Below are 57671 nucleotides of genomic sequence, written 5' to 3' on the forward strand. Positions count from 1 at the left end.
CTTGAGGCATGGCGTGAACACCACAACACATGGCAACCCAAAAAGATAAAAAAATAAGCACTTGACCCACAATCTCTCCCTCAACAACAAAAAAAATATTTCTTAACACCTTTTTATAACAAAATTTACTATTTTTATAGAAAAAAATGATTTCTTTGTCTAAAAATTATCTATCAAAACAACACGCAGGGGATCACTTGATGCCCTTCACCACAGGCCTTTTTCTTACAATAAAGGGCACCGTGTGCCATCAAAAACAGTTCTTATAATGGTTAACTCATGCTATGAATCAATGAATTAGCACAAACACTGGATGAGTGATAATGAAAAAACTTTCCCTGCACATCAACGCGCTTTTGTTTTTGACGATACTACCCCTGATGCCTTGGGGGCTGGTAGCCCACGGCGATGACATCTTTGATGGGCAAGGGCAGATCACAAAACTGGTCCACCGCTATGATGACGACGCGTTGAATGACCGTGAGAAACGCAACGGTTTTCGACGCAAGGCTTATCAGGAGACAGGCCGCCTTTGGCTTGTGCCCATCACCCCCTGGCCATCATGACGGGCTTTTGACGTGTTTTTCTGATGACCAGACAATGCGCTTTTATCAAGATGGCACCCCTTGGGAGGCAGACTACCTAACAAAACGCATGGCAAACTGGGTCAATCGCTGGGATCGAAGCCCTTTCAGCTGGTGGACACTGTTGTTGAAGAAAAAAGAGCAAGATGGGTCAGAGTTAGGTAATGCCCAGCCATCAGAAAGCGTGCCCATACAACAAGATATGTGTATTATTGGCGCTATCGGCAGCTTTTTTACACGTGGAAACCCTGAAGCAAAAAACCCAGCCCTTAAGGAACCCTTTGTGGAATTGGCCTATCTCCTTCATCATGATTATCATCAGCAAAAGTATATGAGCGAGGCCCTCAATGTGATTTTGCGCCATATCGCACATGAAGCTTCACAAATGGACCCCGCATGTGCCCTGATGGGCGCCCCGGTTCGCCCAGATAATAAGGCGTCTATCCGGCTCTTGAAGAAAGTTGGTTTTCATGAGGAAGCCGAGCCATGTGCTTCAGATGACGTCGCGGAAGAGGGGCAAAATGAGCCGCCTGAGGCCGCACTTCGGGTGCATTTTCGCAAAACATGTGAACCCAAAGCCTGGTAAGGGCCCCACCTTCTTTGTTTGTGCCCACGCAGTTGCATGTGCCCTGCCCTCCACCTTATGGCTCCCCTTACAGGTTGGGAGGCCGTCTTCATAGGCACGTTGTATGCGTGGTGACACAATGGGCCCTGTGCCGACAAACTATCGAGATCCAGAATATTAAGAAAAGACTTTCTCTCCTTTTATTGCCAATATTCACCTAATATACATCTTCACAGGGTCGAGACATGGCGCTTGAGGATAACAAAATCCGGCAGAGGGGGGCTGCGCGTTTTTTCTTAAGTGCTACTGGTTTTTGACAGCACATGTGGCTGCCCCATGATAGAGGTGCCTTTACTTTGTGCACAGAAAGTCGTTGCACGTGCACGCGTAGTATGTCTGTATGTGTGTACCTGGTGCGTATAGACGCATGTTGACCTCATCATGAAAATAAGTCATTTTTTGACAATTTTTGTCACGATTTAGATTGTTATTTTATTTGCTTATTATACACTTAGGACGATTCTCTTTTGTTTTGTCCTTTTTTGTGAGAAAAGAGAAACACTTTTAATGTAATTTCGGGACGATAGCTTGTGAAACACGTTCAACGCAATACCGTATATGGTTTTTTAGGTCTTTTGATGTCTTCTGCCTCCCTGTGGGGTGCTGATGCCACACCCTCTTCAGGTGTTTATGTAGGTGGTGGCGCAGGGTTTGCCATGGGCAGCGGTAAGCACGTGGTCGAAACAAAAAGCACGTCACCTTTGGGAACACAACATACCCAGCCTTTTGACAAAAAAATGGGTAAAGGCGCTTTAGGCACATTATTTGTGGGCTATCAGGGCATGATTGCTGAGACAGATCTTTTTTGGGCGGCCGAGCTTTACGGTATGTTTGCCCCTATTTCAGGAAAAGCGACCTACAGCGAAAACAACACAGAGGTATCCTCTGAAGCCAAAAAGTCGTTTGCCGGTGGGCTGGCCCTTCGTGGTGGCCACAAGTTTGATGAATGGTATCCTTACATCAAGCTGGCTTTGGACATGAACCGCATCGCCTACAATTATAAAGACGTTGACAACAATGCACGCACCACCTATACGAAAAAGCAATCTGGTTGGCTCCCAATGGCTTCTGTAGGTGTGGGCACAGAATGGGATGTGGGCGTTGTGAGATTGCGCGCTGAGTATGCTTATGCCATGGCCGTTGGCAAAGCCTCTAAAAAAATAGGAGACAACGTCACGCTGTCCATGAAATCATACAAAGAGCATCGCCTGGTGGCAGGTGTGGCCTACGCTTTCTAATAAACCACAACTCAACGCTTACTATTTTGGATTACTTTTATGAAAAAATTATCACTTTCTCTTTGTTTGCTTCTTTCCGTCGGAACCTCTTCCCTATGGGGTGTTGGGTATCAGGGCCCAAGCTTTTTTCAGTATCGACATGCAGAGGAGCTGCAAAATCGCCCGCTTGCTGCCATGGATATCCAGCATGAACTGGATACGGCATGTGCCAGGTTTGATGCCAATACACCACCCCACGCTTATGACAATATACCCAGCACAGACATCAACCACCTGAACACCTTTCAGGCTGCTTCTCATTTGGCAAGCCTTTTTGAAGCCCACGTTCTAAGGGATGATGATCTGCGCACACTCGCAAGAACAGAGAAAGATCTGGTTGAGAGTTTTCTCAGCCCCCACATTTTTGAGGATGGTGGCTTTTCTCAGCAAGACTTCTTTTCTATGCTTTTAGACACCAGTACTGTTATTCGCATGACATTCTTGCAAAAACTTTCAATGGCTATGCACAATGGACATCGTAGACTTTTTTGGAGTCAATATTACAGTAATGAAGAAAAAAGATGCCGTGATGCCTTGCGCCATTTAAGTGGAATATTTGATGATTGGGGTCCAGCCCTTCAAAACATGCGTGAGGTTTTTTTAGACGGCGCCACGATCCCTCACACCATGCGTATGGAGCTTGTTCAAGCAGGTGTTCTCAATGTTCCAGCACAGCTTCCTCAACCTTATGGCAGGTTTCCTAACAGCATTCTTGACGCTCTTCAGGTCTATGCAGACATGGCAGCACTTGCACCTCAAGGTCATGCGTGGTCTCAAGACGTGCAAGCATGGTTAGCTCAGGTAGATGCGTTAAGGCAACGTGTTAATCAAAACAACTTAAACGATTTTGACCCTGCTCATTTAGCCAACCTGGAAGAGCACCTTCCCACCCTACTCAATAGTGTGGTGCTTGATCAACGCCTTCTCCATGGGGAAGATGATCAGACCCAAGCACAGTACAGAACTATTTATCAATTGCTTCAGTATCAGGCCAACATGCCGTCTTATGAGGAGGCCAAAGCAGAGCTGCGCGCCGTAGCAGAAGATATGGACACAAACCAGAACCCCATACATACTTTGCAGCACCATCCTTTTGGCCAAACGTGGACAGAGCTTGTCGATAATCGCATCGCTTTTACTGAAAACAATGAGACTGAGGATCGACAGAACCTGGCGCTTGAAAAATTGTTGCCCATCGCTGTGTACTGCGCCAAGAACCTTCACCAAGGTGATAATGGTATGGAGAACCTGATTCATTTGCTCGACCCAGCCAACCCCTCACCCTCTGCTGTGATTAATCCTGTGTATGCATTTATTGCAGAACATGTAAGAGGCCATAGGGAAAACAATCCATAATCGCAAAACAGCTATGGTTGTGCGTTGAGGAAACGCAAAGCACATCCTTTAAGGGGCAGGTTATCCTGCCCTTTTTTTATGGGCTATGTTCTCTTTCTTGACCCCTTAAGGCATACTTTGAATCTGCTTTTGAACCCTCATAATCTGTGTGCTCAAACACGACCCTTTGGAAACGATCCCCTGCCTTTTCCGTTTTTTCTCCCACGCTTTTTCGCGGCAGGCCGCTTTATGTGAGGTGCGGGTTGAGAGATAGGCTGAGAAACCGTTTGTGGCAACGCTGGGGATGTTTTTGGATCAAGCGTGCGCCCAAGGCCCAGGCACAACCCATAGGTCATGACCCCTGTGATCAGGGCGCCCAAGGGCCAGCCCAAAAACCACAGCTCCCCCCCAGCGCTTAACACAAGCAAGGCCACCAGCCACCCCAGGAAGGGGGCTGAACGAGAAGCATAAGGCCAAAGCCGGGCCAATGACAACCACACAATCCCCACGATCATAACCACCATGAAGGCCCCGCCTTCCAACCACAATTGCAACAGGCGATGGTGTGGGTGATCAAAAGGCATCAGCACACATGTACGGCTGAGCAAAGGGCCCTTCAACCAGCCATATCCCCACCACACCTGCGGATCGATGGCCACAAGCAATTCTTGCCCATGAAGCAGCCGCGCTTTCAGGGCCTTCAAAGCTTTGCCTGCATAGACAAAGGACAATACATGGTGGCCCAACCGAATCCATAATGGCAAAAGACCCAGCCCCAACCCCCACAACACACCCACCGCCACCATCATGAAGCGGGGCCACCAAAGCGCCAGAGCCCACACCGCCATGCCGGCCCCAAGGGCGATCAGCCCCAACGCAAACGGGGTGTAAGCACACACAGCAAGAAGAAAGCAGGCCACACACACGCCCCCCATGGCCTGAATCCTTGAGGCACAAACCACAAACACGCCCAAAATCATCCATGAAAGCAGCACATGCTTTGTGTGCAGGTGCCAAAAAAAAGCCTTCGACCCTGAGACACCAGGTGGGCATAAAAACAGCGTGTTTGTTCCCAGCCCATACCCTAGCACCATGAAGGCCGAGGCCAACACCACCATGTCTAACACAAGGCTTTGCGCCCGCGCCAACCATGAAGCCGCTAACCACGCGCCGCCAAGGGTCACCACAAACAATGCAAAACTGAGCCAATAGCCATCCAGGCTCACCCCATAAAAACTGAGCCCGAGACCAACAAAAAAACTCCACACCCACACACGTTGAAGACGGGTAAGCGGCGCTAACCAAAGCATGCCTAAGGTGACGACAAAAAGGAGGCTTTCACTCAAAGCCATAACGTTGTGCCATCCTTGCCAGGTAAAGAACTTCTTGCACGCAACATGTGGTTGGGCCCCGGTTTGCCCCCTAACCCGTGAGCCGTATGCATCGCCATATCATTTTTAGGGGTGCTTTTCTGATTCTCTTTGATGTACACCAAAGACACAAAAGAATAAAGTGTTGCTTAAGGAAGTCTATTCATCGTCCCATGTTTCAAGATCTTAAAAAACGTCTTTCAGATATTTTAGGTGGTCTCAGCCAGCGGGGTGTGCTGCGTGAAGCTGATATTGACAAGGCTTTGCGAGAAATACGCATTGCCCTGCTTGAAGCCGATGTATCTTTGCCCATCATTCAGCAGCTGTTGAGCAATATCCGCCCCGAAGCGTTGGGGCAAGAGGTGGCCAAAAGCCTCACACCCGGTCAGGTGATGATCAAAATTGTGCACGACCATTTGGTGAAACTTCTCTCTCATCAAGACGGCGCTTCACTCAATATGGCAGCCCTCCCACCGGTGGTGGTGTTGATGGTGGGGCTGCAAGGCAGCGGGAAAACCACCACAAGCGCTAAACTGGCCCAGTGGCTGACGGCCAAAGAAGGGAAAAAAGTGCTGCTCACCTCTGTGGATGTGTATCGCCCCGCCGCGCGCGAACAGCTGATCCAGCTGGGCCAACGTCACCACCTGGAAGTCGCAGCGTTTATGGACGACACAGCGCCGCGCACCATTGCACACAAGGCACAGCAAAAGGCCCAGTCAGAAGGCTATGATGTGCTGATTGTCGACACAGCCGGGCGGCTGCAGATTGATGAACCTTTGATGAACGAGTTGGTCGAGCTAAAAAACCTGCTCTCGCCCCAAGAAATCCTTTTTGTGGCGGATGCCATGATGGGGCAAGAATCGGCCCGGATCGCGGAAACCTTTCATAACCAACTGGCCATTACCGGCAGCATCCTCTCCCGCACGGATGGGGACGCTCGTGGTGGCGCCGCCCTTTCTATTGGCGCCATGACGGGTCAGCCCCTCAAATTTATTGGCATCGGCGAACACATCGGCGATCTGGAGGTTTTTGACCCCAAGCGTCAGGTGGGGCGCATTTTAGGTCAAGGCGATATTGTAAGCTTTGTAGAAGAAGTGCAAAGCCATACCACCCAAGAAGACATGGAAGATGTGGCGCGCAAAATGCAAACCGGCACTTTTTCTCTTCAAGACTTGGAAAAACAATTGTCGCAAATGCAGCGCGTGGGAAGCTTTGAAAAGCTGATGGGGTTTTTGCCTGGCATGGATCGCTTGAAACAAGCCATGCCCTCATCCGTCGATGATGAAACCGCCAAAAAAGAGTTGGCCCACCAGCTGGCTGTCATTCGCGCCATGACGCCCCATGAAAAGAGGTATCCTAAGGTTTTGAACGCCTCACGCAAACGCCGCATTGCGCAAGGCAGTGGCCGCCAGGTGCCAGACGTCAATCGCCTGCTCAAACAGTTTGAACAGATGGAAAAAATGATGAAGCGCTTTAAAAAGCTGGGCAAGAAAGGCATGATGCGCCAAGGTCTTCAGGGCCTTTTGCCACCCGGCATGAAACCATGACCTTTCAGGCAACGACACGAGCAACCTCTCTATTATGAGATCCTCCCATGCACACCAAAGCGAGTCACCGCTCACCCCCCCCAAGGGTTATGCTTCTACCCGGACCCTCTTATTGCCATCAAGAGCGTATCACCATATGGCAGGGTGTGACGAAGTGGGACGCGGCCCCCTGGCTGGACCGGTGGTGGCAGCAGCTGTGGTGTTGACCCGCGCTTTTTATGATACGCCCCTGATCCATAGGCTGGTTGACTCCAAAAAGCTCTCTGAAAGAAAAAGAACAGCGGTGGCCCACGCTCTTCACCAAGCTTCTCACACAACCCCACCCCTTTTACATTATGCCATGCATCACATCTCTGCCCCACACATTGATCGCATCAATATTTTAAACGCCAGTTTGTTGGCCATGGAACGTGCAGTGAAAGCTCTGCACCCTGCCCCCCCTCTTATCTTTGTGGATGGCAAGCACACCTTGCCTCACACGCCATCCCTGGCCCTTACCCGCGGCGATGCTTGTCATGTGGCGATTGCGGCTGCCAGTATCATCGCAAAAGTGGCGCGCGATGCATGGATGGCACACCTTGATGCATGCTATCCTGGCTATGGTTTTGCCAAACACAAAGGCTATGGCACACAGGCGCATCTTGAAGCGCTTAAGCATTTAGGTGCTTGCCCTGAACACAGACGCAGCTTTGCCCCCGTCTCGTTATATACACAACAGGCTTAACCCACAACACACCAAGGCACTGACCTTGGGGTATAAAGCTCCACCTCAACCTCACACAGAAGGGTTATGACACGTTTTGCGGGCAAAAGATGATTTTTTCTGTATCAAACCCAAGACGCCTGGCTTCGGCTGTGAAGGTGTCTATCATCGACTGAGGCACAGACGGGGTGCGCGACAAAAACCACAGGTATGACTTGTCATAACTGGTGACAAAGGCATAGCGATACTCTTTATCAAGCCAGAATACAATATACGCACCATAGAACGGCCCAAAGAACGATACCTTCAGATAACCCACATCAGGACGCGAAACGAAATAGGCCTTCCCCCGCGCCACACGCCAACGATTTTCTTTGGTGGAAAAACCATGGTTCTCCACACGAATGCGTCCCCCCTCTTCAAGGGTGTAGCGTGCCCATACACGGCTGAGCCCTCGCTCAAAACGATTATCGGTGCGGGCTATCTCATACCAAACGCCCATATAACGTTGCGCATCAAAAGGCTCAACAGGGGTGACCCCTTCCGGAATATTGGTGCAAGACTTTAACAAAAGCCCACACAGCAACAAAACCCAGCGTGACATAACCATCGCCTCCACTCATCATGCTTATGATGTCATGATTGTATGGATAAAAGGCAACGTTTGGCAAAAAAAGTTAACTGCGTGACTCCCCCCCTTTTGTACACAAGGCCTAGCGCTATGACACAGCCTTATGGCGTAAACCGGCCCACGTGATCTTTGTCCTTAAAAATGAACCGACACGGATCGCAGCCACGGCACAGCCGCTTTAATCACATAGCTAAAGGTTACACGTCCTTGAGGGGCCAGGCGACGTTGAGGCACGGTGTAAACAAGGGACTGGCGCACCACCCATGTCCGCTGATCGTCGGCCCGTAGGGCATATTCATGATCTTTATCAGGGCCAAAAAGATCAATCTTTAAGGGAGATAGCTCTTGGGCATGATTCGCCAAATTATGGATGCAACCTTCCACATACCATAGCCCTGTTTTAGCGTGTTGGTGCACGCGAATATCTTCCACACGTAAGGTCTTTAAACTGGCAGCAGGCACAGATTGTCCACGCCCCCACAGCCAAGCAACATCCACCCCTTTCAAGGGTAAGAAGCGCTCCTGCAACGTCACCAACAACACAGACGTCATCAGCGCTGTGGCCACCGTGATGGTCAAGCGACGCACAGATCGTTTCGGTGGTGCGGCAGAAGGCACGCGCCTGAGCTTTCTGGCAAACCCCTTAGCCGGTGCTTCAGCGCCCGCTGGCCCATCCACAGCCTGCACAAGATTGAGAATGGGCGTATCAAAAAGTTGAGACTTTTCTACCACCCAAATAGACGCGCAAGAGGCACACTTAACAGGACGCGCCTGGCCCACATCCGCAGCCTCCACATAATAGCGCTTTTTACATTTCGGACACGCGAGAATCACACACTCGCTCCCTCGCAAGATTCAATGACGTTGATAAACAAAGAATCCTAACAAAACGTCAACAAAGCATCTAACCACACACCTTAAGCACCGGACGGCGGCCATGTGGTGCATCGATCAAAAGTGTTATGCGCTGTCTCTTGCCAGACATCGGGCGTACAGCTTTGATCACGCAACGATTCCCAAAATGCCAATGCAGAAGCGCGCTGATGCGCTTCAAAAATGTAACCACACTTTGCATAATCTTGGGGACGTGCAAGCTTAGCCTCCGCCACCACCAGCAAGCCATAGTGCGCTGGCACCTCATCAGCGCGGGTGGTTAACCAAAGGGGGTGCTCCTCAAAAAAAGCATCGCCCTCACACCCATGGGGAAAAAACGACCCCGATTGCTTGCTCCACAACATTTTGTCGAAAGATTGAAGCATCTCTTGGTGGGCAAAAAGAATGCCTAGCCGTTCCTTTTTACGCAAGGATTGCAATGCCAAAGCAAACAAAAAGTCTGCCCAAGGTCTGTGCAAAAGCGCGTACAATGAAATCATGGTCTTTCCCCCGCATGCGGCTCTTACACAGCATCATGCCTTGAAATCATTTCCTTGGCCAGAGGGCACACAGTCAAAATCTAAAAACTATATTTTTTTCAAAAAATATATACTAAGTATATTTTTTTAAACCAATGTGTTGATTTTTATATTTTTTAGATTAAAAATTGAGAAAAATTTTTAGGGCCTCAGGTTGTTTTTTACCTGATATATTTTGTCAACAATGGCGATTTTTTTATGTAATGAAAAACAGGGGGTTGTTTCCTTTTTATGGACTATGAAGACTAGATTAGGCTCTATTAGGGAACATTCTATTTAGACATTGTGGAGGTTTTATGTCTTACAATTATAAGAATGCGTTAAAGCGGACACACTTACCTCCTGGCAAAAAACTTTTGACCCATGAGCTAGATTTAAGTGCCTTGAAGAAACGTGGGGTCAGCAACTTAAAAATTTTGCGGCGCTCACGTGGGCTCACGCTCGAGGGTTTGTCAGCGATTACGGGCATTTCACCTTCCTATCTCTCGAGGCTTGAATGTGGCGCCAGACGCCTCAATACAGATTTGATGGAAAAATTATCTTCTGTGTTGAATTGTACCCCATCGGATCTGCTAAAAAAAACATTTACCAATGTTAACGAACGTGAGGCTCATGAAAGTCTGACTTCCTTTCAAGCTCATGGGAGCTCTCTTAAGTCACGGGGCAAAGACCTGCCTGTTTACGCCATCTCCACCGGTATCAGCACGCTTGATAACAACGGCGTCAAAGAATCAGCTGACTTGTCTTCACCTGTGGAATGGCACGTGTGCCCTCTCCCCTTGGTGGGCACGAACAACGCCTTTGGTCTTTTGCTTTCTGATGGAGGCTATACGCCCAAATATAACGCGGGCGATGTGATCTATGTCCACCCGTCAAAACCTTTCGTGCCTGGCTGTACCCTTTTTGTTGCCCTTGAGGACGGATCGGTTTTTCTAAGAACGTTTTGCGATTGGCATAAAGAGTCAATTATTGTCCGCCCCTTGCACAGCACAAATGTCTCAGAGAATCAAAAAATTCTTAAAGAGAACATTAAGTCGGTCTATAAAGTTGTGGGAAGCTGGAGCGCCTAGCGCGTCTTTGCGGCGGGTGCTTGCTTTTTGGGCGCTTTTTGATTACACGTAAGACACGAGCCCTGAAGGGGTTCTTGTCTATGCCAAGTCATGAAGGAGGGCCTCGATGTCATCAAGCCACACACCAGACAAAGAAAAAGCGCTCCAAGCCGCACTGAGCCAAATTCAAAAAGCCTTTGGCAAAGAATCCATTATGCGCTATGGCGACGGTGCGTTGTCCACGGATGTGCAGGCTGTTTCTACAGGATCCTTAGGTCTTGATGTGGCGCTGGGAATTGGTGGCCTTCCCCAAGGGCGCATTGTGGAAATTTTTGGCCCTGAAAGCTCGGGGAAAACCACCCTCACCCTTCATGTGGTGTCTGAGGTACAAAAACGCGGGGGCGTGGCGGCATTTGTAGACGCTGAACATGCCTTAGATCCTGTGTATGCCAAACGGGTGGGCGTCAACCTCGATGATTTGCTCATTTCACAGCCAGACACAGGAGAACAGGCCCTGGAAATTGCCGACACCCTTGTGCGGTCAGGCACCATCAATGTGTTAGTGATTGACAGTGTGGCGGCCCTGGTGCCCAAGGCCGAAATTGAAGGTGACATGGGTGACTCACACATGGGGCTGCAAGCACGTCTTATGAGCCAGGCCTTGCGCAAACTCACAGGGTCTATTGCGCGGTCAGGCTGCTTGGTGATTTTCATTAACCAGATTCGTCAAAAAATTGGCGTGATGTTTGGCAACCCGGAAACCACCACGGGCGGTAATGCCCTTAAGTTTTATGCCTCTGTGCGCTTGGATATTCGCCGCGTGGGCTCAATTAAGGATAAAGATCAAGTCGTTGGTAACCAGACGCGCATTAAGGTTGTGAAAAACAAAATGGCCCCGCCGTTCAAGGTGGTGGATTTTGACATCATGTATGGCGAAGGCATCTCAAAAACAGGCGAGATTTTGGACATGGGCGTGGCAACGGGGTTGATTGACAAGTCAGGGGCCTGGTATGCCATGGGCACACAAAAGCTGGGCCAGGGACGAGAGGCCGCACGGGCTTTTCTTAAAGAAAACCCCGCCCTCATGGATAAGCTGGAAGCCCAGATCCGGCAAAACCTCAGCCCTCAGCCCCAAGAAACCACTGCGCAAGAAAAACCCTCTGCCGACAAGGGTGCTGAGCCTCCTGCGCCAGGCCTCAAGGCCCCTGCGGCCTAGATCAAGAAAAGAGCGCATCTTTGCGCTTTCTTGGGCCTACGACTTTCCCTGTGGGTATGACCGTGGCACTTGCCTATCCAACAAGCCGTCTCCACGCATTTTTGGCTACCTCCTACAAATCAAAAAAGATAAAAAACTTTTGATAGTATTTTTTTTTGCCAAAAATTTGTATCATGATGCACGTATTCAAGAACGGAGTTGTGTTCTATGCGTTTTTTATCTCTCTTTTCTGCCCTTTTACTTACACACAGCGCTTTGCACGCGGGCCTTCGGGTAACCACACAAGGTGGGGGTGAGGCCGACATCACACTTCACAACGCAAGTGGTGATGGCCCCTGTATTGTCTATGCTACACGCCCCAATACAGAGACAGGAGAACGTGAAAAACTGATTTTTAATGTGAACAGCATTGTCCTCAACAATGGCGTACTGGAAATCAAGATTCAGGGGGAAGATCAACCTTATACCATCTGTGCACCAGGGTACTTAAGCTTCATTTTTTATCATGCAGACGGCGTTGATTACCTCAATAGCGGTAAGTTTGCTACCTACAATGACCCAAGAGCGAATGATACATACATGGCACATATCCCACTTGCGGCTAAACCCTGTGGTAGAGGTAAATCTACGTTTTGGACCCTCAATGGCGCCACTTTTTATGAAAGAAAGCAAGATGTACCTGAGGCCAATTCTTGGGTAGCCCAATACTTTTTCCCCCAAACATGGGTTCCCCCTGTGATTAATGAACACAACATAAGCCACAAGCTTCATCTTGGCACCAACAATACATGGCATCGATTTGTGAAGGTTGGCCATCCGCGTGAACTTAATTTTTCTGCTGGCCACGGTGATTTGCGGAATGCAATCTCCTTCTGGGGAAGGAATCTCAACCGCGCAAGAAAAAATCAACCAACATTAGGTCCCGTACAAGCGTATATTAAGAGCACATGGGTTAACCACCATGCTGACTTGCGGCCGCTCTTTGAGGGAGAAGACGCTCCTTAACCCGTGCCTCAACCACCCGTGGCCCCTCAGCAACAAGAGGATAGCCGAGCTAGAAGAGCAGCTTGCACAGCAAAGAGCAGAAACGGAAGCCCAAATGGCATAAGCGAGACAACAGCAAGCAGAAGCTATGCAGGCTCAGATGACACAGATGATGGCCTCTTTTCAAGCCCTGCATCCTGGAGCCGCTGCCCAACCACAATCTTCAGCAACCGCCCCTGCGTCAACGCTTGCCACATTAGCGAATGAGCAGAATGGTCAACCCCAAGGAGCAGGAGGTTTTGCAGAGGCATCCCTCAGATCGCCTGTTTTATCAAGACAAGACTCTCATTCAAGTATTGAGAGCCTTGATAGTGAGGATGACTTCGATATTATTCAACCAGAAGAAATCCCTTCGGCAGTCTGAGTAACACGCAAGGCATCAGACCCTTTGCGTAAGCTTTCTGTTTACGCATGTTTTTATGGCTCGCCATCTTACAGGTGGCGGGCTTTTTTATGCTTTTGGCCCCTAAAAGAAACGGGCATGCACAGCACACCCACGCCAGGGATTCACTCATAAAAAAAGACATGCCGTCAACGCCTTACAACACAGCTCTACCTTATTAGAAAAAATTTAATGCAAAATTTAGACATATTCTCAGGATGAACTTTGATCTATGCGTTTTTTCTCTCTTCTTTCTGCCCTGTTGCTGACGCACAGCGCTTTGCACGCTGGCTTTCAGGTGACCACACAAGATGGCAGTGACGCCGACATTATGCTTCACAACGGGGATGGGTCGCCCCCTCGTATTGTGTATGCCACACGCCTCAACAAGGGGACAGGCACACTTGAAAAACTGCTTTTTGATGGTGAACAGCCTTTCTCTCGAAAATGGTGTGCTGACGGGCAAGATCAAGGGTGAAGACAAAATATACACCCTCTCTGCGCTCGGGCCCCTTGAAGCCCTTTGTTACGATCCCCAAGGGGTGACTTATGTGCCCACAGCCACGTTTTCATCTCCACATAACGCAACGGCTCACGGTCCCTGCATAGCCCATATCCCCCTTGCCACGAAACCCTATGGTGACAGTGAATCCCTATTCTGGACACTTGATGGTGCGGCTTTTCGTGAAACAGGCCCTGGTGGTTCGTGGGTGGCGCAATATTTTTTTCCTCACACATGGATTCCCCCTGTCATAGGCACAGATTCCACACGCCACCAATGTGATGCTCGCAGCTATCATCTACAGCAACGACTTGTGAATGTGATTCACCCCCCTGCGTTTGTTTTTTCTGCAGAGCCCAGTGACCCCTTGGACACGCTTGTTTTACGGAGTAAAAAAGTCAACCGCGTGAGCACCAACTCATCACAGACAGGACCTGAGTATGCGAATATCAAAAAGATATCATTGCCCTTGGGTGAACAGACCGCCTCTCTCTCAAGGTCAGACGAATCTTTCGATTGTTGACTTAATAACGAGCTCGATAGGCTGGGAGCATCCGACGTGCCGCCTTCTTGGACGCCTAAAAACACGTCCGCCCCAAAAGAGCCTTTTGCAGTGCCGTAACAAGACGTGCCCTCTCTAAAAGACTTGTCTTTTGCGAGGCTTTTTTTTACCCTAAAGCGTCAGAAGGCTGGAGGATTACGCGATGCGCTTTGATGTCGTGAGGAAAGTCCGGGCTTTATGGGAAAAAAGGTGCTGGATAACGTCCAGCCAGGGTGACCTGAGGGAAAGTGCCACAGAAAGCAAACCGCCCTTTCAAAGGGTAAGGGTGAAAGGGTGCGGTAAGAGCGCACCGCGCACCTCGCGAGAGGTGTGGCAGGGTAAACCCCACCTAAAGCAAGGCTATGTAGGCATCTTCGTCATGGGCGCTTGCGTTCATGACCAGTGCTTTTCCACACTGCGCAAGATGCGGGTCAGCTGCACAAGGCGTTTGGTAACAGACGTCTCAGATAAATGATCCTCGCTCTTTCATAAAGAGTACAGAACCCGGCTTATAGGCCTTCTGACAACCTACTTCTTAGCTAATCCAATCCCTTAAAAATACAACGGGCATACACCCCCAATAATCCTCAGCCCTACGCTTAAAAAAACCTTTTTTTTCAATAATAAAATGCGTATCAGAAGAAAAAGAAGGCTGAATCTTATAAGGTGCTCACCATGAAAAACTGTGGTACATGTGCTTGATATGCGAGGCTTTTGGTGTTTAGTGGTTTTGATGGTATGCCAATCGTGGCTTGTGTCGCTTGACTGTTTTTATCGTGAAAGTCTGGAGCCTTCCTTTTATCCCTTCACATCCCCTCACAACCGTGTTGTATGGCAAAAGAAAGACCAGGATTTTTACTTTGCAGGCCCACTTCGACAGACTTCTGAACCAGAAGACCACAGTTTTTCAGCCTCACGCATCAACTATTTTCATCACAAGCCCGAGGGAGAATTCCTCTTTTTCCTTGATCCAGGAGAGCATTGCCTAAGGCCTATCCCAACATGCGCACCACCCATCAAAGCAGCCACATATTGCTCCCCATCCAACATATGTTGAAAACGCTCGACGGCTCAGAAAACACCCCAAAATCAAAGGTCAGTCTTTGCCCAGGGCGCGCGATTCAAAAATTTTCTGAAGCCTAAGGCTTTTGCATCCATGCACTGATGGCGGGGGTCAGCACCCCTTTCCCTGCATCTCTGTCAAAAAAGAGGCGACCTTCGTGCTTCACAATCTCGTTAAGCCGCAAGACAGGACCGCGGATAAGCGCGATGTCTTGATGCACGTCGATCACCGATGCTGCAGCCTCCCCTGCTCCGCACACCACAGACTGTCCACGCTGAGGCTGCCCCTTTTCACATAGGGCCGGAAAGACCGATTTGTGAATCTGCCCACGGTGAAGGGTGCGCGCAATCAGCTCTTGCCCCAGATAACACCCTTTTTGCTCGGCAATGCCGTAGAGGTGATGGAGCCCATACTCAAGAGGGATGGCCTTACCAGGTTCCATGCTGGATGTGTCAGCCACCCCCAAGGATAGCTGGTGCCTTTGATACGTTGCTTGTGATACGAGAGGTCCATTCTTTGAGGCATGCTCCCCTGCTGCGCTTTGCCACCCCTTGGGGGCCACCATCCTCACCCCTAAGGCAGGCAGACGGGGATCCCCAAAACACAAACCATCTTGAGGGGGCGTAACCGCTGCGGGAAAAGAAGAAAGTTCAGAACCTCCGACACAAGACCCAAAGGGGTGGGGTGAAAACAAGGCAACCACGTCATACGATGAAGACACATCCTCAAAGGTCACGCGGCTGCGCAGACAATAACGCTTTAATGTATGCAAAAGCTCGTCTAATCGCGTGCATGCCACATCAAGCAATAAACCCTCATGGTGATTGATAAGGAAAAAATCAAACAAAAAGCGCCCCTGTGGCGATAGCAGAAGGCTGTAAACAGCTTTCTGCGTGCGCAAAAGAGACATATCTTGTGTGATCAGCGCTTGTAAAAACGTGTGCGTATCAGGCCCGTGAATAGAGATCAGGTGCCTGTCAAGCACCGCCATCATGGGGGGTGCGCTATGCGTTTGTGGGGTCATATGCGCCTCTTTTCCTCAGCCCACGCACAATAAGGATACACAGCATAGGCTGCATACAACATACACGGCGACCCGAATGAAAGGGCCAAACGCAAGCCATAGCCTGTGAGGATGTAAGTGTGCCAAAACAAAGGCAGCGCCAAAGGCTGCGTCGTGAATACCCGCCACGCAAGCCATGAAAACACCAGGTGATCAAGAAAGCTGGCCACCGCTGTGGAGAATAGCCCTCGAAACCACAAAAACCGGCCACGCGTCCATGAGCGCAGGGCTGAAAACACATAAACATCAAGGCTTTGGCTTAAAAGATAGGCCAAAAGGCTGGCAGCAAAAATGCCCGGCGCTGGGGTAAACAGCACTTCAAATGCCCTTTGCACAGGCATGTTATAAGGCACGGTGGACATCCACATGGTGGTCAGCATCCATGCTGTCATCAACACGCTTGAGGTCATCGACACATACAAAGCGCGATAGGCCCTATGGGCGCCAAAAAATTCTACGATCATATCAAAACACCAAAAAAGCGAGCAAAAAACCAAGGTGCCCTGCACCATCTCAAGAGGCCCGCTGCCAAAGGTAGCCACTTTGAGCACCTGAATATTGGCCGCCACCGTGCCCACAACCACATATCCCAAAAGACCTGCATGCCCAAAGAAAAAAAAACTTGCCAAAAGGCCTGCAACGCAGACGATACCTTGCACAGCGAAGAAAAATTCTGACACAAAAAAGAGAGAGGTCACATGCATAAAGAGTCGGAAAAAGCGCGCCGGGAAAAAGCTTTTTGAAAAAATCTATATCTGGATGTTGACGTCACGCGGAAAAAAAAGCAATATCCGATGTATTGTCAGCTGTAGTATCAAAACTAGGGATTAATTGAGGGGTTTATCCATGAAGAAAAGTGAGTTTGTGCACGCTGTGTCTGAGCAGTCTGGTTTGACAAAAGTCGACGCAGGAAAAGCTGTGGATGCATTTGCTTCTGTGATTGAGCGTGAGCTCAAGCGCGGCGGTGATGTCCGCTTGGTCAATTTTGGCACCTTCTGCGTTGTCAAGAAAAAAGAGACTGAAGGACGCAATCCAAGAACAGGCAGTGTGATTAAGATTCCCGCCCGTGTGTTGCCGAAGTTCCGGCCGGGCAAAGGTCTTAAGGACGCTATCGCTAAGTAAAAAGTCACCACGCATGCCTTGCCACTGTAGGAGTTTTTTTCTGTGGTAGGTATGTTTTTGGTTCTGACGCCCTTTCTGGGTGTGCTGTGTTCTTTAGCATTGTTTCCGCTTTATGCGCCTCGCTTTTGGGAGCGTCGCATGGGATGGGTTTCTTTTCTTTGGACCTGTCCTTCTTTTGCATATCTGTGGTATATGCATTCCTTTAGCCGCGCATGGGGTGTGGTGGGAACGGTCGCCTTTTTAGATTTTTTGCCTTTTATCGGCTTGCTGTCTACGCTTTATGTGTTAGCAGGGGGGCTTAAGTTACACATTAACCTGGCAGCAACCCCGGCACGCAACACGGGGATTCTGGCCTTTTTTGCCTTATTGTCTGGTTTTTTTGGCACCACGGGATCGGCCATGCTTGGTATCCACCCCCTATTGTTGGTGAATAAGCGACGCCTTCACAAAACCCATACGGTGATTTTTTTCATTCTGCTTGTGTGCAATATCAGTGGTGGGTTTTCGTCGGTGGGTGATCCACCTCTTTTTTTGGGTTTTTTGAAAGGCGTGTCCTTTCTGTGGCCTACACAAAACCTTTGGTGGCCCGTGTGTTGTATGACGCTGGTGCTCTTGTTGATCTATTTTCTGCTAGATCTCTATTTCTTTAAACGTGAACCCGAAAAGGTGCAGGCGCCTGTGGCGCGCCGCCGTTTTCATGTTGAGGGCACGGCACAGATCGGGCTTGTATGCCTTGTACTTGCCACCCTCATCCTCACACCGTTTTTGTGCACCACCTTGCGTTTTGTCCATCAAGAGTGGGTTCAAGAAGGCGTCAAACTCGTCATTTTTAGTTTGGTGATCACCTTGAGTTTTTACATCACCCCCATGGACTGGCGGCGGCGTCACCGATGGACGCTTCACCCCCTCAAGGAAGTCTCCATTATCTTTCTGGCCATTTTTATCACGGCCCATCCCATTATCACCCTGCTTGGGCAAGGTGCGAACGGTCCGTTTGCCTCCCTGCTGGCCCCCCTCAACACAGCTGATGGACAACCAGCGGTGATGGCTTATTTTTGGCTGACGGGGATTTTCTCTGCATTTCTGGATAATGCGCCCACCTACCTCATTTTCTTCGGCGCGGCGGGAAGCGACCCTGCTTACCTCATGAACGAGGGGCGCACCCTCTTATCAGCCATCTCTCTTGGCGCTGTCTTTATGGGCGCCATGACCTATATCGGCAACGCGCCCAACTTGATGGTGAAACACATTGCAGAAGAAGAATATAAGGTGCCCATGCCCAGTTTTGGCCGTTATACGCTTTATGCCTTATGCCTGTTGCTGCCTTTATTTTGGCTTATGATTCCTTACCTTCTTCCATCGTAGCCGCGATCCATCAAAAATGGTCCCCATTTTGCTGTACCTTGAATATGGTTTTGGGTGTTTCGTATGCATGTTTGGTTCGCCTGTTTTGTGGGACTCCTGCTGGGCCTCATGGGATGTGTCCATCGGGAGTCCATTGAAAAGAAACTGACGCCCGCCCTTGAATGCCGCGGCATGGAGCTGTATTTCCCCAAGGACAACAGCCGCGACCCGTACAAAGAAACCTATCCTGATGATCTGGCGCCTTGGGAGGAAACCTCTGCCCTCCTCACCTATGACAGCACCCTCTCGCACCGCACCTATCTCTACCGCCTCTCTTATACAGCCACCCTTGCTGAGGAAGGTGATGAAGCACCCAAAGACGATGACGACAAAGAAAGCGATGGGGATAAAGACGATAAAAAAAACAGCCCCCCGGATCGCCACCACATCACGCACTTTGTCAAAACCCATATCCCCTTCCCCCGCTTCCAAACCGTGAAGATCCGTTATTACAAACATGCTCCCCTTTTGTTTGAATGGGTCTCTGACCTTGAGATGTGCCCCACACTCTAAAAATCTTTTTTAGATTAAAAATTTTATTTCTCGGCCAATTTTTATTTTTTTTATACAATTTTGTATTTTAATGTAGCTAACGCATGCCGACATGCGCTGGTTGTTTGTTGTGAAAGTGGTTCCGATGGTTCATCCCAGTTTAAAAGTTCTTTACTCTCCCCCGGGTTTTGCGTTTTACAAAGATTGGATGCGCATTGGATGTATTTTTTTCGTTTTGTGGTCTGTGTCTGAGGTGGGGCTGGCTGCGGCCCATGCCCGGGCGTGGGTTTTTTATATAGAAAGGGCCTTGCTCACCACCATGCTGGTGTTTTGCCTTCAGTTTTCCCTTTTTTCTAAGGTGCCCTACATTCTCGATCCGGGGTTTTTGAACCCTAAAAAACATTTCACCTTCAAAATGCGTTTGTTTTTGCTTTCAGGTCCCTTGGGCACCTGGGGCAGCCTTGTGTTTTTTTTGATCGGCACACAAACGCTCATCACCTTTTTGTGGCAGCAACCCACCTTATGCGCGCACCATTTTTTTGCGGCATTTTTAGGGCTGCACATTCTCAGCTTCTTTCTGGCCATCCCCCGCTTGTGCACGTTTTTTCCCATTCATTTTTATCTCAACCACCACCGCCCCATGAAAAGCGCTTACCTTTTTTCCTCCAACTGGCGGTTTTTTCTGTTGATGGTGCTGCTGCTGCCCGTGTTATGGATGGGCATCAAGCTGTTTGCGGTGGTGCCTCTCACACCATCCATCTTGCCGCTTCAGCCCTTAGGGTTTGTGGTGTACTTATGTACGCTTTTTGCCACCTACACCTCCTACACAGCCCTCACGGGATTAGCGTTGATTCAAGAGGAAGAGAAGAAAACCCGTGAAGCCGGCGTGCCCCTCTCAGCCTCACCCACCCTGTTTCTTGAGCACACCTCAGAAAACCAGAGCGATACGACCCCCGTCATGTCTTAAGGAGTTTGTTTATGTCTACACCCCTCCCCTCCCACACTCAGCCTGAAGCGTGGTCTTCCCTGCCGAAACTGCCCGTTTGGGGCCTTTTAAAAAAAAGCTGGCATCTGATCCTAAGCCATGACACCTTATGGCGCTTGATGGCGATTTTTTCGGTCATGGTGTTGGCCCCCCTGCTTTTTGGCGCCTATGCTGTCCACACCATGACCAGAGGCGAAACCTATATCCTGACAGCATTGCAGGTGTTGTCCGCTTTTGGTAGCTACGGCGCCTATGCTGGTTCTTTCTTTATCACCCTGCCTGTGCTTGACATTGCCCTTGGCCGCGACACACACGTGCGCACCTTCAAAGAGATTTTGAGTCTCGCTTACCTCAAACCCCTGTTTGGCACTAAGCGCTTTGCAAAAATTGTGCTGCTGATTGTGGTGGCTGCTGCGCTTCCCATGCTCCCTTCCTTGCTCACCATCCCTTTCCACAAACAGGGGCCTGCCACGACACAACGTCCCATAAAACCTGCCGCCCCCATCACATCTTCACGGGTTGTGTCAAAAAAAGAGCTGAATGCAGAAGGCCAGATTGTGCGTCACCACATCAAAACGGTCACCACAGTGCATGAAAACACCCCCTCGGCCCATGTGGTTCCCCAAGGATCACACACAATACAAACGCAAAGCCATGATTCGACCTCAGGCAACTCACTCCTCCTGTCCATCCCCTTCATCGTCATGCTCATCCCCTTCATCATCATGTTCATCCCCATGATGTGGCATGTTGTGAGCCTTTATGTGACCACACGGTTTTTACCGCTTTATGGAAGCTTGGCGGATGAAAAGCCTAGGCCCGTATCACGGGCATGGCATCTGTCGCGACACTCTTTTTGGCGCCTCTTTTTTGCAAGCGTGATGACAATAGCCTTGTTAGGCTTCCTAGGAGCTCTGTTGCTGGGGCTGACCTTGCCGTTCACCCCCACCTTGGGGGGCAAACTGCTCGTGGCGCTTCCCCTGGCCGCCTGTATCGGGGGGATCAATATCTTCTTATATGTCTATTACGGCCTTGCCTACCGGTTTTTGGAAGACACCCGCGGGCCCTTATTAGACAGGGGGTTACTGACCTCCCAAGGGGCGACCCTAAACGCGACAAGGGTGGCGCCCACCCCCCAGCAAAAAAACCAGCAAAAAGGCACCCCAAAAGGTCGTTCTTCCAGCGTGGGCAAAACGCCTCCTGCCAAGGCAAAACCACGCACGGCGGTGCGCAAACCAGCGCGTCCAAAGAAAGCCTCCACAAAACCACGCACACGCAAAGGAGGCACACCAAAACCACCCACCCAAACATAGCCTTAAGGCTGAGGGTCTGCCATGCAAGGGCCCGCTGCCAGGAAACACAGCAAAAAAGGGGGACACACAATAAGGGGGGAGAAAGGACGCCGCGTTGAACACTTTTTTACCCCCCAAAGACACAGCCACCAATGGCAACCGCTGCCCCTTGTGCGGCTACGGAATCTCGCTGGCCCGTGTGTTCAGGTTGGTCTTGTTTTATCTCGAAGATGCGTGGTATCCCTTGATGCGCATTTTTTTGATCTCGTGCAGCGTGTTGATCCCGCTGGCCTTGGCCCTTTATGGGCTTATAGGGGCGCCCCCTTTTGACATCACATGGCCCTTGGCGCTGCTAACCCCGGGGCTTGAGATGCACGCTTCATGGAAAGCGTGGGGAAAGCTGGCCACATGGCTTGTGTTTTCGTGGGGGCTCTTTACCCTCATTGCGCGCCAGGTTTTTGCGTGGTTTCATACCAAAGAGCCACTCACCTATGATCAGCTGTGGGGATTTTCAAGGCAAAATCGTTTGTGGTTGTTGGGTTTGGTGGTGCTCTCTGCCTTGGGATCGGCGGGACATTGGGTGAAAGAATCGTGCCCGCAGGATGTGTGCCAACGGCCCACGCAGGTGATTGCACTGCGCACAAAGGCCAATCAAGGGCCGCAGCTGCCGCCCACGTATCTCTCCACCCAAAGCATTGATCGTGGCGACACCATTCATCAGCATGAAGTCAACATTGGCGCCTGCCAGGTGGGCATCAAGGGTGCAGGGTATGTGTTTCAAAACATCATTCCTCACATTTTTTGGGGACGCGTTTTCCATTACATTCTGGAGGGCGCGCTCACGGTTATAGGTCTGTATCTGATTGCGCGGCTCATCTTGAGTCTGGTGTATATCGCCCACAAGCATCCCTTCCCTTTTGCCTTGGCCTTTAAAAAAGCCCGGCGCGCAACGGGTCTTGTGTTTGTGGGCAGTGGCGTAATCGTCTTGCTCTATCTCTTTTGCCGCGAGGTTATCCAGCTTCTGTGGGGGCCACATGCTATGCTGGGCCTGGGCCTAATCCTCACCCTCAACACAGTCCTGTGGACAATGGTTTACAGCCTGTTTCTCGTGGTTTTTGCCCATGTGCTCACCACCCAAGGCAGCAACGGGCGCACCCGCTTCTAGATCCCCAAAGATCCAGGCAAATACGCCCCAGACCACATACAAGGCCAGCAGGCTCACTATGATGTCTTCTCACAGGCACAGGCGCGCATAAGATTCCTTATGCAGAGCCTAAAACACACCCATCCTGAGGGAGCAAGCTCTCTACTGCCAACGCCTTACTTTTTAGGAGAGGGGGAAGATGCCTTGGTATCCTTGGTCTCGCTTGAGGCTTCACCCGCCAAGCCTGCAGACACGCCCAAGATCTCACGCAACGTAGCGCCGCTGTCTGACGAGCCGTGTTTGCTCATAAGCTCACGCTCTTCTTCAAGCTCCCGGGCCTTAATGGACAAGGACACCGAAGAACCCGCCTCAAGAGACATAATCTTCGCATCCACCTTTTCACCCACAGCAAAACGATCTGCCCGCTGCTCACTGCGGTCACGCGACAAGTCACCACGGCGGATGAAGCCCGTCACCCCATCATCGCCAAAAGAAACCTCAATGCCTTGGTCCACCACCTTGGTGATCACACAGGTCACGATGTCCCCCTTGCGGAGAGATTTTCTCTTTTGAGATTCTGGGTCATCCGAAAGCTGTTTCACGCCCAAAACGACCTGCTCTTTTTCAGGATCCACGCGCAACACCTTCACGCGAATAGGATCCCCCTTGGCATAGGCAGCCAACGCATCTGCATCACTTTTGTCCCACGACAAATCGGCAGCGTGCACAATGCCGTCCACATCACCAAACACTTCTACAAACAAGGCGAAACCAGTAATGTCGCGGACTTTGCGCTCCAGCACCGTGCCCACGGGGAAGTCTTTTTGAATCACCTCCCACGGGTTTTGCTGGCACTGCTTAATGCCTAAAGACAAGCGCCTGCGGCCTTGATCAAGCTCGAGCACTTCCACTTCCACCTCTTGTGAGGTTGATAGCAAACGCGCGGGCTGGGTGGATTTTTTGCTCCAACTCATCTCAGAGACGTGGATCAACCCTTCAATGCCCGATTCAATTTCCACAAACGCGCCATAATCGGTCACATTCGTCACGCGGCCTTTCACGCGGCTGCCCACGGGATATTTCTCAGCCACACGATCCCACGGATCTTCCTTAAGCTGCTTAAGCCCCAAAGACACACGGCCCGTTTCCCGATTAAAGCGAATAATCCGCACATCAAGCTCTTGCCCCACACTCAACACATCCCGCGGGTTTTGAATGCGTTGCCACGAAATATCTGTGATGTGCAACAAGCCATCCACACCCCCAAGATCAATGAAGGCACCATAATCTGTGATGTTTTTAACCTCACCACGCACAATTTGGCCTTCCTGCAAGCGCGAAAAGAGCTCTGCGCGGCTCTCTGAGCGTGAATCTTCCATCACAGCCCGGCGAGACACCACAATGTTGTTGCGCAAACGATCCATCTTCAGCAAACGGAACTGAAGCTTCACATCCATGAGCGGAGCCAGGTCTTTCACGGGGCGCACGTCGATCTGGCTGCCGGGCAAGAACCCGACAATGCCCTTGATATTCACCGTAAAGCCACCCCGGACACGGCCAAAAATCACACCTTCCACAATTTCGTTCTTTTCATGGCTTTCCTCAAGCTCGCGCCAGGCTGCCTCACGCTTTGCGCGTTCATAGCTTAAGACAATCTCACCATCACGCCCTTCAAAGCGCTCGATATACACGTCCACCACATCACCCACGCTGGGAAGGTGGTCATCATGCCCTTTAAACTCTTTGAGAGGAATGTACCCCTCAGAGATATAGGCATCTGTTTCCGAACGCACATCGACGCGCACGTCCTCATCTCCAACCTCGCGGATATACCCTTTGGCTAAACAGCGCTCAAGTGATTTTTGCCCTCGGAAAAATGTATCCAAAAGCGCGCCAAAATCTTCTCCTTGGTCCAACGCCAAAAAACTCTTCTGTTCTGTGTTCATGTGCTCCTTCGCCCGAATATAGACAACACCTTCAAACGCGCATCCGACAGGCCATGCGCAAACTTTTTAAAGGCATTTACCCAAACATAACCTTTTTTTGAAAAAAACAACATATGTGAAATGAAAAACATAGGCAGAAAAGGTTTACACATGATTTGTGACCCATGCTTGATGGTTTTTTAGATTTTATTTGGTTGATTGATTGAGGTTTTCACAATGACACATGCACATCTCGGACAAAAACATTTCTGCTCAGCGTGTAACACACGTTTTTATGATTTGAATAAAGTCCCCGCCGTATGCCCCAAGTGCCAGACGGTCTCCCTTTTGGCAGATAAGGGAACCATTCAGGCCCCCCCCCACGACGCCACATCAGAGGAAGAAGCCCTCGAGACAAAGGATTATCTCTTTGAGCCCGAACCTTCCCTTGAAGACACCAACGAGCTTGATGATGGGCTTGATTTAAGAGACTTTTCCTCAAAAGAAGGGACGCCGCTCGAAGAGAACAGCTAGCCTTTTGATTCACTTTTTCCTAAACTGCTGGGTATGGATCATGTGAATCACGCTTCCTCTTGTGACGTTGCCATCATTGGCGCAGGCCCTGTTGGCCTGTTTTCGGTCTTTGCCTGCGGTATGATGAAGCTGCGCTGCTGCGTCATTGACACATTGCCCCACGCCGGTGGTCAATGCCAAGAACTGTATCCGGAAAAACCCATTTATGATATCCCCGGCTTTCCCACCATCACGGGCGCCGACCTGATCCAGCAGCTGTTGGCGCAGGCCCAGCCTTTTCGGCCCGCGTTTCACTTAGGAGAAACAGTACTTTCTGTGGCAAGGCACCAAGAGGCGTGGCAGGTGCGCACAGATCGCGGCACGGTGATCACAGCCAAAGCCATCATCATTGCGGCTGGAGCCGGGGCCTTTGCGCCCCACAAACCTCCACTGGATCACCTTGAGGCCTTTGAAGGCACCAGCGTTTTTTATGCCGTCACCGACCCTAAGCAATTCTCAGGCAAGCATGTTGTCATTGCCGGCGGTGGTGACTCGGCCGTGGATTGGGCCATTTCTTTGTGTGCACATGCCCAGTCTGTCTCTTTGGTCCACAGGCGTAACACGTGGCGCGCGGCACCTGAAAGCATTGAGCGTCTCCAAACGTGCGTCTCAGATAAAAAAATCACCCTCTTTACCCCTTACCAACTGGCCAGCCTCAAAGGTGATAGCCAGTTCGGCACCCTTTCCCACATCGCCATCACATCGCTGCAAGGAGAAGAAACGGTGCTGCCGGCAGATGTATTGCTGGCCTTTTTTGGCCTAAAAACTCAACTGGGCCCACTTGAATCTTGGCACCTCACCCTTGAGAAGAAGAAGATTGTCGTTGACCCCACCACGTGCAAAACCAACCAAGACGGCATTTATGCTGTGGGTGACATTGCCTCCTACCCACACAAACGCACCCTCATCCTTACGGGCTTTGCCGAGGCTGGGCAAGCCGCCGCCGCCATTTACCGCCAACTGAACCCAGAAGGTGCGTTGCCCTTTGGTCACTCCACAACGCGCGGCATCCCCACATTGTCCTAAAGACACCAATCCTAAAGACACCAAATCTTCTTTTGAATGCGTTCACAGAAAAAAGGCTAGCTTGCCCGTTGCATGGCAGATGTTGTAAACGCTTCCACAGACTGCTTTGAAAAGTGGCACGAAAAATAAAGACGATCTTTATGAGAAGAATGGATGTTCAAGCGACAGTTAACGGGCGCCGCAAAGCGCGCCAACAGCCCAAAACCCAAAGCCCACGGACGAAAGGTGTCCAAACGCTGCGATAAACTGTCCGTTTCTTTGGTGGCCACCTGACTAGATATGTGCATAGACACACCCCGCCCCGAACGCGTCATGCGCAAGGTCACCAAGGCTCCAGGCTCTGCCTCTTGAAAAATATACCCCAAGGCGCGCCACAAGAATTGGGTAAAGAGTGCCCGATTCATCACAAACCACACATCAAAAGCCCCCATCATTTGAAGACGGAGCCTTTTTTCTGTTAACAGCCCATCAAACAGGGAAAGCACCTCATCGAGAATATCTGAAAACCCAAAACTGTCTCGCAAAATGGCCAAATCTCCTGAGAAAATCTTACGCAAATCTTTAAATGCATCTGTCAAAAACTGTGACGACACCCATTTTGTTTCTTTCCGGGCTTCTGATTGCAGCACAAGGTCGTGCTCATACACAGATTGGTGCTCGACAGATTTGATCAAATTATCAAGACGCACCGAGAAGATCAGGCGCTCAAGTGCCAAAAGACGTGATGATTCCTTTTTTAACTCAATGGTTTCAAGCTGAGCCGTCACGTCAGAAAACCGGATCATATGCTCACCATCAGGCAAGGGAGCATAACACACCTTGATCACACGATTTTTTTTGCACAGCATAAACCCCGTTTGTGTGAGCCGCTTTTCCAAAAAAGAGGTCAGCATGTTGCGATAAAAGCGCCTGTGAGCATAGGAGTAAAATTTGTCCTGCACAAGCGAAAAGAGGGTGAAGATGTTTTCCCCCTTAAGTGACCGTGCCTCAGCACCTAAAAACCACAACGATTGCAGCGCATGGTTAAGCAAAAAAACCCGCTGGTCTGCCAGCACAATGAGCACACCCTCCTCTGATTGATTGACCACAGACTCTAGCAACGTCGACAACTCATTACGACGACGCTTAAGACGCAGCCTTTCTGTGACATCTTCAAAAAAGACGAGACAACCAGAAAAAGGATGGGGGGTGAGCACCATGCGCACAATGCCCTCATTGGGGAGGTGAATAAACTCTTCATGAGGGGGACGCTCCATCACAGAAAAGAGCGGGAAAAACTGTTCTTTATAGGATGCAAAATCCAACACTTCAGGAAGAAGACGCTTTTCTCTAAACAAATCAAGAATCTCTTCCCACAAGGGATGATCATTTAACCACGACTCATCAAGACGGAACATGCCTGAAAAAGCACTGTTAAAGGACACAAGGCGCCGCTGTGTATCAAAAATGCCCACACCCATAGGCAGGGCTCTAAGCAAGCGTTCTGTATGGCGCTTTTGCTTTTCTGCCAGCTCTTGCGCATCAAGGTGATCTGATATCTCAAAAGCCCAACACCACACATGCTTGTCTTGCACAGGTAATGCGCATACATCAAAGGCGCGTTTGCGGGCAAGCACCGTCTGTACACACGTTTGACGGCCTGCCGTGCCTTGGCTTACCACCCCCTCAAGAAACACCCGAAAATCTTGCCCAAAAGGAAGGCCCTCCCCCCCAACAGCAAGGGCAGTCTGTTTTTGTAATTCTTGAAACAGAGCATTCCCATAGGTGACCTCTTGAGAAGGCACATGGATCTGGAACATCAAGAAAGGTGCTTTGTTCGCATCACCATGCCCGATGTGCATGGCCCTCTTTTCTTTAAGCTGGGGCAAATCTTTTTCAACAATCACCACAAAAAAGGCACGTAACCATTTTTGAGGCATGATCGACACAAGAAAGGGAAGAGCTTCTAATAAAGAAGGGTAGCCTTTTTTGCGTTCAAAAAAATGAGACACATGGCCCTTGATACGTGCCAGGGCATCTTCATGATGAACATGAGGGGCTAATACGTGCCAAAGCACCAACTCGTGGTCGTAACCGAACGCTTGGACAAAGGAAGGCGACGCCGCCAGAATGCGCCCCGATTTATGACACCAACACCAAAGCCCGTGACCCGCAGAAAAACGCAGCGAAAAAAGACGCCCCACCCATAAACACAAGGGCTGAAAAAAAACACCAGATAAGATACTCATTATTGTGTTATCTTCGATTGGAGCCAAATCTGACCGCACACTGTTAAGGCACGTCTCCCGCAACCTTAAGACTACCCTTCTTTTTTCATAAATTTCAAGAAAATTTAACTGTTTTTTTACCTTTCATGAAATCTTCTTTTTTTTCTCCCTCTGTTAATGCGCAGCTTGAACGCTATATCATCCTCATCCATCAGTGGAACGCCCATATGAACCTGGTGGCTCCCGGCGAGCTGGCAAACAAAGATTTTTTTTTCACACGTCATATTATCGACAGCGCTCAGCTTTCACGCCACCTACCTCCCACCTCTCCCCTTGTGGACATAGGCACAGGCGCAGGGCTGCCCGGCATTGTGCTGGCCATGATGGAAACGCGCCCTGTGCATCTTGTGGAGCCCCGAGAAAAACGCATACTGTTTTTAGAAAAAGCGTGCGCCCACCTAGGCCTTCACCACGTCACCCTTCATCATGACCGCATCGAACATCTCTCCCTCCCTGAGGACAGTGTTTTTGTCAGCCGGGCCTTTCGTCCCTTACCTAACGCCCTGCCCCTGTTAAAGCGACACCTGAGGGAGGAAACCCATTATCTCTGTCTTAAGGGGGCATCGTGGTCAAAAGAAGTGGCCGATGCGCAGCAGGGTTGGCATTTTGATCTTGCAGATCACCCCAGTTTGACGCATGCTAAATCCCGTATTTTGCACTTGTCTCGCATAAGGATCGCGTCATGAGCACCATCATCGCGCTTGCCAACCAGAAAGGTGGTGTCGGCAAAACGACAACGGCTGTCAACCTTGCCACTGCGTTGGCGGCTACAAAAAAACGGATTCTATTGATTGATTTTGATCCCCAAGGCAATGCCAGCACAGGGCTTGGTCTTTCGTCCGATCGTCGTGAACACAATAGCTACTCTTCTCTGTGGTCCCCTGAAACCATTGAACAAGCCATTCATCCCACCGAAGTACCCTCCCTTTCCTTGTTACCGGCTGTGCCTGATTTAGCTGCGGCAGAAGTAGAGCTGGTGGCACTTCAAGATCGCCATGAACGCCTCAAAAAGGCGGTGCAACCTATTGCGGATGATTACGATTTCATTTTTATTGATTGTCCCCCATCCCTAGGCTTGTTGACGCTCAATGCGCTGGCCTGCGCCCATAAGGTGCTGATTCCACTTCAGTGTGAGTTTTATGCCCTTGAAGGCTTGTCGCACCTTTTGAAAAGCATTGAACGGATTCGTGCGCGCATTAACCCCAGGCTTGATATTCAGGGCATTGTGCTGACCATGTATCAAAAACGCAGCCTTCTCAATCAGCAAGTGGCGCTTGATACACAAGAGCATCTTGGTCATAAAGTGTACAAAACCCTTGTGCCCAGAAATATCCGCGTTTCCGAAGCCCCATCTTTTGGAAAACCCGCCCTGTTATATGATATGCACTGCTCAGGATCCAAGGCCTATCTTTCTCTGGCGCAAGAGTTTATTCAACGTGAAAGGTGCGCACCATGACACATCCCACAACGCAGCGGCGTAAGACATTGGGGCAAGGCTTATCCGCCCTACTTGACCACACCTATGAAAGCAACCGCCCCCTTGGCAACGAGATTACGTACTTCAACCCTGAACAGTTTGTGATGGGCAAATACCAACCCAGGCGGGCTTTTGATGAAGCTGCCTTGGCAGAATTGGCCGCTTCTATCAAATCTCAAGGCATTTTGCACCCTGTCATTGCGCGCTATGGCGAGCAGAATGATGTGGAGCTCATCTCAGGTGAGCGGCGCCTGCGGGCTGCCCACATCGCCGGCCTTAAAGAAGTTCCTTGCCGCCTCTTAGACATTTCTGAAAAAGATGCGTTAGAGATCAGCCTGCTTGAAAATGTACAACGTGCAGATCTCTCCCCCATTGAGGAAGCCCGGGGCTATGACAAGTTGATTCGTGACCTTGAGTATACGCAAGACATGTTGTCAGAAAAAGTGGGCAAAAGTCGCACCCACCTCACCAACATGTTGCGTTTGCTTAAACTCCCCCTGTCAGTACAAGAATGCATTAACAAGGGTGAGCTTTCTGCTGGTCACGGGCGCGCCTTGGTGGGACTTGACGGGGCTGAGGGGTTGGCGGAAAAAGCGATCCACCAAGGGTGGAGTGTGCGCCAAACAGAGCAAGCCGCAAGCCAGATCAAAAAAACGGGCACCCATGACCTCAAACCCAGTGCATCTCCCCTGACACATCCAGAAGAAGAAGCCTTAAGCCATCAACTCAAAGAAATGACGGGGCTTGATATTGCTGTGAAGTTGAAAAAGCATGGCGGTTTTATTCAAATGCATTTTAACAATCCGCGCGATCTGGACATGATTTTTCAAAAACTCACCGCCGCTTTTACCCGCCCACCCTCAACTTCTGCATGAGGGGACGCTTCTTTTTATCGTTTTTATGAGGCCATGGTTAAGACGTCCGCTCCCAACACCTCCCTTCGCCCTGCACACTCTCTTTGGGTATACGCGCGCGCGTTCTGGCTGATGCTCTTCCTTTTTTTGTGCTGGCACGCACCGTGTATCTCAGCACCCGTGCACTTCCAAAAAGGCTCTCTTGTGCGTGATTGTGAGATAGAAGACATCCTACGCAGCTATCTCGACCCCATCCTCATCAAAGCAGGCCTGAACCCTGCCACTGTCCGTATGTTTTTGGTGATTGATCCCACCATCAATGCGCTGTCAGCGCCAGGGCCACTCATCTTGGTGAACACTGGGCTAATTTTGCGGTGCACACGAGCGGAAGAGCTGATTTCGGTGTTGGCGCACGAAACGGGCCACGTGAAAGGACGGCATATCTTAGGGCGCCTAGAAGCCTTTAAAAAAGCCACCACCCCTTATCTTGTGTCGGTGGGGCTAGGCGCACTCTTGTCAATCTTGACGCAAAATCCTGCCGGGCTTCTTTTAGGCGCAGGTGTGGGTCAGAGTGTGGCCACCGACAGCCTCTTGTCCTTCACGCGGGATCAAGAAATGCAGGCAGACATCATTTCATTTAATCTGCTCAATCAGTTGGGTTGGCCCACCACCGGCACCATCACATTGTTTCAAAAAATTGAAGATCTGAATGCGCTGCTTTATAGCCCCCAACGCAATTATATGCAAACCCACCCTTCGGGGCCTGAGCGTATTCGTATGGCCCAAAAAGCCAACCAGAGCGAACATCACCTCCCCCCACGCTTTCAACAAAGCTTTGATCGGCTGAAGGTCAAAATTTTTGCCTACCAAAACAAACCAGACGCGGTGCGTAAAGATGCTTTTGTAAAAAAATCACCCTTCAAATATTATGCCCTCGCCATCGCAGATTACCGGCAAGGCAGATTCAACCAGGCGCTTCACAACCTTGATCACCTGAAACAGACAGATCACTCGCCTTATATTTCAGAATTTCGCGCTCAAATCTATTTTGAGCAAGGTCAACACAACGACGCCTTAAAAGCCATCAATGACGCACTGACGCACATCAAAAGGCCCCATGCCAGTCTTTATATTCTCAAAGCCCGCATTTGCCTGCAGATGCCCTCTTGCGATGCGCCGGTGGAGGGGCTGTTGCGACAAGCCATTTACCTTGAGCCCTTCAATGCTGAACCTTGGTATTATTTGAGCATTCTGGCGTCAAGAAAACACCATGAGGGCGAAGCACTTATCTATCTCACAGAACATTATGTGCGCCTGGGTGATATCAAGAGAGCCAAAGCATGTTTGACCAAAGCCAAGTGCGTGATCAAACCCAAGGACCCCATGTTTGTGCACCTCAAAGATTTAGATCAGGCCATTGCCTATGCAGCCCGCATCACCTAAGTGAGGCCGCGCTTTTTTGCCAGAGACATTTCTTTTTTAAAAAAAGTGCCGTATGATGGTGCACAGGTTTTCTTTGGACGTTTTCTCATGTCTGTTCTCAATGACCGTTGGATTCGAGAGGCGGCGCTGGAGGGCATGATCTCTCCGTTTGCTGATCGACAAGCCCGTGACGGCACGGTGTCTTATGGATTGTCCTCCTATGGCTATGATGCCCGTGTGGGGGATGAGTATCGCATTTTTACCAACACCAATCACACCCTTGTAGACCCCAAACATTTTGACACCACCAGCTTTGTCACGCACAAGGGGCCTGAGTGTATCATTCCTCCCAACAGTTTTGCCCTCGGCCACACGGTAGAGCGTTTTAAGATTCCCCGTGATGTGCTGGTGGTGTGTTTGGGCAAGTCCACTTATGCCCGTTGCGGCATTATTGTGAATGTCACGCCCTTAGAGCCCGAATGGGAGGGGCACGTGACCTTAGAATTCTCAAACACCACCCCCTTGCCGGCCAAGATCTATTCGTTTGAAGGCGCGTGTCAGTTTTTGTTTCTCAAAGCCAATGAGGTGTGTGAGGTTTCTTATAAAGACCGCGCCGGCAAATATATGAACCAGCCTGCCTCGGTTGTGTTGCCTTTTGTGCAGAATATGAAATAGGACGATATTTTGGATAGACTGGTTATTTCAGGGGGGCATGCGTTGTGCGGGCGCGTTGCCATTGACGGCGCCAAAAATGCGCTTCTCCCTCTTATGACGGCCTCGTTGCTGACAACCGATCCGCTTCATTTGCACAATGCGCCTCCGCTGGCCGACACCTTCACCATGATGCGTTTACTTCAACACCTAGGCGTGGATGCCCACTATCATCCAAATCACAAAAAGATTGCTTTGTGCGCGTCTGTCATCCAAACAGAGAAAGCACCCTATGACATTGTGCGTAAGATGCGTGCGTCGATTTTGGTTTTGGGACCTCTGCTTGCACGCCACGGGCATGCCCATGTTTCTTTGCCCGGGGGATGTGCCATTGGCTTGAGGCCCGTTAATCTTCACATTGATGCGCTTCAAAGCCTGGGGGCGTTGATCACCTTAGAAGACGGTTATATTCATGCGCGCGCACCCCAGGGCGGACTGCGCGGCGGCGTTTACACCTTTCCTTCCGTTTCCGTCACGGGGACAGCCAATTTGCTGATGGCGGCAACCTTGGCTCGCGGAGGCACCACCATTCACAACGCTGCCACAGAGCCTGAAATCACAGATCTGGCCACCTGCCTGATCTCTATGGGTGCCACCATCGAGGGCTTGGGCACACGCACCCTTACCATCACCGGCACATCCAGTCTCCATGGCGCCACACACACGGTGCTTCCTGACCGCATTGAAACCGGCACCTACATCCTGGCGGCCACCATCACGGGCGGCGATGTATATCTTGACAACACCACCCTTGACTTGCTGCCAACGTTTGTCTCCCTGCTTCAAAGCATGGGTGTTGTTTTTGACGAGCAAGACAATCACGTGCGCGTCAATAGCCCCCCACCGGGCGACATGCAGGGGGTGAATATTCAAACGGCGCCTTATCCGGGCTTTCCCACCGACCTGCAGGCGCAAACCATGGCACTGCTCACCCTTGTCAACGGACAAAGCCAGATTCAAGAAACGATTTTTGAAAACCGTTTGATGCACGTGGCTGAGCTGTTGCGTATGGGCGCGAAACTCTCTGTCAAAAACCACATTGTCCACATTGAAGGCCGGGAAAAACTCACCCACGCCTCTCTCATGGCCACTGACCTCAGGGCTTCAGCCTGTCTTGTGCTGGCCGCCTTAGCCACACAGGGAGAAAGCATCATCCAACGTCTTTATCACCTAGATCGTGGCTATTATAATCTTGAGCAAAAGCTGGCAGGCTGTGGTGCTGATATTCGGCGCGTATCCGGCGGACTACCCGCCCATAAAGCTGACACCTCCCACGCATTATAAAACCATCGGCCTGCGCAAAGTCTTTATCACGAACGCATGGCAGAAGAACATCCCACCACTGATACATTTTTTATAAAAGGCGACCTCCTCAGCTATCTGGTCAACATTCCTCACATTTTATAAAGCCTCCTGAATCAAGAACCTCTGCGTAAACGTCTGACCCACATCCGTTTCTCCCCCAAAAGCGCAATCCATCACAAACATTGTCAAATAACGTTTTTTTTAACACCTCTTTTTGTGCGCAAGACCACAAAAATCATAAAAAAAGCAATAAAGAAGACAGACTAGCCCGTCATGAATGCTTTTTTTGACAGAACCGACACAGTGAAGAATATTTTTTATTGTATTGGTTTACTTGATGACGTTTCGTTTTTTTCTTGCCCTGATGTCGGCCTCCCTTCCTTTTACACACAGTGCTCTTCCTGCCATGTATGGTGGTGATGATGATACATCCTGCAAGCAAGGGGCCTTTGCACCCTCAGCACCTCCCCTGCCTGCGCCTCTTCAGCATTTGGATGACAACGCTCGCAAGGATTTATTGAACAATCCGACCATACAAGGGTTTGATGATAATGGCCGCTCCCTATATATGACTCCACGCTTCACCCTGATAACTTTTCCTCATCAACAACACCTTCTACCCCCTCTTTTGAGCAATACGTAAAGGAAAGGGAGGAGGCGCTTGCCCGAATTGATCCTGACGTTATCACGGCACAGAAAATGAAGGAGAGAGAGGACCGCCTTTCAACCACCCCTAGCAAACCCGGCGCAAAAAAGAAAAAGAAGAAGAAAGGTCAAAGCCATCAACCACACAGTCGTAAGACACGCGTTGCCTCCTCTGCTGTAGCAGTGCCCAACTGGCATTCACCTTATCCACGCGCACCTGGTCATGAATGCACATGGCCCCATGCCCCTTATGAGAGCACTTCTTATCTCAGCCCTTCTCAACCTTACACACAACGGCGCACCCCTGCCTAATGGCGGGTATCTTCCTGCACCCTCTTTTGCACCTCCCTATTCCGGTGGCCAGGGTGGTGACATGTCTTCCCTAACCTATTCTCTGGAGAGTATGCAGGTTTCACAGCCATTCGCAGCATTTGTTTCACCAGAAAGATCTCCTTGGTCTGCACCTACAAGTGTTTATGGATCAAGCGAAACGCCCGCCTTGGGAACCGCTTCACATGTCTTTTTAAGACAACCAGCACACGAAAGGCGTCCTTTCTCCTGACAGGGACAGTATTTTTTGACATTCAACTGAAAGAGCTGTTTTTGCACCCCTGACACTTTGTGCGTGCTTGCACGCCTCATTCCCTCTTTTTTCTGGGCCCCTCTCTTCTCCTCATCCATATCTGCCTTCTTAACAAAAGGATTCAGACATGAATGGCTAATAAAGGCTTTCAATTACCTAGCTTTTCTTTTTTTACTTGAAAAAAGTAAAATAAATATACATTTTATATAAAAATAACAACATAAGTTATGTGGAGGTTTGTATGTGGGGTGTTATAGGTCTGTTTTTGTGTGCACTGCTTCATCATAAGCCCCTTTTTGCCACGGGGGCTCACCAGTGCAAACGTGCATCCGTCACTAATACCACCTGGGACGCTGATGCTCATACCCTCCAACAACCCATCTCTCCCAAAAAAGAGCCTACACCCCTGAAAAACTCAGGACCCATGGATAAAAGAAGTCTTTGCCTTGCTTTAATGAAGGAAGAAGGGATCTCGGCATCAAAAATCAGTAGAAAAACGGGCATTGCATCCCGCACGATTTACGCGTGGCTCGAAACTAACAAATCTGCCACCAGAAAAGGGGCATTATTTGTAGACTGGCTTTATGATGCTTTGTCAAGCGAAGGTAATATTGATTGGAGCACGTGTCCCAGACCTAACTTCTATCGCAAAAGAGTGTCCTTTTCTATGCTTCTGCCACCAGCACAAGAAACTCTATCCCTCCAAAAGGATCGGCCCTCAAGCCCCTGGCCAGACAACCCTCCTGAAGAAGCCTTGCCTCTTAACCCTTCAGAGCCGGCACGCGCGCGCAGCCCTTTAGACGAAGAAGAAGCTTTGGCTGAAGCGCCGCAGACGCCGCCCTTCATTTCCTATGTGCCCTCTGTTTATCGACCTCAGCCCACACCTATACTTTTGGCCCCAGAAGACCTTTCCGATCAGTTGCACACAACAGCTGCCCCCCGACTTTTGTTGCCTCTTTATATGAAGGCATGGTGTTTTCATCGTGAAAAATTGGACCTGCTTGAGCAGGCGCAGTATTTTCATCGCCAAAATCTTGATACCCTTCAGCAGGCCATCCTCAGCTTGCACCGCCATCAGTCAGATGAGCCCTTTCTCCACGACGCGCCCTTCCCTGGTTCAGCCCCTTTTCCAAGCCCGATGCCTGGCCCCTCCACTTCCTACAGACAACCACCACCTCCTACAACCCAAGACCCACCACCTGACACATCTGAAACTTCTTTTGACAGTTTGCTTGATAACTCTCTTGAATCCATCCCTTCCTTTAGCTCTGCAGAACCCAGTAGATCCAGCACCTCTTCGCTGACGTCTGAAAGCCTTAAAACCGACCCCTTAGGCGACAGCCATAACCTTGTGAAAAGACTGCATCATCACAGTGCGTTGATCATGCCCCCGCCCAAAAAACTTTAGCTCTGCAGAACCCAATAGATCCAGCACCCCTTCGCTGGCGTCTGAAAGCCTTAAAACCGAGCCCTTAAACAACAGCCATAACCTTGTGAAAAGGCTGCATCATCACAGTGCGTTTATCATGCCCCCGCCCAAAAAAGCCTACAAAAGAAGATTCTATACCGTTCACAGCACACCCTCACCTTCGGGTTCATGCATGCTGGACAGTGTGTCTTTCAGGGCTTTGAGCACCTCATCTGAAGACGGTTCTCCCACACAAGCACCTTGGGCCAATGAAGCTTTCCCGCCCCCACGTCCATCAAAGGATGTGAACACGGTTTTCAGCAAAGAAGGTGCGTCCAAGAGCGCCCCTTGTACGCCCAACACCACAGACGTCTTCCCGCCTTGGGGCGCGAGCATCACCAACACAGACACGGGGTTTTGATCACGCAGCTTGTCCACCATAACGCGCAGATCATCCATAGACATGCCTGGACAATGGCGCACACACAGGAAAATCCCTGAAGGCGTTGTGGCGGTGGCCTCTTTGATATCGGTGGCGGAGGTTTGTGGCCCTTGCTTGGCGCGCAAGCCCAGAGCTTTCTTCTCCTGCAGCACTGCATCAATCTTATCTGTCAAGGTCTCAAGCGAGGCCCCAAGCAGGGTTTTGGCTTGACCCAACACCTGATCAAGGTGGCGCACATAGTCCTCGGCAGCCTCAGCGGCGCAGGCTTCAATACGACGCACGCCTTTGGCCACCCCTGATTGAGACACAATTTTAAAAAACCCAAGCTCACCTGTGTTGCACACGTGGGTGCCACCACACAGCTCTTTTGAAAAAGGGAGGGCTTCGTCCCCCATGGAAACCACGCGCACCTGGTCCCCATAACGCTCTCCAAAAAGAGCCATGGCCCCACCTTCCCGTGCGGCCTCAGGCGTCATGATGTGGGTGTGCACAACCTTGGCTTCACGAATGTGGGCATTCACCATGGCTTCAATACGCATGCACTGATCGGGCGTTAAGGCCCCTTGATGGCTGAAATCAAAACGTAGACGGCTAGGCGTCACCAATGACCCTTTTTGAATGACGTGATCGCCCAACACGCGTCGCAGCGCTGCATGCAAAAGATGGGTGGCAGAGTGGTGAACCGCCAAAGCCTGGCGCCGGCTCTCATCCACAACCAAGCGTACACGTTGCCCCACACGAAATCTTCCTGACACCATGCGGGCATGATGCAAGATAAGGTCGTGGGCGACCTGGGTGTCCACGACTTCCGCGCGCCCGCCTTCCTCTCCTTCAAGGGTGCCACAATCGCCCTGCTGGCCACCGGCTTCACCATAAAAAGGGGTGGCATCAAATACAAGCTGGGCCGCTTGCCCTTCAGCCACCTCATCTACGCGTTGTCCGTCCACCACAATGGCTCGCAGCGTAGCCTCATGGGCGGGGGCATCATGCCCCACAAACGCAGAAGGGGGTAAAGCTTTTTGAAGCTCGGTATACACACCTTCTGAGGATGCCACTGTAAAGCGTTGCCCCAAACGGGCACGTTTTTTCTGCGCAGACAGAGCCTCATCAAACCCCTGACGGTCGAAAGTCAGCTGTTTTTCCGCCAACAAATCTTCTAACACATCCACCGGTAATCCATAGGTATCATAAAGCAAAAAAGCATCCTCACCTTTGAGCGTGCCACCGGGCGCAAGGTCGGCTATTTTTTTCTGAAACACCCCTTCACCCCGATCCAGCGTTTCGGCAAACCCTTTTTCCTCAGAGGTAAGCGTTGTGGTAATGAAGGAAGAAGCTTGCGCTAACTCACCATGACTTGCCCCCATGGTACTGACAAGGGCGGGGAACACATCGGCCAAAAAAGGCGTGCGCGCGCCCAAGGTTGTACCATGCCGCATCGCGCGCCTGAGAATCCGCCGCAGCACATACCCGCGCCCTTCAATGCTGGGCACCACCCCATCAGCCATCAAAAAAGCCCCAGCCCGCACATGGTCAGCAATGACGTTGAACGAGGCATGATGCTGAGGCGTCTGTGGGTATGACAAGACGTCAGAGATTTTCTTTTTGAGCGCAAGAAAAATGTCGGTTTCATAGTTATCATCTGTGCCTTGCATCACGGCCGCGAGACGCTCAAGCCCGATGCCCGTGTCCACACCAGGATGAGGTAGAGGCGATTGCGTGCCATCTTTTTTCTGGTCAAATTGCATAAACACTAGATTCCAGATTTCTACAAAGCGCCCGCCATCTTCGTCTGCCGTACCAGGTAAGCCCCCCGGCAGATGCGCGCCATGGTCATAGAAAATCTCTGTACACGGACCGCAAGGCCCTGTTTCGCCCATGGACCAAAAATTATCATCCCCTTCAATCGACAAAATGCGATCGTCCGTAAATCCCGTCACCTTGCGCCAAAGACGGCGTGCCTCTGTGTCGGTGGGGTAAACGGTGATCCACAGGCGCGCTGGGTCAAGCCCCAACGTTTGGGTCAGAAATGTCCAAGCATAGACAATGGCCTCTTCCTTAAAATAATCACCAAAGGAAAAATTACCCAACATTTCAAAAAAGGTATGGTGCCGTTTGGTGTAGCCCACCATATCCAGATCATTGTGCTTTCCCCCGGCGCGCACACATTTTTGTGCTGAGGCCGCTTTGGTGAATGGGCGCGTTTCATCCCCCATAAAAACACGCTTGAACGGCACCATGCCAGCATTGACAAACAAAAGCGACGGATCGTCTTGAGGGACCAGCGGCACAGAAGGCACAATCGCATGATTGCAGGTTTTGAAAAAATCTAAAAAGGTCTGTCTTAATACCGCTGCCGTTTGCATAACTTAATCCAACTTCTTACACACCATCGCTTCATGGGGCTACCCCCCTTAGGTAAAGCGACGCACATCTATTTGCATCCCATCATAGGCGGGCACCACACCTGCTGGCAATTGGTTTTTCAGGGCGTCATAATCTAAAAAAGAGCTCATGTGAATCAGCACGGCCAGTTCAGGCTTGATGTAAGAAATCCATGACAGCACTTGCGCTAAATCGGCGTGTCCCACCCTGGCCTTGGTGTCTAAACAGCCCACAAACCACAAGCGCACACCTTTCAAAAGCGTGAGGGCTTCTTCTGAAAGATGCTTCACATCGGTTGAATACGCCCACGTACCAAAATGATAGCCCACCGACTCAATTGCCCCATGATGTTGCATAAACGTCTTCACGGTTTGCCCCTGCCACGTAAAAGAAGGCCGAAGCGTGTGGGGCTGAAAAAAAGGCTTATAAAAGGCCGGGCATGTATCCCCTTGACCATCATCAATCAAATAGCCAAAAGCTTGGCGCACAACATCCAGCGTGACCTCATCACCATAAAGCGGAATGTTTTGTCCATGGGCATAAGCCATAGGTTTGATTTCATTCAGCCCCAGCACATGGTCAGCATGGGCATGGGTGAGAAACACACCATGAACCTTTTGAATCCCTTCCCGCAACAGCTGCGCCTTCAGATCAGGCCCGGCGTCTATCAGCCACGTTTCTTCTTGTGACTCAATGGCCAACGAAGTGCGCGTGCGCCGATTTTTGGGATTAGCTGGATCGCACGCCCGCCAGTCTCCCAAAATAGAAGGTACTCCTGCCGATGAACCACACCCCAAAACCCTCAGGTGCATGGCGGTGATGCTTTCGCAAAGAGGGTAAAAAAATTATCCGTTGTCGCGCGGGCAACGTCGTCAAAAGAAAGGCCCCGAAGCTCAGCCAATTTTTCGGCCGTATAACGCACAAACGCAGATTCATTTCGCTTGCCCCGATGGGGGTGCGGCGCAAGAAAGGGGGCATCGGTTTCTACCAACACACGATCCAAGGGGGCATAGCGCGCCACCTCTTGCACCACCTCGGCTTTTTTAAAAGTAAGGATGCCAGAAAAAGAGAGATAGCACCCCAAGTCAAGACAGGCTTTGGCAAAGGCCAAGCTGCCCGAAAAGCAATGGATCACGGCACGCAGCCCCCACGTCTTGACCCCTTCTTTGAGCATGGCAGCCGTGGCTTCCTCAGCATCACGGGTGTGCACCACCAGGGGAAGATCCAGGGTGTGCCCCGCCTCCATATGACAAGCAAAAAGCGCTTCTTGATGGGCAGCATCAAAGGGAGTGTGGAAAAAATCAAGCCCCGTCTCCCCCAGGCCCACCACCTTTTTATGGGACGCCTGCGCGCACAGGGTGTGCGTGAGCCCCTCTTGATCCACATCCTTGCTATCACAGGGGTGCACACCGATGGTGGCATAAAGGTCGGGGTAGGTATCCGCAAGCGCCAGCACCTTTGACCACCCTTGCGGTTTGGTGCCAATAGAGAGCACCGTTCCCACGCCCGCCTCACGGGCACGCGCCCACAAGAGGTCGTGCTCATGCTCAAACTCTTCAAAATCCCAGTGAGCGTGAGAATCCACAAGCATCGCGTTGACCATTTGGTGACATTGCTTCAACTATAACTGCGAACCAGACTGCCCGCAAGCAATGTCCACCCATCCGCCAACACAAAGAAAATCACCTTAAAAGGCAAAGACAACATCATGGGCGGGAGCATCATCATGCCCATCGACATCACAACTGATGCCACCACTAAATCAATCACCAGAAAGGGAATAAAAATCAAAAACCCAATCTCAAAGGCACGCTTCAGCTCAGACAACATAAAAGCCGGAATCAAAATGCGAAAAGGCGTTTCGTGAGGTTCTTTGATTTCTTGTATTTTTCCCATATCCATAAAGGCCGCCAGCTCTCTTTTGCCCACGTGTTTAAGCATAAACGTGCGGAAGGGTTCAGACGCACGCTCAAGCGCTTTTTCTTCCGAAATTTTGGATGCTAAATAGGGTGCAATACCTTGCTGATAGGACTCATCCAAGGTGGTGTGCATGGTAAAAAACGTAAGAAAAAGCCCCAAACTGATCAGCACACTGGTGGGGGGGGACTGCCCCAATCCCAGGGCATGACGCAATAAAGAGAGCACCACCACAATGCGCGTAAATGAGGTTACCATCACCAAAATCGACGGCGCCAACGACAACACCGTCAACAAAGCCATCAGCGTCAGCAGACGCGCAGAAAATGAACCCTCATTTAAATTAAGGGTCAGTTTTTCGGCATAAAGAGGCTGTGTGATCACCAGGGATACAACGAAGAAAAAAAGAGAACGAATCTTTATTGGCAGACGGACGAAGGGTATGATCATTTTTTCATGGCGGGTGGAAAATCTTTTTGTTCATCAAAGAGGGTGACATGATCCCCTTTGGGTGAAATCAGAATCATGCCCTGACTGAAGGGGCACGAAAAAAGCACAATTTTGCGATCTCCATCTAACGGACACACATCTAATACACGAGTCATTTTGCCTGTGTTTTTTCGTGACGATGGCCACCCCATATCCCGCACGAAAAAGCGCACAAACCATGCCAGGAAAAACACAGCCAAAAGTCCAAAAGCTATTTTGAGCAACTCGTGATCTGAAAAATACTCTTGTATATCCAGCATAACTGCGTCCATAGTCACTGATAGAGCTTGGCAACGCTGTGTTGAGAGTTCACCACATTGATGGCCCCTGAATGATCCTTGGTGATTTTGCCAATGGCTTCTGTCAGGTCCTCCCAGAGCCCTTGCAACTTTCCCAAATTTTCGGAGGATACCACCTCTTGCCCCAAAAGCTCGGTAAGATAGGCCTCATTTTTTTCAAAAAGGATTTTGAGCGTGTCATTCATATGCGCTTTGAGGCGATTTTTCATTTCTTGTGACAATAAAAGTTGATGCTCAAATATTGTCTTCAATAAATCATCTGAAGCCATATCATGTATCCTCACAAAAAGATTTATCCATAAATTTCAGGAAAATACTTTACATCTTCTTAAGAAAAACAATCTAGCGTACAGAAAAACACAAACATCTTCTGACAACGCTGCCCATCATGAATGTTTTTTCTATGATCAACGCCCGCATGGACCACGAAACTGGCTCTTTACGTGTGACGTCAGAAAATATGGCCAACCTGCACACCGCCCGCTATAAGGCCCGCATGACCTTGCCGCTTCAATTTGATGAGGCCATGAAAGATCTGGACCTTGTATGCACACAAAAAGGGCATATGCACGGGCACCCCGTTTCACCGCACCTGAATATTGTAGAAGATAAGACAGGCATTCCCTCGCTTACAGGCAACACCGTGGCCTATGGGCATGAGCTTGAAAAAGCCAACCAATCCTCAAACTGGCATGGACAGATGGTGCGTTTTTATCATGCCAATCTCCAGATGCTGTCTGAAGTGCTGAAAAAGACCTAATCGCTTATGCAGTCTGTTTTGCCCTCCCTTTATCAATCATGGCACGTGCTGTCTCGCGGCATGCAGATCCAATCTACAAGGGCCCTGATTGCCGCCCAAAACTTTACCAACGCTGAAAGCGTGGGGCGCACGCCGGATGAGTCACCCTATGTGCGCAAAATGGTAGAAATCCAGGCTGACAGTCAGCCGTTTTCTAACGTGGTCATGCCCAAAATTCGGAAAATTTCTGATGACCCGGCGCCTCCACGCATGGTCTATATGCCAGGTCACCCCGCAGCTGATAGCAAAGGGCTCGTCAAAACACCGCACATCAACAAACCCCTTGAGGCCATGGATTTTAAAGACGCCAACCTTGGCACGGCAGGATGTGCCCGGCTTTATGCCCTCACCACCCACATGCTCCAAAGCGTGCATAATTTGATGAAGCAAGACGTATGACGCTCCCTCCGCCTGTGGGCATTCCGCCTATCCCTGTTGTCTCACACTTATCCTTAACGCCGGTGCCTGAAGCTGGTCATACAGCCGCAAGCATGACAACCCCCTTTGTTGAGCTTGTGGGCAACACCGCCAAGCAAACCCGCGACATGCTGAGTGAGGCGGAGTATCTTGAAAAGCAGGCAGCAGCTGGTCTGGCTGACCCCCAAGATGTGGCCACCAACGTTGTCAGCGCCCGCGCCATGGTGCAACAATTTTCTTCCCTTCTGCGCGCATCCGTGGCGGCCTATCAAGAGGTGATGCGCATCAACCTCTAACCCTTGGGTGAACGGCAAATCTACCCTATGCTCCCCCTTTTGCTGCCCTCTACAACCCCAGCCATGCTGGGGTACACGAATCGTCGTCAACATCAGAAGTATTGAATACGACATATATTTTAAATAATTTATATATTTCATCCCCATACTCCACACCCCTTTCTTTTTGCCTATCAAAAACAAAAATAAGGTCAAAATAAAAAGGTTTGTCCATTTTATGTCTTGTTTTTCTTTTTTCGTCTTGCTGTGGATGGCCGCAGGTGGGACAACCCAGGGGTATGCTGTCTATAACCGGCATCTTGACCTGCCTGACTACAGTCACCTTTCATCTTCACCAAGCTCACACTCACAATCACATTCAGAGGCCTCAGCCCCCCCTTGGGATGCTTTCTCCCCCCCCCTCACAACCCGTCACCCAACCTCTCAGGATGAACAACCTCACCGCCCAAGATTTGTTAGATCGCATAGAGCCGCTGACCTTTAAGGAAAAAAAGGAGGTAGTGGCAACCTTAACGAACCTTCGTTCCTATAATTATCATATTGTGACTTTTCTGGAAGATGGCGGCAGGGGTGATGCTGTGCCTCACGTGCGAAAAGCGCTTTCTTACGTCATTCATGAAGAGCTTATGGGGCCTTATGTCCATGATTTTGTGAAAGCCCATGTCAGCCAACTCGAAGATCATATTGCTAAGGCCACGTCCAACAAAAAAAGAAAGCTGCATAGCGCTCTCAAGCAATCATCTCGCCATAAAAAACAGGATATTTGCGCAGTATATAAAAGAATCCGCATGCCCGGACGCATTTTTCACAGCCACGAACAAGGCGAGCCCTTACATACCTTGTTTCCCAAAAAGGCTTATGATTTTTTTACGCATAATTTTCGCTCTCAAACACTCACTGGCGGTGCTTTAGAGCACTGTTATTATCACAACCGCGGATTTCACAAACGAAGTACACGGAAAAAAATCATGAAACCCATTCACGCCTATCTGGAACAACATGCCGACCATACGTTCATTGAAACGCACCAAGGGTTATGGAATGTCGCCTACAATAACGCGGACGTGGTGGAGAAACGACGCCTTAAAAAGATGTTAAAGAAAAGTGAAAAAAAATGCCCACGCTGAGAGAAAACAGCCCTATCACCACATCTTCTTGTCGACAGCTTTTGATCCATAAAGAGCCTCGGCGATCTGCACGGCATTAAGGGCGGCTCCTTTTCTGAGGTTGTCTGCCGCCGCCCAAAACGCCACGGTGCTGGGTGAAGGCACACGCAGCCGGCCCAAAAATACCTTATCTTCACCCGCCACCTCCATCACAGAAAAAGGGTTCTCTGGCATCACACAACCTGGAGCCTTTTCAAGCAATGTACGCGCCTCTTTCAAAGAGGTGGGTCTGCCCACATCCACCACAACCGAGAGGCCATGACCCACCAACGTAGGCACACGCACAGAGGTGGCTATCACCTCAATCTGACGGCCCAAAATGGTGCGGGTTTCTTGCTGAATCTTGTCTTCTTCACCTGAAACGCCCCTATCATCCACGTCGCCGATGCGCGGCAGCACATTGCAGGCAATGGGGGCGTCAAAAGGACTAACTACACGCTGATTTTCCACCTTCGCCTTCTGGCTTATCTCATTTTGGAAGCCCTCTTCCCCGTTTGTTGCTTCTTGACTTTTTATTGCCTGAGAGGCGCGCTCCCTCATCACAGCGCTCATTTCGGCAAGCAAGGTATCCATGCCCTGCTTGCCTGCCCCCGACACAGACTGATAGGTCGAGACCACAACGCGCACCACACCCAACGCCTTGTGAAGCGGCGCCAACGCCATCACCAAAGGAATCACCACACAATTGGGGCTACACACAATTTGCGTGTCGGCCCTTTGCAAAAGCTCACCATTCACTTCGGGCACCACCAGAGGAGCCTGCTGGCGATAGAGCGCCGATTTATCAATGATGCGTGCGCCTCGCTCAAGGGCATCAGGCAAAACCCTGCGCGCAACCTGTTCGTCTACAGCTGAAAAGACAAGGTCATTCTCCTCAAACAGAAAACCTTCACAGCTACGCACCTCAAGAGCGCGATCCCCCATGAAAACATGGTCCCCTGCTGAGCGGGCTGACGCCAAGGCCACCACATGCGCGCTAGCAAAGGCTCGCTCATGCAAAATAGACAGAATCCCACGCCCAACGGCCCCCGTGGCGCCTAAGACAACAACGCGCACCCTGGCCCTTTCCTCCGCACCCACATATAGTCAAACGGAATGCCCGCCACCGGCAGCAGCAAGGCGTAAAGAATAATATTCCTGCCAGCACCCCACAAAATCCATGCACACAAAACCGTGCCACCCACACCCACCAAACGGCGAGACCACTTGGTCATACTGACTTTGCGCCAATACACAAAAACGCACAACGCATAAATGCCCACACTTGACACCACCGACACATCAATCACAAAACGCACCTGCGTGGCCAAATCACGACTCGACAGCATGATCAAACACACAAACAGCAAGAACGAGGAAATGATGATACCAAACACCGGCACGCCGCGGGTGTTGGTTTGGGCAAAAATCTTAGGAAAGAAACCATCTTCAGCCGCCCCCTTCGCCACCTGACCCATGGCCAAAATCCACGCATTCATGGCCGCCACACACACAACGATCACAAAAAAGGCCATCAGGCGCCCCGAGCCGCCCCCTAACAAGCGCTCCAACGCCAAGCTATAAGGCATCACCACTTGCGAAAGCTCATGCCGCGGCACAAGCCCCATCACAGAAACGCTGTTCAGCACATACAAACATAGGGCCAGCAACGTGCCCCATACCAAGGCCTTGGGTAAGGTTTTCTCAGGATTATCCACACTCCCTGCAGGCGCCGTAATGGCCTCAAGGCCCAAAAACCCCCACAACATCATCAACCCCGCATGGTTTAACACTTTATACCACGGCTCCGGCGTCGGATTGAACGGTTTGAGAAAATCCACCTGAAAGAAAAACAAAGCCGCCAAAGGAAACAGCACCAATGGAAAAAACTTAATCACCGTCAGGCACAGCTCCCACGTCCCCGATGCCTCAACCCCGTAAAGATTAAGCACCGTCAGCCCCACAAGCACGGCCGTTTCAAAAAAGAGAATCAACCACAAATCATGGGGCAACCCCAACAGCGTGCACATGGCCGATGCAATGCTGCCCAACACCGGCGCTGAACTCAGCCATGCCAACACCCAATATGTCCAGGCCACATAAAACCCCCACCGCCGGTTCACTCCCTTTGTCACATAGACATGAGGTCCGCCCGTAAAGGGATAAAGACGGCACAAGCCTGCAAACACCAGCGCCAAACACACAGCACCTGCCCCCGCCAGGCCCCACGCAAAAAGCCCCAGGGTGCCAAACGGCGCCAAGGTATGGGGAAAAAGAAAAACGCCCGACCCGACCTGGCTGCTCACCACAAAGGACAAAACAGCCCAAAACCCCATTTTATAATTTGACACGCGCCCACCTCTATTGCCGCAAAACACTGGCTCAGGATGGGCACTATTTATACCCGTGTCAAGCTTTTCGCACGTGGCTTTTCCCTTTGTAAGGACACGCTATTCATGAAAAGAACGTTTAGCACATCTATCATGACAACGATTTTGCGAAAACTGATGATATTGCTTGTGATTCTCTAGTGACTCCACGCTTCTCAACATATCACGATGGTTCAATGAATCATGAAACACTTCATGGTTCATCTGTTGATTACAAGCTTCGATACACCGCTGGTAGGATTGTCCAGACGCACTTTTTTGTGTGCGCGCCATCTGGGAAAGAGGTGGTCCATACGCGTTGGCACAAAACACCAGCAAAAAAAGAAAACCCAATCCACGCATCGCACGCACCCACAAAAAATCACCCCACCTATAATGTCTATTATAGAGCAAAAACTATTTAGAGAATATTACTATATGTCAAAATTTGACGAATAAGAAATATGCGCCTCTATAGGTAGACCTCGGGATGAAAGAGAGAGGACAAGCTTGGTCACGGCGTCAGGATCGTTGCAAAAAACCCGCAGGCGCGACGCCGACAGCCCAACCCCTTCTAGATGCATGGTTGCCATCAACACGACGATACAAAAGAAAGGTGCGGCCACACCAAGGGGGGGAGGTGGGCACAACACCTTGTATTTACATAGTATTTTATGAATGTTTAACGATGGGTTAACATACCCCCACTTTTCTTTTTTTTATTCATCCATGCTCAAGAGGTTCAAACCTTGGAGAAAAACCTCTCTCCTTGGAGCACGCACCCATATATTTTATAAAAAACGGGTCGCTTTGACAGGTCGTTTTGTAACGCCTGCACCACAGGCTAACCCTTTGCTTGAAAGGTGCATATCTTGTGCGTAAAATGCTTGTTCTCACAGGGGTTTTGTGCCACTCTTCTCAGGATACACAGGCACTTCCCTTTCCTGGTGATGGTTGTTTTTGCAGGCACGCGCAAACGTTTTTTTTGGCTGGGCCTTGTGGGCGGGGTTTTGTGGTTATGGCTTTATGGATTAGGCCTCTTTTATGCCTATATTCATTTTTGCGGCTGCCATCAACATATTCGCTATCAAGATGGGGTGGTGTTTACGGGCAGTCCTGGCCGCATTCAATCAGGCCTCAGCCTCTTGCGGAAAAAAAAGCTGCGGACACTGTTTATCTCGGGCGTGCGACCGACCTCAAAACACCGCCTTTTTGATAAAACTAAGGGATTGACCGTTTCTTTTGGGTTTGACGCTGGCAACACACGCGGCAACATCGAGGAAACCCGTATGTGGGCCAAACGCCATAACCTGTCTCATGTCACCTTGATCACGGCCGATTACCACATGCCCAGATGTTTGCTCCTTTTTCGTCGCTACGCCAACCATATTGGCACACACAGCTATTGCCTCAAAACCCCCCTTCATGAAAGAATTGTGCATGGATTTCAAGAGTATCAAAAATTCTTATGGTCGTGTGTGTGGGGACATTTGCCCAAGACAAACCCTGCGTCTTATGCAAAACGCCCTAAGATCTCTTAGCTTTGATGTGGTATTCTACACCGTGACCCTTGTGTGGGGCATTGTGTGTTTGCCCTTTCTCTTAGGACCACTGAGGTGGACGGTCACCATCAGCCGTCTGTGGTGTGGATGGACGTTGTGGCTGTTGCGTCATCTGGTCGGACTTGATTTTCGTGTCACCGGCGCCCTGCCTTCGCCTCCTTTTATCATTGCAGCCAAGCATGAGTCAGCGTGGGAAACCTTGGCCCTGACTTATCTCACCCATAACCCTGCGTTTATTTTAAAATCCAGCCTTCTTCACATGCCCATTTTAGGATGGTATTTCCAAAAATTAGGTATGATTCCTGTCAGAAGCACACACCCCACACAAAGCCTCAAACATATGTTGACTTGTGCAGACCATATCAAACAACAAGGGCGCCCTATGATTATTTTTCCAGAAGGCACCCGCGTCCATCCGGGCACAACACCGCCCCTTAAAACGGGACTTTGGCACTTATATCAGCACCTTCAGGTGCCGATTGTCCCTGTTTCTCTTGATTCAGGACAATTTTGGGGACGAAGGTCGTGGATCAAAAAACCAGGAAACATTCATGTTCACATTCACCCACCCTTTTTTAACCCCCATATCACAAAAACAGAACTATTAACCCACATCAAGCAGGCAATCAATGGCCAAGAAAACTAAGAAAAAAGCTCTTGTTTATACCCTTGCCGTCAGCCTTGCCGTTGTGTTGGTAGGGTTATGGTATGGCACAGATGTGTTTTTAGATCGCCTTATTGAGGCGCAGGTGAAACAACTCGAAACACAGGGTATCCACATCACCTGCGAAAAGCCCAAAATGAAAAGTTTTTCATGGAGCACACTGGGACATTATCGCCACTATAGCCAGGTGCGCTTTCAAAAGGATGGCCACACGTTTCTCATCATTCCTATGAGCACCTTGCACACACGTTGGCTGCTGTTGGGAAAGAAACGTGTGACGATCTCCTGTCGCGGCACCACCAAACTGATACAAAACGACACAACCTGTGTTTTTGAGAATCTCAGGCTTATCTATAAGGGTCATAAGAAGCATTGGTGGATTTCCATCACAAGCGCTGAGGGAAAAATTATGACTCAAGAGACGCACCTTGCGCTGATGTTTGAAAACCTGTCTCTAGAGGTTCACCCTGATGATGCCTCCAACTATAAGATAGGCGGCAATACAACCTTGGCCCTGCCTGCTTCTGTGCTCAAGAAAGAGCTTAGCGGCACCCTGGCCTTAGAGGCTCACACACCGTCACAAAGCCCCTTTTCTGTCGTTGTTATTGATGAATATGCCCTCGATTGCCTTGACACACGTTTTTTTGGCAAAGGAAAAATCACCACGCACCCCAAGCCCTGTCATGGATGGATTCAGGCCAACGTGAAGGATTGGAATTATCAAATTTCACTTCTGCTTTATCTTCTTTCCTTACAATTTCAAAAAAAATCAGAAATCAAGCAATTTCTCAACCTTCTCGTTACACAAAATATGAAGCAAAAACCAAAACTCACCTTTGTCTTTGAAGGGCCTGACATCAACATCCTTGAGTTTCCCTCCATTCATCTTCGGTTATCCTCTTGACTACTTGCTGAATCGTCTATGCCTTTTGATTACACAGGTCATTTTTCTGCTCTCATTGCTCGTGTCCATGCAGAAAAACGCTATCGTGTTTTTAGCCCCCTTGAAAAAAGGGTCGACACCTTTCCCCGCGCCCTATCGTACAAATCTCACAAAAAGGAAGTGGTGCTGTGGAGCACCAACGATTATCTGGGCTTGTCTATGTCTCAAGATGGCATTGATGCCTTGGCTGACCAGGCCCATCAAGGCGGGATTGGCGCTGGGGGCACACGCAATATCTCAGGCACGCACCCCCTGCACGTGGAGATTGAAAAAACACTTGCCACCCTTCACAACAAACCAAGCGCCCTTTTGTTTAACTCTGGCTATGCTGCGAATGAGTGGACACTCTACACCTTAGGGCGTCTTTTACCGCACTGTGTTATTCTTTCAGATGCTGAAAACCATGCGTCCATGATTGCTGGTATTCGCGCATCGGGCGCCACAAAAATCATTTTCCAACACAACGATATGGATCACCTCTCCCTTCTGTTGAAAACACTTCCTCAAGATGTGCCTAAGGTGATTGCCTGTGAGTCGGTGTATTCCATGAGTGGTGACTTTGCCAAACTTGAAGATCTGTGCACCTTGGCCAGGCAATATCATGCCCTCCTTTACCTGGATGAAGTGCACGCCGTGGGTCTTTATGGCCCTCAGGGAGGAGGACGCTCAGAAGCCACAGGCCTTACGCCCTACATTGATCTGATTCAAGGCACACTGGGCAAAGCCTTTGGCACGCTGGGCGGCTATATTGCCGGTGATGCTTGCCTGGTGGATATTATCCGCACCCATGCGTCTGGGTTCATTTTTTCCACAGCACTTCCGGCGCCTATTTTGGCGGCCAGCCTGGTCAATATTCACCGCGCTTGCCACACGCCAACATTGCGGGAAGAATTTTGGCATGCTGTGTATCACACCCGGGAAGCATTACTGGAGGCAGACCTCCCCATCAAGCCCACGCCGTCACACATTATCCCCTTGATTGTGGGCAACAGTCACCGATGTGAAATGATGAGCCAAACGCTGCTTGAAGAAGATGGCATTTATCTTCAGCCCATTAACTATCCCACCGTTCCCCGCGGGCAAGAACGTTTTCGCATTACGCCCCTTAGACCCCACACAAAGGGCATGATTCATGACTTGGTGCGCGCCTTGAAAAGACTGTGGCAAGACCCGCAGTCATCAGAGCATTCCGCCTAGAGGCCGTCGCGCGCGTGGCCATAAGAAAAGCACGTGATGTTTCTTGATAATCACCACATCAACCTTACCCAAAAATCATGAACGCCAAGCCTCAACACGAAGCGTGCATTATACCTCAACATGAGAGGTGGTTTTCGCTTGGCGCTGGCCAAAGGCACACACATCACGCACAACACACACAGCACACAAAGGTTTGCGGGCTTTGCACACATAGCGACCATGCAAAATAAGCAGATGATGCGCCGACGGCAAAAACGCCTTGGGCGTGACGCGCAACAGTTTTTCTTCCACCTCAAGAGGTGTTTTGCCTGTGGCCAGCCCCGTACGATTGGCGACGCGAAACACGTGTGTATCCACCGGGATGGTAGGTTGGTGAAACGCTATATTGAGCACCACATTGGCTGTTTTTCTGCCCACCCCTGGCAATGCGCACAGTGCCTCAAACGAGGACGGCACCACGCCTTCGTGCTTTTCAATCAGCAGATGGCTTAACGCCATAAGATGACGCGCCTTGGTAGGGTAAAGACCAATGGTGTGAATATGCGTTTTTAAGGCATCCTCACCCAGCGTCACCATGTCATGGGGTGTGCGGATATGTGCAAATAACGTTTTTGTGGCCTTATTCACACTGTCGTCTGTGGCCTGTGCAGACAGCACCACTGCCACCAACAGGGTGTAAGGATTATGAAACACAAGCTCTGTTTCTGCCCGTGCCACAGTCTGATCTAGCGTTTGAAAAAAAGTGAGCCGATCGCGCGCGTTCATTGTGATGTTTTATGCATGTTCATTAAAAGCCTATGAACCTTGAGGAAGAGCTTTCTGCATTTTTTTGTTCTCATTTTCACGTAAATAACGTTTCAAAAAACCAGGCGTGATCATCTGAAAAGGATTAGCCTGTATTTTCAAATTGTCAAACGATCCATTCACATAAAAACGTGTGGCCAGCAATCCGTCATCTTGGCCACCAAAAATCACAGGGCCCAGCACCGGAATATTGGTGAGAAAACGATTGAGGAAATAGGCAGGAATCAAATTACCATGAACGTTCACCCGCCCACCAGACACATCAACCCAGCCATTCATCACCAGCGTTGTATCACCACGCATCACCAGCCTGGGTGTTTCAATCACCCCACCACGAAGCGTGAGTTCACCAAACAGCTTACGAAAGCCCAGCTGCTCCCCGGCCAACATCTTCACAAATCCTGCCGGTGACAAAAATGTCATAAAAAATCGTTGCAAAAAAGGTGTACGTCGTACAGAAAAATCAGAAACCAACACTTCCCCTTCAAAAGGGCTCTGCGCATCTTTGGCCACAAGATGACTGGATAGCACGCCGCCACGCACATCATCAAGCAAATTAAGACCTGCAAGAAAATAGCCTGCATCACCAGCACCCACATACCACGATATAGACCCTTCAGGTGTTTGCGACCGCTCCACACGCAAGGATTGTGGGGATTGACCGCTTGGCGGTTGAGACATCGCCTCCATTAAGAAAGAGGTCACATGCCACATATTGTCTTTAAGATGACCGTTAAAATCCACATTCAGATTATTAAGGGGGTGACTGAGGTCTTTAGTAAACGAAGCGCGCCCCACACGCGCCTTAAGGCGGCACTTGATATCTTTATTGTGAAGCAAGGTTTCATCATCGGATGTGTCTTTCAAAAAAAGTTGTGTGAGCCAATAGCCCCCAAAACGCAGCCCCTTCAGGGAAACCTCAAACACATCTTCTTTTTTGTCAAGCTGCAGATGCCAATCATAGACTCCCGGCTTATCAGCCTTCATCACCAAGGAAGATAGGCCCCACGACGCATCAAACACCCACGTTCCTGTCAAGAGAAGATCACCGATGGTGGCTTGCAGGTTTCTTAAGACTGTGTCGTCCTTGTCAAACCCTAAATCGAAGTTAAGAAAAGCAGCCTCACCCCCAGGTTTGGTCAAGTGTCCCAAGGTGAGTTCTGTTTGTGTGAAATCAGCCTCAATGTGCCAAGGAAAAGCTTGGCCCACCGTGTGGATCGCCTTAAAGGCAAAGGGAACAGGCAACACGCCAAGCCCCTTTAACCCCAGCAATTTTTTATGATCGTGGGTCACGCGCCCCCCAAGCGTAAGGATAGAGGGCTGTTTGCCGCTGAAATCTTCATAAAAATCAAGCGTGGCATGCTCACCCACATAGCGTGCCTTGGCTTTAATAGACAGCCCTTTGGGTGATACGGACACATCACCTTCACCCTTGGTAAAGGTGGCACCCCCCGCCACAAAAGGAAGATCATAGGTATAAGAAAGGTCTGTCAACTTTGCATCCACAGCATACTTGACTTCAGACATCTTTAACTGCTGAATCAGCGGAAAAGCAAAAGAGAGCTTCGTTTCTGTACGCCCAGCCAAACTGTCTAGCGGCACGCGCACCGTTTTGGCATAATCAAGGGGCGGACGGCTAATGACCTGCAAAGCGTCTTGCACATCGCCTTCAAAAACAGCATGAATGGCCATATGTTCCGCGTCTGTATCAAGGCCTTTGATATAGATCTTACCTTCGCGAAGCTTTTGTTGCCGAAGTTTTCCCCTCGACAGCACAATGTCAAAAGTTTGCGTGTTAAAATGGGCTGCGCCCCGAAGCTCTTGAAGGGTAGAGCCACCATCAAGGGGCGTAAGTTTGAGTCGATCAAACATCAAATGCCCCCCAAAGGCCGCCTTATCTGTGGCCTCAAGAGACCCTTGCAACGACAATAACCCTTCCACGCGACCGTCTTGCGTGTGCTCTTTAAGCCACAGGCGTGTTGCAGAAGCTAACCCTTCAGGCCATACGTGCAAAACATCTTGAAAAGAAATATCAGGAATTTTCATGGACACCGCGAACGGATAGTCCCCCCGAAGCTCGAGGCTACCTTCCATATCACATGAGGCCAAGGGCGTCCTTAAAAACGCCCTTTCCATCACAATCTTTTGGGGCGAAACGCTCAGCGTCGCTGCCACTTTCTCTCCCTGTTTTGATCTGGCTTTGAGGAACAGATGGCCACGCAGGTCATCTTTTTGATGACTTTTTTGAAAATGCACAGACACCTGCGCCCTCATGGAGGAAAGAAAAGACAAAGGTGTGTTTTGGCAAAACCTATGACACGTCGCCAATCCTGTGCCTGATAACACAACATATCCATCAAACCACTGATAACGAAGGTCTAAGGCATACCCATCTCCCTGTAAATGGCAAGAAAGAGGATGATGATAGTGCGCCAGTTGGGAAAGCACGCTGGACATATCCCTTTTTTTGGCTCCCCTCGATAGAGCTTTTTTGAAAAAGGTAAACGATGTGAGGTCTTGAGTCGTTTTGTCTTGAACGGATGTATAATGCAGATGATCCACAAAAAGAGAGCGCGGGATCAAACGTCCTTCTTTCAGCAGAGGCCACCAGGCAAAACAAACGCCCACACTGGATGCATGAAAGGTGGGATCTTTGGCATCTTTGTGTGCCCGCTTCCCTGCATACACATCATGTAACACAACCTCAAAAGGGCGGCGCCAAAGACGCCATGTCAGCACGGGCTTTCTAAAACGCAGATACACACCCGGCGGTAGATGCTGTTTAATATGCGTCACCTGCGTGCGTAAAGAAATGGGAAACACGTCAAGAAAGAACTTGACAAACACAATCAAAAGTAAGAAAGCGGTCAAAAAAGACCACAAAAACTTCATTTTATAGCCAAAAAACTTATAGGTTTGAGGTTTTTTTTCGTGACCCACCGTCTTATTTCCCATAAAAAGATATTGCATGCCTTTCTTCAGTGTATAATAGGTTACACATAAAATGCACGTAACAAAAAGTCACAATCTTTGATTTGAGTTACAGACAGGTTTTGATTTAGAATGAGGGAAGATTGATTCGGGTCATATCTTTTTTTGTCTACACCTTTTTCTCAAAACACCATAAAAAACACAGGGTCTATCCATGGCGTTGGTGTTCATGGCGGATGCCTCGTCAATATGGTCGTGCACCCTGCGCCTCTCAACACCGGCATCGTTTTTCGCGTGGCCGGTAAAAAGCGCGTAGAGATTAAAGCCTCTTGGCAAAATGTGACATCCACCCATTATAGCACGGTTCTTTCCCATGAGGGAGTGTCTATCTCCACGGTGGAGCATGTGCTGGCAGCGCTGTGGTCACAAGGTCTTTCAAACCTTTTCATTGAGATCGATGGCCCTGAGGTGCCCATTCTTGATGGCAGCGCGCAGGTGTGGATGGATTTTTTCACATCACTTGGCAGGGAACCACAATCGTCTCGCATGCCTGCCCTCACTGTCCATAAGGCCTGTTGGGTAAGACACCAAGAAAGTTGGCTTCACATTGCCCCAAGTCAAGAGCTGCGCATTGATATGTTCACGTCGCTTGATGATGGCACCATGCATGCCTTTTCTTACCGTCATTGTGATCGAGAAGAGAGCTTTCTCCGCCACATTGCCGGTGCGCGCACTTTCTCCTTCCAAAAACACATTGAGGCCATGCGGGAACGTGGGCTCATCAAGGGCGGTAGTCTTGACAACGCGTTGGTTTTGCATGAAGGTAAGGCGCTCAATGCCTTGGGGCTTCGCTATGACAATGAGTGTGCACGCCACAAGATTCTTGACTTTATCGGGGATTGGGCCTTGTCAGGCGCACGCTTTTGTGGACATATCACAGGCTTTAACTCAGGTCACACCCTCAACCACCGCTTACTCACCGCGGTGCTCCAAACCTCGGCCAAAAAATGTCGTGCGCGGACTTCAAAAAAATGGCCGGCGCAATCCGTGCCCCTGGAGTGTGCCTCGGTGCCCTTATAAAGAACGCCCCTTGATGGGCATAGGACGTTTATAGTCTAAACAAACATAACGGTTATTTTAGGTTTGTTTTTTTGTATTTTTCCAACAAAAGAACCTGGCATTCCTGCTTTTTTCTCAACATGTTATATTAACAGAAATCAATTATAGTGATGTTCGCAGCTATACATTAAATTGAAAAAAATTTTCATTGTTTTTTGTTTGTTTTGTTGGTATGTTGTCTCACTGTCATTACATATGATGATAACTATTTTCGTACGAACAAGAAAGGATGCGTATGCGCGTTAGAAATATTTTGGGGGCGACGGCTCTCTCTCTTTTGGCTTTCTCTCACGGTGGTCTGGCAGACTCTGACTCTTTCACCGGCTTAAATGTTGGCTTGGATCTGGGTATGGGCTATGCAGGTGTAAACCCCGATACCAAAGATGTTGTTCGGGGCATGTATTTAGGTCAACAGCTGGGGCTAAGCGCTGAATATGGCATGGACATCTCTGGGTTTTATGCCGGGCTTCGTTTGGGCTATGACTTCGCCATGTTCCCCAAAAAGGATGTTGCGTTTCAATACAAAAGCGCCATGCGAGGTGATTTGCACCTTGGTGCCACCCTCTCCAATTCGGTGATGCCCACCTTGTTTATTGGTTATGGCTCCAACAGCGTTGAATATACACACCCCACCACAGGGGAGAAGAAAAAAGAATCTCATGCTGGTCTTCGTTATGGGGCCCGTATCAACTTTAAGATCATGCCTGAAATGTTTGCTGGCCTCAGCACAGCCTGGATGGACGCTAAGAAGAACAAAAATAAATCTGCCTATATGTTGACCATGCTCAGCGTTGGTTATCACCTTTAAGCAGCCAAAGGGGGGGATGACGTTTGCGGGTGTCAAACGTGTGACGCAAACTTGAGGCCCGGTGCCAGCTGCAAGATTCTTCTTGCTGGCTTGAAAACAAGCGCTTCAT

At 50.0% G+C, this 57671-nt stretch carries 58 protein-coding genes and 1 other RNA gene; 39 read left to right on the forward strand and 20 right to left on the reverse strand.

Annotation, left to right across the window (positions count from 1 at the left end; translation table 11 throughout):
- Positions 1-323: 323 nt before the first annotated feature.
- The 4 genes from IG82_RS07155 (at position 324) to IG82_RS0102100 (ending at position 3842) form a co-directional block, all read left to right on the forward strand.
- Positions 324-566 (forward strand): hypothetical protein, encoded by a 243-nt coding sequence (locus IG82_RS07155; protein ID WP_156095317.1) that lies wholly within the window; start codon positions 324-326, stop codon positions 564-566.
- Positions 567-573: 7 nt separating this feature from the next.
- Complete coding sequence (locus tag IG82_RS0102090; RefSeq protein WP_172642857.1) at positions 574-1170, forward strand: GNAT family N-acetyltransferase; 597 nt, start codon at positions 574-576, stop codon at positions 1168-1170.
- A gap of 569 nt (positions 1171-1739) precedes the next feature.
- Positions 1740-2447: an outer membrane beta-barrel protein gene (locus IG82_RS0102095; RefSeq protein ID WP_156095318.1), complete on the forward strand. Its 708-nt coding sequence runs from the start codon at positions 1740-1742 to the stop codon at positions 2445-2447.
- Positions 2448-2486: 39 nt separating this feature from the next.
- Positions 2487-3842, forward strand: coding sequence for a hypothetical protein (locus IG82_RS0102100; protein ID WP_031933997.1), 1356 nt, complete (start codon positions 2487-2489; stop codon positions 3840-3842).
- Between the two features lie 152 nt (positions 3843-3994).
- Here IG82_RS0102100 and IG82_RS0102105 read toward each other — a convergent pair whose 3' ends face one another.
- Positions 3995-5173 (reverse strand): hypothetical protein, encoded by a 1179-nt coding sequence (locus IG82_RS0102105; RefSeq protein WP_031933998.1) that lies wholly within the window; start codon positions 5171-5173, stop codon positions 3995-3997.
- 191 nt (positions 5174-5364) lie between these two features.
- Here IG82_RS0102105 and ffh point away from each other — a divergent pair, with 191 nt between their 5' ends.
- Positions 5365-6738, forward strand: coding sequence for a signal recognition particle protein (gene ffh / locus IG82_RS0102115; RefSeq protein ID WP_031933999.1), 1374 nt, complete (start codon positions 5365-5367; stop codon positions 6736-6738).
- A 136-nt stretch (positions 6739-6874) separates the two neighbouring features.
- Positions 6875-7462 (forward strand): ribonuclease HII, encoded by a 588-nt coding sequence (gene rnhB, locus IG82_RS0102120; protein ID WP_031934000.1) that lies wholly within the window; start codon positions 6875-6877, stop codon positions 7460-7462.
- 64 nt (positions 7463-7526) lie between these two features.
- Here rnhB and IG82_RS0102125 read toward each other — a convergent pair whose 3' ends face one another.
- The 3 genes from IG82_RS0102125 to IG82_RS06595 form a co-directional block, all read right to left on the reverse strand.
- On the reverse strand, positions 7527-8045 hold the full coding sequence (locus tag IG82_RS0102125) for a lipocalin family protein (RefSeq protein WP_031934001.1): 519 nt from the start codon (positions 8043-8045) through the stop codon (positions 7527-7529).
- Between the two features lie 162 nt (positions 8046-8207).
- Positions 8208-8906 (reverse strand): MJ0042-type zinc finger domain-containing protein, encoded by a 699-nt coding sequence (locus IG82_RS06880; protein ID WP_172642858.1) that lies wholly within the window; start codon positions 8904-8906, stop codon positions 8208-8210.
- An 83-nt stretch (positions 8907-8989) separates the two neighbouring features.
- Positions 8990-9445, reverse strand: coding sequence for a DNA polymerase III subunit chi (locus IG82_RS06595; protein WP_082192012.1), 456 nt, complete (start codon positions 9443-9445; stop codon positions 8990-8992).
- A 335-nt stretch (positions 9446-9780) separates the two neighbouring features.
- Between IG82_RS06595 and IG82_RS06885 the strand changes: the two genes are divergently transcribed.
- The 7 genes from IG82_RS06885 to rnpB all read left to right on the forward strand — a co-directional run bounded on the left by IG82_RS06885 (position 9781) and on the right by rnpB (position 14746).
- Positions 9781-10554, forward strand: a complete 774-nt coding sequence (locus IG82_RS06885) for a helix-turn-helix domain-containing protein (RefSeq protein WP_052545610.1) — start codon at positions 9781-9783, stop codon at positions 10552-10554.
- A 106-nt stretch (positions 10555-10660) separates the two neighbouring features.
- Positions 10661-11749 (forward strand): recombinase RecA, encoded by a 1089-nt coding sequence (gene recA, locus IG82_RS0102155; protein WP_052545611.1) that lies wholly within the window; start codon positions 10661-10663, stop codon positions 11747-11749.
- A gap of 207 nt (positions 11750-11956) precedes the next feature.
- A complete protein-coding gene (locus IG82_RS0102160) occupies positions 11957-12754 on the forward strand; it encodes a hypothetical protein (protein WP_031934006.1) in 798 nt (265 codons plus the stop codon).
- A 139-nt stretch (positions 12755-12893) separates the two neighbouring features.
- Entirely contained in the window at positions 12894-13157 is a 264-nt protein-coding gene (locus IG82_RS07160; protein ID WP_135957970.1) for a hypothetical protein, read from the forward strand.
- 250 nt (positions 13158-13407) lie between these two features.
- A complete protein-coding gene (locus tag IG82_RS0102175) occupies positions 13408-13653 on the forward strand; it encodes a hypothetical protein (RefSeq protein WP_031934007.1) in 246 nt (81 codons plus the stop codon).
- The gene (locus IG82_RS0102180) at positions 13598-14200 is read left to right on the forward strand and encodes a hypothetical protein (protein WP_156095319.1); all 603 of its coding nucleotides are present in this window, start codon (positions 13598-13600) and stop codon (positions 14198-14200) included. The genes IG82_RS0102175 and IG82_RS0102180 overlap by 56 nt, the downstream gene beginning before the upstream one ends.
- A gap of 158 nt (positions 14201-14358) precedes the next feature.
- Positions 14359-14746, forward strand: an RNA gene (gene rnpB / locus IG82_RS06960) — RNase P RNA component class A.
- 611 nt (positions 14747-15357) lie between these two features.
- Here rnpB and ygfZ read toward each other — a convergent pair.
- On the reverse strand, positions 15358-16305 hold the full coding sequence (ygfZ, locus tag IG82_RS0102200; RefSeq protein WP_031934011.1) for a CAF17-like 4Fe-4S cluster assembly/insertion protein YgfZ: 948 nt from the start codon (positions 16303-16305) through the stop codon (positions 15358-15360).
- Positions 16302-17042: a queuosine precursor transporter gene (locus IG82_RS0102205; protein WP_216476128.1), complete on the reverse strand. Its 741-nt coding sequence runs from the start codon at positions 17040-17042 to the stop codon at positions 16302-16304. Before IG82_RS0102205 ends, ygfZ begins: the two co-directional genes overlap by 4 nt.
- Before the next feature lie 148 nt (positions 17043-17190).
- Between IG82_RS0102205 and IG82_RS0102210 the strand changes: the two genes are divergently transcribed.
- From IG82_RS0102210 to IG82_RS0102235, 6 genes are all read left to right on the forward strand, one after another.
- The gene (locus IG82_RS0102210; RefSeq protein WP_031934013.1) at positions 17191-17466 is read left to right on the forward strand and encodes an HU family DNA-binding protein; all 276 of its coding nucleotides are present in this window, start codon (positions 17191-17193) and stop codon (positions 17464-17466) included.
- Between the two features lie 51 nt (positions 17467-17517).
- Positions 17518-18831, forward strand: coding sequence for a sodium:proton antiporter (locus tag IG82_RS0102215; RefSeq protein ID WP_031934014.1), 1314 nt, complete (start codon positions 17518-17520; stop codon positions 18829-18831).
- Positions 18832-18894: 63 nt separating this feature from the next.
- On the forward strand, positions 18895-19383 hold the full coding sequence (locus IG82_RS0102220; protein ID WP_031934015.1) for a hypothetical protein: 489 nt from the start codon (positions 18895-18897) through the stop codon (positions 19381-19383).
- 124 nt (positions 19384-19507) lie between these two features.
- Complete coding sequence (locus tag IG82_RS0102225) at positions 19508-20329, forward strand: hypothetical protein (protein ID WP_156095321.1); 822 nt, start codon at positions 19508-19510, stop codon at positions 20327-20329.
- An 11-nt stretch (positions 20330-20340) separates the two neighbouring features.
- Positions 20341-21660: a hypothetical protein gene (locus IG82_RS0102230; RefSeq protein WP_031934017.1), complete on the forward strand. Its 1320-nt coding sequence runs from the start codon at positions 20341-20343 to the stop codon at positions 21658-21660.
- Between the two features lie 94 nt (positions 21661-21754).
- Positions 21755-22804: a hypothetical protein gene (locus IG82_RS0102235; protein WP_156095322.1), complete on the forward strand. Its 1050-nt coding sequence runs from the start codon at positions 21755-21757 to the stop codon at positions 22802-22804.
- Positions 22805-22959: 155 nt separating this feature from the next.
- On the opposite strand, the gene IG82_RS0102240 is transcribed toward IG82_RS0102235, so the two are convergent.
- Positions 22960-24729, reverse strand: coding sequence for a 30S ribosomal protein S1 (locus tag IG82_RS0102240; RefSeq protein WP_052545612.1), 1770 nt, complete (start codon positions 24727-24729; stop codon positions 22960-22962).
- A gap of 216 nt (positions 24730-24945) precedes the next feature.
- On the opposite strand from IG82_RS0102240, the gene IG82_RS06600 reads away from it, so the two are divergent.
- Positions 24946-25242, forward strand: coding sequence for an FYDLN acid domain-containing protein (locus IG82_RS06600; RefSeq protein ID WP_040333080.1), 297 nt, complete (start codon positions 24946-24948; stop codon positions 25240-25242).
- Positions 25243-25275: 33 nt separating this feature from the next.
- Positions 25276-26307, forward strand: a complete 1032-nt coding sequence (locus tag IG82_RS0102255) for an NAD(P)/FAD-dependent oxidoreductase (RefSeq protein ID WP_135957982.1) — start codon at positions 25276-25278, stop codon at positions 26305-26307.
- Between the two features lie 56 nt (positions 26308-26363).
- Here the strand turns inward: IG82_RS0102255 and IG82_RS0102260 are convergent, their stop codons facing one another.
- Complete coding sequence (locus tag IG82_RS0102260) at positions 26364-28535, reverse strand: PAS-domain containing protein (RefSeq protein ID WP_031934021.1); 2172 nt, start codon at positions 28533-28535, stop codon at positions 26364-26366.
- Positions 28536-28660: 125 nt separating this feature from the next.
- Here IG82_RS0102260 and rsmG point away from each other — a divergent pair, with 125 nt between their 5' ends.
- The 7 genes from rsmG (at position 28661) to IG82_RS0102310 (ending at position 34986) form a co-directional block, all read left to right on the forward strand.
- Positions 28661-29260, forward strand: a complete 600-nt coding sequence (gene rsmG, locus IG82_RS0102265) for a 16S rRNA (guanine(527)-N(7))-methyltransferase RsmG (protein ID WP_031934022.1) — start codon at positions 28661-28663, stop codon at positions 29258-29260.
- Complete coding sequence (locus tag IG82_RS0102270) at positions 29257-30030, forward strand: ParA family protein (RefSeq protein WP_031934023.1); 774 nt, start codon at positions 29257-29259, stop codon at positions 30028-30030. The genes rsmG and IG82_RS0102270 overlap by 4 nt, the downstream gene beginning before the upstream one ends.
- Positions 30027-30926, forward strand: a complete 900-nt coding sequence (locus tag IG82_RS0102275; protein WP_052545613.1) for a ParB/RepB/Spo0J family partition protein — start codon at positions 30027-30029, stop codon at positions 30924-30926. Before IG82_RS0102270 ends, IG82_RS0102275 begins: the two co-directional genes overlap by 4 nt.
- 183 nt (positions 30927-31109) lie before the next feature.
- Complete coding sequence (locus tag IG82_RS0102280) at positions 31110-32348, forward strand: M48 family metalloprotease (protein WP_172642860.1); 1239 nt, start codon at positions 31110-31112, stop codon at positions 32346-32348.
- Between the two features lie 87 nt (positions 32349-32435).
- A complete protein-coding gene (gene dcd, locus IG82_RS0102285; RefSeq protein WP_031934026.1) occupies positions 32436-33002 on the forward strand; it encodes a dCTP deaminase in 567 nt (188 codons plus the stop codon).
- A gap of 9 nt (positions 33003-33011) precedes the next feature.
- The gene (murA, locus tag IG82_RS0102290) at positions 33012-34322 is read left to right on the forward strand and encodes a UDP-N-acetylglucosamine 1-carboxyvinyltransferase (protein WP_031934027.1); all 1311 of its coding nucleotides are present in this window, start codon (positions 33012-33014) and stop codon (positions 34320-34322) included.
- Positions 34323-34680: 358 nt separating this feature from the next.
- Complete coding sequence (locus tag IG82_RS0102310; RefSeq protein WP_031934028.1) at positions 34681-34986, forward strand: hypothetical protein; 306 nt, start codon at positions 34681-34683, stop codon at positions 34984-34986.
- A gap of 90 nt (positions 34987-35076) precedes the next feature.
- Here the strand turns inward: IG82_RS0102310 and IG82_RS07165 are convergent, their stop codons facing one another.
- Positions 35077-35223, reverse strand: a complete 147-nt coding sequence (locus tag IG82_RS07165; protein WP_156095323.1) for a hypothetical protein — start codon at positions 35221-35223, stop codon at positions 35077-35079.
- A 772-nt stretch (positions 35224-35995) separates the two neighbouring features.
- Between IG82_RS07165 and IG82_RS0102325 the strand changes: the two genes are divergently transcribed.
- Positions 35996-36979 (forward strand): hypothetical protein, encoded by a 984-nt coding sequence (locus tag IG82_RS0102325; RefSeq protein WP_172642861.1) that lies wholly within the window; start codon positions 35996-35998, stop codon positions 36977-36979.
- 162 nt (positions 36980-37141) lie between these two features.
- On the opposite strand, the gene alaS is transcribed toward IG82_RS0102325, so the two are convergent.
- From alaS to IG82_RS0102360, 6 genes are read right to left on the reverse strand one after another with little or no spacing between them, the layout of a single operon-like run.
- The gene (gene alaS / locus IG82_RS0102335) at positions 37142-39784 is read right to left on the reverse strand and encodes an alanine--tRNA ligase (protein ID WP_031934032.1); all 2643 of its coding nucleotides are present in this window, start codon (positions 39782-39784) and stop codon (positions 37142-37144) included.
- 48 nt (positions 39785-39832) lie between these two features.
- Positions 39833-40615, reverse strand: a complete 783-nt coding sequence (locus IG82_RS0102340) for an MBL fold metallo-hydrolase (RefSeq protein ID WP_031934033.1) — start codon at positions 40613-40615, stop codon at positions 39833-39835.
- Positions 40606-41394 carry a TatD family hydrolase gene (locus IG82_RS0102345; protein ID WP_031934034.1) on the reverse strand — a complete coding sequence of 263 codons (789 nt, stop codon included), beginning with the start codon at positions 41392-41394 and terminating at the stop codon, positions 40606-40608. The genes IG82_RS0102340 and IG82_RS0102345 overlap by 10 nt, the downstream gene beginning before the upstream one ends.
- A 26-nt stretch (positions 41395-41420) precedes the next feature.
- Complete coding sequence (gene fliP, locus IG82_RS0102350) at positions 41421-42170, reverse strand: flagellar type III secretion system pore protein FliP (RefSeq protein WP_031934035.1); 750 nt, start codon at positions 42168-42170, stop codon at positions 41421-41423.
- Positions 42167-42481 carry a hypothetical protein gene (locus IG82_RS0102355; protein WP_135957991.1) on the reverse strand — a complete coding sequence of 105 codons (315 nt, stop codon included), beginning with the start codon at positions 42479-42481 and terminating at the stop codon, positions 42167-42169. Before IG82_RS0102355 ends, fliP begins: the two co-directional genes overlap by 4 nt.
- A gap of 2 nt (positions 42482-42483) precedes the next feature.
- On the reverse strand, positions 42484-42777 hold the full coding sequence (locus IG82_RS0102360; RefSeq protein WP_031934037.1) for a hypothetical protein: 294 nt from the start codon (positions 42775-42777) through the stop codon (positions 42484-42486).
- A gap of 119 nt (positions 42778-42896) precedes the next feature.
- Between IG82_RS0102360 and IG82_RS0102365 the strand changes: the two genes are divergently transcribed.
- The 4 genes from IG82_RS0102365 (at position 42897) to IG82_RS0102380 (ending at position 45147) form a co-directional block, all read left to right on the forward strand.
- Positions 42897-43268: a hypothetical protein gene (locus IG82_RS0102365; protein WP_156095324.1), complete on the forward strand. Its 372-nt coding sequence runs from the start codon at positions 42897-42899 to the stop codon at positions 43266-43268.
- A gap of 6 nt (positions 43269-43274) precedes the next feature.
- On the forward strand, positions 43275-43706 hold the full coding sequence (locus IG82_RS0102370) for a flagellar basal body rod protein FlgC (protein WP_052545614.1): 432 nt from the start codon (positions 43275-43277) through the stop codon (positions 43704-43706).
- Positions 43703-44020, forward strand: a complete 318-nt coding sequence (locus tag IG82_RS0102375) for a flagellar hook-basal body complex protein FliE (RefSeq protein WP_031934040.1) — start codon at positions 43703-43705, stop codon at positions 44018-44020. Before IG82_RS0102370 ends, IG82_RS0102375 begins: the two co-directional genes overlap by 4 nt.
- 278 nt (positions 44021-44298) lie before the next feature.
- The gene (locus tag IG82_RS0102380; protein WP_156095325.1) at positions 44299-45147 is read left to right on the forward strand and encodes a hypothetical protein; all 849 of its coding nucleotides are present in this window, start codon (positions 44299-44301) and stop codon (positions 45145-45147) included.
- Positions 45148-45162: 15 nt separating this feature from the next.
- Here IG82_RS0102380 and IG82_RS0102385 read toward each other — a convergent pair whose 3' ends face one another.
- Both IG82_RS0102385 and IG82_RS0102390 read right to left on the reverse strand, forming a co-directional pair.
- Positions 45163-46242 (reverse strand): aspartate-semialdehyde dehydrogenase, encoded by a 1080-nt coding sequence (locus tag IG82_RS0102385; RefSeq protein WP_031934042.1) that lies wholly within the window; start codon positions 46240-46242, stop codon positions 45163-45165.
- Complete coding sequence (locus tag IG82_RS0102390; protein WP_031934043.1) at positions 46224-47516, reverse strand: APC family permease; 1293 nt, start codon at positions 47514-47516, stop codon at positions 46224-46226. Before IG82_RS0102390 ends, IG82_RS0102385 begins: the two co-directional genes overlap by 19 nt.
- A 968-nt stretch (positions 47517-48484) precedes the next feature.
- Between IG82_RS0102390 and IG82_RS06890 the strand changes: the two genes are divergently transcribed.
- The 4 genes from IG82_RS06890 to hemA are packed head-to-tail and all read left to right on the forward strand — an operon-like array spanning position 48485 to position 51900.
- Positions 48485-49075 carry a YdcF family protein gene (locus IG82_RS06890; protein WP_052545615.1) on the forward strand — a complete coding sequence of 197 codons (591 nt, stop codon included), beginning with the start codon at positions 48485-48487 and terminating at the stop codon, positions 49073-49075.
- A gap of 7 nt (positions 49076-49082) precedes the next feature.
- Entirely contained in the window at positions 49083-49742 is a 660-nt protein-coding gene (locus tag IG82_RS0102410) for a lysophospholipid acyltransferase family protein (protein WP_216476129.1), read from the forward strand.
- Positions 49726-50664: a hypothetical protein gene (locus IG82_RS0102415; protein WP_031934048.1), complete on the forward strand. Its 939-nt coding sequence runs from the start codon at positions 49726-49728 to the stop codon at positions 50662-50664. The genes IG82_RS0102410 and IG82_RS0102415 overlap by 17 nt, the downstream gene beginning before the upstream one ends.
- Positions 50665-50682: 18 nt before the next feature.
- Positions 50683-51900 (forward strand): 5-aminolevulinate synthase, encoded by a 1218-nt coding sequence (hemA, locus tag IG82_RS0102420; RefSeq protein WP_031934049.1) that lies wholly within the window; start codon positions 50683-50685, stop codon positions 51898-51900.
- Positions 51901-52008: 108 nt separating this feature from the next.
- Here hemA and nth read toward each other — a convergent pair whose 3' ends face one another.
- Complete coding sequence (nth, locus tag IG82_RS0102425; RefSeq protein ID WP_031934050.1) at positions 52009-52665, reverse strand: endonuclease III; 657 nt, start codon at positions 52663-52665, stop codon at positions 52009-52011.
- 30 nt (positions 52666-52695) lie between these two features.
- Entirely contained in the window at positions 52696-55659 is a 2964-nt protein-coding gene (locus IG82_RS0102430) for a YhdP family protein (RefSeq protein ID WP_031934051.1), read from the reverse strand.
- A gap of 141 nt (positions 55660-55800) precedes the next feature.
- Here IG82_RS0102430 and lpxC point away from each other — a divergent pair, with 141 nt between their 5' ends.
- On the forward strand, positions 55801-56715 hold the full coding sequence (gene lpxC / locus IG82_RS0102435; RefSeq protein WP_031934052.1) for a UDP-3-O-acyl-N-acetylglucosamine deacetylase: 915 nt from the start codon (positions 55801-55803) through the stop codon (positions 56713-56715).
- A 274-nt stretch (positions 56716-56989) separates the two neighbouring features.
- A complete protein-coding gene (locus IG82_RS0102440) occupies positions 56990-57562 on the forward strand; it encodes an outer membrane beta-barrel protein (protein WP_172642862.1) in 573 nt (190 codons plus the stop codon).
- On the opposite strand, the gene IG82_RS07335 is transcribed toward IG82_RS0102440, so the two are convergent.
- A complete protein-coding gene (locus IG82_RS07335; protein ID WP_281172857.1) occupies positions 57540-57671 on the reverse strand; it encodes a hypothetical protein in 132 nt (43 codons plus the stop codon). The two genes, IG82_RS0102440 and IG82_RS07335, sit on opposite strands and share 23 nt — an antisense overlap.

This window comes from Candidatus Hepatobacter penaei, from assembly GCF_000742475.1.
GTDB classification, from domain to species: Bacteria; Pseudomonadota; Alphaproteobacteria; order Holosporales; family Hepatobacteraceae; genus Hepatobacter; species Hepatobacter penaei.

What these genes read in the sequence shown, in the direction of transcription:
- dcd (WP_031934026.1), top strand. Translation starts at nt 32,436, where the DNA reads ATGTCTGTTCTCAATGACCGTTGGATTCGAGAGGCGGCGCTGGAGGGC.
- IG82_RS0102380 (WP_156095325.1), top strand. Translation starts at nt 44,299, where the DNA reads ATGCTGTCTATAACCGGCATCTTGACCTGCCTGACTACAGTCACCTTT.
- IG82_RS06885 (WP_052545610.1), top strand. Translation starts at nt 9,781, where the DNA reads ATGTCTTACAATTATAAGAATGCGTTAAAGCGGACACACTTACCTCCT.
- IG82_RS0102440 (WP_172642862.1), top strand. Translation starts at nt 56,990, where the DNA reads ATGCGCGTTAGAAATATTTTGGGGGCGACGGCTCTCTCTCTTTTGGCT.
- nth (WP_031934050.1), bottom strand. Translation starts at nt 52,665, where the DNA reads ATGAACGCGCGCGATCGGCTCACTTTTTTTCAAACGCTAGATCAGACT.
- IG82_RS0102360 (WP_031934037.1), bottom strand. Translation starts at nt 42,777, where the DNA reads ATGGCTTCAGATGATTTATTGAAGACAATATTTGAGCATCAACTTTTA.
- IG82_RS0102180 (WP_156095319.1), top strand. Translation starts at nt 13,598, where the DNA reads ATGGTGAACAGCCTTTCTCTCGAAAATGGTGTGCTGACGGGCAAGATC.
- IG82_RS0102260 (WP_031934021.1), bottom strand. Translation starts at nt 28,535, where the DNA reads ATGAGTATCTTATCTGGTGTTTTTTTTCAGCCCTTGTGTTTATGGGTG.
- IG82_RS0102275 (WP_052545613.1), top strand. Translation starts at nt 30,027, where the DNA reads ATGACACATCCCACAACGCAGCGGCGTAAGACATTGGGGCAAGGCTTA.
- IG82_RS07160 (WP_135957970.1), top strand. Translation starts at nt 12,894, where the DNA reads ATGACACAGATGATGGCCTCTTTTCAAGCCCTGCATCCTGGAGCCGCT.
- IG82_RS0102220 (WP_031934015.1), top strand. Translation starts at nt 18,895, where the DNA reads ATGCATGTTTGGTTCGCCTGTTTTGTGGGACTCCTGCTGGGCCTCATG.
- IG82_RS06595 (WP_082192012.1), bottom strand. Translation starts at nt 9,445, where the DNA reads ATGATTTCATTGTACGCGCTTTTGCACAGACCTTGGGCAGACTTTTTG.
- IG82_RS0102375 (WP_031934040.1), top strand. Translation starts at nt 43,703, where the DNA reads ATGACGCTCCCTCCGCCTGTGGGCATTCCGCCTATCCCTGTTGTCTCA.
- rnhB (WP_031934000.1), top strand. Translation starts at nt 6,875, where the DNA reads ATGGCAGGGTGTGACGAAGTGGGACGCGGCCCCCTGGCTGGACCGGTG.
- recA (WP_052545611.1), top strand. Translation starts at nt 10,661, where the DNA reads ATGTCATCAAGCCACACACCAGACAAAGAAAAAGCGCTCCAAGCCGCA.
- IG82_RS07165 (WP_156095323.1), bottom strand. Translation starts at nt 35,223, where the DNA reads ATGTGCATTCATGACCAGGTGCGCGTGGATAAGGTGAATGCCAGTTGG.
- alaS (WP_031934032.1), bottom strand. Translation starts at nt 39,784, where the DNA reads ATGCAAACGGCAGCGGTATTAAGACAGACCTTTTTAGATTTTTTCAAA.
- IG82_RS0102270 (WP_031934023.1), top strand. Translation starts at nt 29,257, where the DNA reads ATGAGCACCATCATCGCGCTTGCCAACCAGAAAGGTGGTGTCGGCAAA.
- IG82_RS0102215 (WP_031934014.1), top strand. Translation starts at nt 17,518, where the DNA reads ATGTTTTTGGTTCTGACGCCCTTTCTGGGTGTGCTGTGTTCTTTAGCA.
- IG82_RS0102175 (WP_031934007.1), top strand. Translation starts at nt 13,408, where the DNA reads ATGCGTTTTTTCTCTCTTCTTTCTGCCCTGTTGCTGACGCACAGCGCT.
- ygfZ (WP_031934011.1), bottom strand. Translation starts at nt 16,305, where the DNA reads ATGACCCCACAAACGCATAGCGCACCCCCCATGATGGCGGTGCTTGAC.
- IG82_RS0102430 (WP_031934051.1), bottom strand. Translation starts at nt 55,659, where the DNA reads ATGGGAAATAAGACGGTGGGTCACGAAAAAAAACCTCAAACCTATAAG.
- IG82_RS0102240 (WP_052545612.1), bottom strand. Translation starts at nt 24,729, where the DNA reads ATGAACACAGAACAGAAGAGTTTTTTGGCGTTGGACCAAGGAGAAGAT.
- fliP (WP_031934035.1), bottom strand. Translation starts at nt 42,170, where the DNA reads ATGATCATACCCTTCGTCCGTCTGCCAATAAAGATTCGTTCTCTTTTT.
- IG82_RS0102125 (WP_031934001.1), bottom strand. Translation starts at nt 8,045, where the DNA reads ATGTCACGCTGGGTTTTGTTGCTGTGTGGGCTTTTGTTAAAGTCTTGC.
- rsmG (WP_031934022.1), top strand. Translation starts at nt 28,661, where the DNA reads ATGAAATCTTCTTTTTTTTCTCCCTCTGTTAATGCGCAGCTTGAACGC.
- IG82_RS0102160 (WP_031934006.1), top strand. Translation starts at nt 11,957, where the DNA reads ATGCGTTTTTTATCTCTCTTTTCTGCCCTTTTACTTACACACAGCGCT.
- IG82_RS0102100 (WP_031933997.1), top strand. Translation starts at nt 2,487, where the DNA reads ATGAAAAAATTATCACTTTCTCTTTGTTTGCTTCTTTCCGTCGGAACC.
- IG82_RS0102340 (WP_031934033.1), bottom strand. Translation starts at nt 40,615, where the DNA reads ATGCACCTGAGGGTTTTGGGGTGTGGTTCATCGGCAGGAGTACCTTCT.
- IG82_RS0102225 (WP_156095321.1), top strand. Translation starts at nt 19,508, where the DNA reads ATGGTTCATCCCAGTTTAAAAGTTCTTTACTCTCCCCCGGGTTTTGCG.
- IG82_RS06600 (WP_040333080.1), top strand. Translation starts at nt 24,946, where the DNA reads ATGACACATGCACATCTCGGACAAAAACATTTCTGCTCAGCGTGTAAC.
- IG82_RS0102255 (WP_135957982.1), top strand. Translation starts at nt 25,276, where the DNA reads ATGGATCATGTGAATCACGCTTCCTCTTGTGACGTTGCCATCATTGGC.
- ffh (WP_031933999.1), top strand. Translation starts at nt 5,365, where the DNA reads ATGTTTCAAGATCTTAAAAAACGTCTTTCAGATATTTTAGGTGGTCTC.
- IG82_RS0102230 (WP_031934017.1), top strand. Translation starts at nt 20,341, where the DNA reads ATGTCTACACCCCTCCCCTCCCACACTCAGCCTGAAGCGTGGTCTTCC.
- IG82_RS0102325 (WP_172642861.1), top strand. Translation starts at nt 35,996, where the DNA reads ATGGATAAAAGAAGTCTTTGCCTTGCTTTAATGAAGGAAGAAGGGATC.
- IG82_RS0102210 (WP_031934013.1), top strand. Translation starts at nt 17,191, where the DNA reads ATGAAGAAAAGTGAGTTTGTGCACGCTGTGTCTGAGCAGTCTGGTTTG.
- hemA (WP_031934049.1), top strand. Translation starts at nt 50,683, where the DNA reads ATGCCTTTTGATTACACAGGTCATTTTTCTGCTCTCATTGCTCGTGTC.
- IG82_RS0102355 (WP_135957991.1), bottom strand. Translation starts at nt 42,481, where the DNA reads ATGGACGCAGTTATGCTGGATATACAAGAGTATTTTTCAGATCACGAG.
- IG82_RS0102345 (WP_031934034.1), bottom strand. Translation starts at nt 41,394, where the DNA reads ATGCTTGTGGATTCTCACGCTCACTGGGATTTTGAAGAGTTTGAGCAT.
- IG82_RS0102370 (WP_052545614.1), top strand. Translation starts at nt 43,275, where the DNA reads ATGCAGTCTGTTTTGCCCTCCCTTTATCAATCATGGCACGTGCTGTCT.
- IG82_RS0102415 (WP_031934048.1), top strand. Translation starts at nt 49,726, where the DNA reads ATGGCCAAGAAAACTAAGAAAAAAGCTCTTGTTTATACCCTTGCCGTC.
- IG82_RS0102310 (WP_031934028.1), top strand. Translation starts at nt 34,681, where the DNA reads ATGACGTTTCGTTTTTTTCTTGCCCTGATGTCGGCCTCCCTTCCTTTT.
- IG82_RS0102105 (WP_031933998.1), bottom strand. Translation starts at nt 5,173, where the DNA reads ATGGCTTTGAGTGAAAGCCTCCTTTTTGTCGTCACCTTAGGCATGCTT.
- IG82_RS07155 (WP_156095317.1), top strand. Translation starts at nt 324, where the DNA reads ATGAAAAAACTTTCCCTGCACATCAACGCGCTTTTGTTTTTGACGATA.
- IG82_RS0102365 (WP_156095324.1), top strand. Translation starts at nt 42,897, where the DNA reads ATGAATGTTTTTTCTATGATCAACGCCCGCATGGACCACGAAACTGGC.
- IG82_RS06890 (WP_052545615.1), top strand. Translation starts at nt 48,485, where the DNA reads ATGGTTGTTTTTGCAGGCACGCGCAAACGTTTTTTTTGGCTGGGCCTT.
- IG82_RS07335 (WP_281172857.1), bottom strand. Translation starts at nt 57,671, where the DNA reads ATGAAGCGCTTGTTTTCAAGCCAGCAAGAAGAATCTTGCAGCTGGCAC.